At 64.6% G+C, this 57,671-nt stretch carries 48 protein-coding genes (2 of these 48 only partly in view); 22 read left to right on the top strand and 26 right to left on the bottom strand.

What is annotated here, in order from left to right:
* Positions 1-184, bottom strand: the 5' end (the start) of a protein-coding gene (gene alr, locus RBB42_RS04165; protein WP_305968248.1) for an alanine racemase. 854 nt of this gene lie to the left of the window's left edge; 184 of the gene's 1,038 nt are visible here — the first part of the coding sequence; it begins with the start codon at positions 182-184; its stop codon lies off the left edge, out of view.
* Positions 185-303: 119 nt separating this feature from the next.
* Between alr and RBB42_RS04170 the strand changes: the two genes are divergently transcribed.
* Complete coding sequence (locus tag RBB42_RS04170; RefSeq protein ID WP_305968249.1) at positions 304-1,071, top strand: adenosylcobinamide-GDP ribazoletransferase; 768 nt, start codon at positions 304-306, stop codon at positions 1,069-1,071.
* A 129-nt stretch (positions 1,072-1,200) separates the two neighbouring features.
* Here the strand turns inward: RBB42_RS04170 and RBB42_RS04175 are convergent, their stop codons facing one another.
* The 10 genes from RBB42_RS04175 to RBB42_RS04220 all read right to left on the bottom strand — a co-directional run bounded on the left by RBB42_RS04175 (position 1,201) and on the right by RBB42_RS04220 (position 12,957).
* The gene (locus RBB42_RS04175) at positions 1,201-2,688 is read right to left on the bottom strand and encodes a replicative DNA helicase (RefSeq protein WP_305968250.1); all 1,488 of its coding nucleotides are present in this window, start codon (positions 2,686-2,688) and stop codon (positions 1,201-1,203) included.
* Between the two features lie 206 nt (positions 2,689-2,894).
* Positions 2,895-3,566, bottom strand: a complete 672-nt coding sequence (locus tag RBB42_RS04180; protein WP_305968251.1) for an orotate phosphoribosyltransferase — start codon at positions 3,564-3,566, stop codon at positions 2,895-2,897.
* Between the two features lie 205 nt (positions 3,567-3,771).
* Entirely contained in the window at positions 3,772-4,806 is a 1,035-nt protein-coding gene (gene pyrC / locus RBB42_RS04185) for a dihydroorotase (protein ID WP_305968252.1), read from the bottom strand.
* Positions 4,807-4,859: 53 nt separating this feature from the next.
* The gene (locus RBB42_RS04190; protein ID WP_305968253.1) at positions 4,860-5,792 is read right to left on the bottom strand and encodes a phosphoadenosine phosphosulfate reductase; all 933 of its coding nucleotides are present in this window, start codon (positions 5,790-5,792) and stop codon (positions 4,860-4,862) included.
* A 172-nt stretch (positions 5,793-5,964) separates the two neighbouring features.
* Positions 5,965-6,897, bottom strand: a complete 933-nt coding sequence (locus tag RBB42_RS04195; RefSeq protein WP_305968254.1) for a Hint domain-containing protein — start codon at positions 6,895-6,897, stop codon at positions 5,965-5,967.
* Between the two features lie 153 nt (positions 6,898-7,050).
* Positions 7,051-8,100 (bottom strand): glycosyltransferase family 2 protein, encoded by a 1,050-nt coding sequence (locus RBB42_RS04200; protein ID WP_305968255.1) that lies wholly within the window; start codon positions 8,098-8,100, stop codon positions 7,051-7,053.
* Positions 8,101-8,152: 52 nt separating this feature from the next.
* Complete coding sequence (locus RBB42_RS04205; protein WP_305968256.1) at positions 8,153-8,857, bottom strand: FkbM family methyltransferase; 705 nt, start codon at positions 8,855-8,857, stop codon at positions 8,153-8,155.
* Between the two features lies 1 nt (position 8,858).
* The gene (locus RBB42_RS04210; RefSeq protein WP_305968257.1) at positions 8,859-11,216 is read right to left on the bottom strand and encodes a glycosyltransferase family 2 protein; all 2,358 of its coding nucleotides are present in this window, start codon (positions 11,214-11,216) and stop codon (positions 8,859-8,861) included.
* Positions 11,216-11,893: a sulfotransferase family protein gene (locus tag RBB42_RS04215; protein WP_305968258.1), complete on the bottom strand. Its 678-nt coding sequence runs from the start codon at positions 11,891-11,893 to the stop codon at positions 11,216-11,218. Before RBB42_RS04215 ends, RBB42_RS04210 begins: the two co-directional genes overlap by 1 nt.
* Positions 11,890-12,957 (bottom strand): glycosyltransferase family 2 protein, encoded by a 1,068-nt coding sequence (locus RBB42_RS04220; protein WP_305968259.1) that lies wholly within the window; start codon positions 12,955-12,957, stop codon positions 11,890-11,892. The genes RBB42_RS04215 and RBB42_RS04220 overlap by 4 nt, the downstream gene beginning before the upstream one ends.
* Before the next feature lie 170 nt (positions 12,958-13,127).
* Between RBB42_RS04220 and RBB42_RS04225 the strand changes: the two genes are divergently transcribed.
* A complete protein-coding gene (locus RBB42_RS04225; RefSeq protein WP_305968260.1) occupies positions 13,128-14,036 on the top strand; it encodes an AAA family ATPase in 909 nt (302 codons plus the stop codon).
* 9 nt (positions 14,037-14,045) lie between these two features.
* On the opposite strand, the gene RBB42_RS04230 is transcribed toward RBB42_RS04225, so the two are convergent.
* Positions 14,046-14,684, bottom strand: a complete 639-nt coding sequence (locus tag RBB42_RS04230; protein WP_305968261.1) for a hypothetical protein — start codon at positions 14,682-14,684, stop codon at positions 14,046-14,048.
* 94 nt (positions 14,685-14,778) lie between these two features.
* Here RBB42_RS04230 and RBB42_RS04235 point away from each other — a divergent pair, with 94 nt between their 5' ends.
* The 5 genes from RBB42_RS04235 (at position 14,779) to RBB42_RS04255 (ending at position 21,668) form a co-directional block, all read left to right on the top strand.
* Positions 14,779-16,032: a vWA domain-containing protein gene (locus RBB42_RS04235; protein ID WP_305968262.1), complete on the top strand. Its 1,254-nt coding sequence runs from the start codon at positions 14,779-14,781 to the stop codon at positions 16,030-16,032.
* Positions 16,033-16,131: 99 nt separating this feature from the next.
* A complete protein-coding gene (locus RBB42_RS04240) occupies positions 16,132-17,826 on the top strand; it encodes an OmpA family protein (protein ID WP_305968263.1) in 1,695 nt (564 codons plus the stop codon).
* A gap of 251 nt (positions 17,827-18,077) precedes the next feature.
* Complete coding sequence (locus tag RBB42_RS04245) at positions 18,078-19,727, top strand: OmpA family protein (protein ID WP_305968264.1); 1,650 nt, start codon at positions 18,078-18,080, stop codon at positions 19,725-19,727.
* Between the two features lie 174 nt (positions 19,728-19,901).
* Complete coding sequence (locus RBB42_RS04250) at positions 19,902-20,879, top strand: hypothetical protein (RefSeq protein WP_305968265.1); 978 nt, start codon at positions 19,902-19,904, stop codon at positions 20,877-20,879.
* A gap of 12 nt (positions 20,880-20,891) precedes the next feature.
* Complete coding sequence (locus RBB42_RS04255) at positions 20,892-21,668, top strand: tetratricopeptide repeat protein (RefSeq protein ID WP_305968266.1); 777 nt, start codon at positions 20,892-20,894, stop codon at positions 21,666-21,668.
* Between the two features lie 236 nt (positions 21,669-21,904).
* Here RBB42_RS04255 and RBB42_RS04260 read toward each other — a convergent pair whose 3' ends face one another.
* Entirely contained in the window at positions 21,905-22,342 is a 438-nt protein-coding gene (locus RBB42_RS04260; RefSeq protein ID WP_305968267.1) for a hypothetical protein, read from the bottom strand.
* A 148-nt stretch (positions 22,343-22,490) separates the two neighbouring features.
* On the opposite strand from RBB42_RS04260, the gene RBB42_RS04265 reads away from it, so the two are divergent.
* Positions 22,491-23,426, top strand: a complete 936-nt coding sequence (locus RBB42_RS04265; protein WP_305968268.1) for a DUF7638 domain-containing protein — start codon at positions 22,491-22,493, stop codon at positions 23,424-23,426.
* Positions 23,427-23,524: 98 nt separating this feature from the next.
* Here RBB42_RS04265 and RBB42_RS04270 read toward each other — a convergent pair whose 3' ends face one another.
* Positions 23,525-25,144, bottom strand: a complete 1,620-nt coding sequence (locus tag RBB42_RS04270; protein ID WP_305968269.1) for a peptide chain release factor 3 — start codon at positions 25,142-25,144, stop codon at positions 23,525-23,527.
* Between the two features lie 364 nt (positions 25,145-25,508).
* On the opposite strand from RBB42_RS04270, the gene RBB42_RS04275 reads away from it, so the two are divergent.
* A complete protein-coding gene (locus RBB42_RS04275; RefSeq protein WP_305968270.1) occupies positions 25,509-25,886 on the top strand; it encodes a nuclear transport factor 2 family protein in 378 nt (125 codons plus the stop codon).
* Here RBB42_RS04275 and RBB42_RS04280 read toward each other — a convergent pair.
* Complete coding sequence (locus tag RBB42_RS04280; protein ID WP_306043601.1) at positions 25,883-26,893, bottom strand: Hint domain-containing protein; 1,011 nt, start codon at positions 26,891-26,893, stop codon at positions 25,883-25,885. The genes RBB42_RS04275 and RBB42_RS04280 overlap by 4 nt on opposite strands.
* Positions 26,894-27,022: 129 nt before the next feature.
* Between RBB42_RS04280 and RBB42_RS04285 the strand changes: the two genes are divergently transcribed.
* Positions 27,023-27,802, top strand: a complete 780-nt coding sequence (locus RBB42_RS04285; protein WP_305968272.1) for an SDR family oxidoreductase — start codon at positions 27,023-27,025, stop codon at positions 27,800-27,802.
* A 4-nt stretch (positions 27,803-27,806) separates the two neighbouring features.
* Positions 27,807-28,946 (top strand): YhaZ family DNA alkylation repair protein, encoded by a 1,140-nt coding sequence (locus RBB42_RS04290; RefSeq protein ID WP_305968273.1) that lies wholly within the window; start codon positions 27,807-27,809, stop codon positions 28,944-28,946.
* A 6-nt stretch (positions 28,947-28,952) separates the two neighbouring features.
* Here the strand turns inward: RBB42_RS04290 and RBB42_RS04295 are convergent, their stop codons facing one another.
* The 3 genes from RBB42_RS04295 to RBB42_RS04305 all read right to left on the bottom strand — a co-directional run bounded on the left by RBB42_RS04295 (position 28,953) and on the right by RBB42_RS04305 (position 33,349).
* Positions 28,953-29,639 (bottom strand): M48 family metalloprotease, encoded by a 687-nt coding sequence (locus RBB42_RS04295; protein ID WP_305968274.1) that lies wholly within the window; start codon positions 29,637-29,639, stop codon positions 28,953-28,955.
* A gap of 71 nt (positions 29,640-29,710) precedes the next feature.
* Complete coding sequence (gene purL, locus RBB42_RS04300) at positions 29,711-31,870, bottom strand: phosphoribosylformylglycinamidine synthase subunit PurL (protein WP_305968275.1); 2,160 nt, start codon at positions 31,868-31,870, stop codon at positions 29,711-29,713.
* A 573-nt stretch (positions 31,871-32,443) separates the two neighbouring features.
* On the bottom strand, positions 32,444-33,349 hold the full coding sequence (locus RBB42_RS04305) for a LysR family transcriptional regulator (RefSeq protein WP_305968276.1): 906 nt from the start codon (positions 33,347-33,349) through the stop codon (positions 32,444-32,446).
* 165 nt (positions 33,350-33,514) lie between these two features.
* On the opposite strand from RBB42_RS04305, the gene RBB42_RS04310 reads away from it, so the two are divergent.
* The 3 genes from RBB42_RS04310 to murI all read left to right on the top strand — a co-directional run bounded on the left by RBB42_RS04310 (position 33,515) and on the right by murI (position 38,794).
* The gene (locus RBB42_RS04310; RefSeq protein ID WP_305968277.1) at positions 33,515-36,934 is read left to right on the top strand and encodes an indolepyruvate ferredoxin oxidoreductase family protein; all 3,420 of its coding nucleotides are present in this window, start codon (positions 33,515-33,517) and stop codon (positions 36,932-36,934) included.
* 114 nt (positions 36,935-37,048) lie between these two features.
* Positions 37,049-37,945 (top strand): lysophospholipid acyltransferase family protein, encoded by an 897-nt coding sequence (locus RBB42_RS04315; protein WP_305968307.1) that lies wholly within the window; start codon positions 37,049-37,051, stop codon positions 37,943-37,945.
* A 36-nt stretch (positions 37,946-37,981) separates the two neighbouring features.
* Positions 37,982-38,794, top strand: coding sequence for a glutamate racemase (murI, locus tag RBB42_RS04320; protein WP_305968278.1), 813 nt, complete (start codon positions 37,982-37,984; stop codon positions 38,792-38,794).
* A gap of 25 nt (positions 38,795-38,819) precedes the next feature.
* On the opposite strand, the gene RBB42_RS04325 is transcribed toward murI, so the two are convergent.
* Complete coding sequence (locus tag RBB42_RS04325; RefSeq protein ID WP_305968279.1) at positions 38,820-39,563, bottom strand: DUF3592 domain-containing protein; 744 nt, start codon at positions 39,561-39,563, stop codon at positions 38,820-38,822.
* 239 nt (positions 39,564-39,802) lie between these two features.
* On the opposite strand from RBB42_RS04325, the gene argC reads away from it, so the two are divergent.
* Both argC and ccmE read left to right on the top strand, forming a co-directional pair.
* Positions 39,803-40,831, top strand: coding sequence for an N-acetyl-gamma-glutamyl-phosphate reductase (argC, locus tag RBB42_RS04330; protein WP_305968280.1), 1,029 nt, complete (start codon positions 39,803-39,805; stop codon positions 40,829-40,831).
* Positions 40,832-41,045: 214 nt separating this feature from the next.
* A complete protein-coding gene (ccmE, locus tag RBB42_RS04335) occupies positions 41,046-41,495 on the top strand; it encodes a cytochrome c maturation protein CcmE (protein ID WP_305968281.1) in 450 nt (149 codons plus the stop codon).
* Here the strand turns inward: ccmE and RBB42_RS04340 are convergent.
* From RBB42_RS04340 to RBB42_RS04365, 6 genes are all read right to left on the bottom strand, one after another.
* Complete coding sequence (locus RBB42_RS04340; protein ID WP_306043602.1) at positions 41,474-42,826, bottom strand: sensor histidine kinase; 1,353 nt, start codon at positions 42,824-42,826, stop codon at positions 41,474-41,476. The two genes, ccmE and RBB42_RS04340, sit on opposite strands and share 22 nt — an antisense overlap.
* A 177-nt stretch (positions 42,827-43,003) precedes the next feature.
* Entirely contained in the window at positions 43,004-44,278 is a 1,275-nt protein-coding gene (gene eno / locus RBB42_RS04345; protein WP_305968283.1) for a phosphopyruvate hydratase, read from the bottom strand.
* Positions 44,279-44,492: 214 nt separating this feature from the next.
* Complete coding sequence (locus tag RBB42_RS04350; protein WP_305968284.1) at positions 44,493-45,362, bottom strand: DMT family transporter; 870 nt, start codon at positions 45,360-45,362, stop codon at positions 44,493-44,495.
* A gap of 135 nt (positions 45,363-45,497) precedes the next feature.
* Positions 45,498-46,457 carry a glucokinase gene (locus RBB42_RS04355; RefSeq protein ID WP_305968285.1) on the bottom strand — a complete coding sequence of 320 codons (960 nt, stop codon included), beginning with the start codon at positions 46,455-46,457 and terminating at the stop codon, positions 45,498-45,500.
* A gap of 11 nt (positions 46,458-46,468) precedes the next feature.
* The gene (locus RBB42_RS04360; RefSeq protein WP_305968286.1) at positions 46,469-47,791 is read right to left on the bottom strand and encodes a GH1 family beta-glucosidase; all 1,323 of its coding nucleotides are present in this window, start codon (positions 47,789-47,791) and stop codon (positions 46,469-46,471) included.
* A 9-nt stretch (positions 47,792-47,800) separates the two neighbouring features.
* Positions 47,801-48,823, bottom strand: a complete 1,023-nt coding sequence (locus RBB42_RS04365) for a substrate-binding domain-containing protein (RefSeq protein ID WP_305968287.1) — start codon at positions 48,821-48,823, stop codon at positions 47,801-47,803.
* Between the two features lie 244 nt (positions 48,824-49,067).
* On the opposite strand from RBB42_RS04365, the gene RBB42_RS04370 reads away from it, so the two are divergent.
* The 6 genes from RBB42_RS04370 to RBB42_RS04395 all read left to right on the top strand — a co-directional run bounded on the left by RBB42_RS04370 (position 49,068) and on the right by RBB42_RS04395 (position 56,174).
* Positions 49,068-50,333 carry an ABC transporter substrate-binding protein gene (locus tag RBB42_RS04370; protein ID WP_305968288.1) on the top strand — a complete coding sequence of 422 codons (1,266 nt, stop codon included), beginning with the start codon at positions 49,068-49,070 and terminating at the stop codon, positions 50,331-50,333.
* An 80-nt stretch (positions 50,334-50,413) separates the two neighbouring features.
* Positions 50,414-51,415, top strand: a complete 1,002-nt coding sequence (locus tag RBB42_RS04375; protein WP_305968289.1) for a carbohydrate ABC transporter permease — start codon at positions 50,414-50,416, stop codon at positions 51,413-51,415.
* A 12-nt stretch (positions 51,416-51,427) separates the two neighbouring features.
* Positions 51,428-52,762, top strand: coding sequence for a carbohydrate ABC transporter permease (locus RBB42_RS04380; RefSeq protein ID WP_305968290.1), 1,335 nt, complete (start codon positions 51,428-51,430; stop codon positions 52,760-52,762).
* A 91-nt stretch (positions 52,763-52,853) separates the two neighbouring features.
* Positions 52,854-54,506: a beta-galactosidase BglA gene (gene bglA, locus RBB42_RS04385; protein WP_305968291.1), complete on the top strand. Its 1,653-nt coding sequence runs from the start codon at positions 52,854-52,856 to the stop codon at positions 54,504-54,506.
* Between the two features lie 22 nt (positions 54,507-54,528).
* Positions 54,529-55,617, top strand: a complete 1,089-nt coding sequence (locus tag RBB42_RS04390; RefSeq protein ID WP_305968292.1) for an ABC transporter ATP-binding protein — start codon at positions 54,529-54,531, stop codon at positions 55,615-55,617.
* 161 nt (positions 55,618-55,778) lie between these two features.
* Positions 55,779-56,174, top strand: coding sequence for a VOC family protein (locus RBB42_RS04395; protein WP_305968293.1), 396 nt, complete (start codon positions 55,779-55,781; stop codon positions 56,172-56,174).
* A gap of 70 nt (positions 56,175-56,244) precedes the next feature.
* Here RBB42_RS04395 and RBB42_RS04400 read toward each other — a convergent pair whose 3' ends face one another.
* On the bottom strand, positions 56,245-57,671 hold the 3' portion of the coding sequence (locus RBB42_RS04400) for a vWA domain-containing protein (RefSeq protein WP_305968294.1). Its footprint extends 1,033 nt past the window's final position; only the last 1,427 of its 2,460 coding nucleotides appear in the window; its start codon lies beyond the right edge, outside the window — the gene reads right to left on this strand; the stop codon is at positions 56,245-56,247.

A 57,671-nucleotide genomic window follows, 5' to 3' on the forward strand; every position in this document is an offset into this window, starting at 1 on the left:
CGGCGATGGCGACAAAAAACCTTCTCGCGCCTTCGGCGGCCAGGGCCGGCGCAACGTGGGACAATCCAAGGCCATAGGCGTCCGCCTTGACCACGGCGCCGGCCTCGGCCTGGGCCATTTCGGCAAGTGAGCGCCAGTTGGCGCGCAGCGCCGCGAGATCGATGGTAAGACGTGCCTGAGCCATGTCCGCTGTCTTTCTCAGGTTCTGGGCGAGCGTCAAGCGCGAAATCGCCGCGCGTGCGGGCTGGACGGCGGGCGCTTGCCGCTTATGCTGGGCTACCGGACATCGAGGGAGGGTCAGGAATGTTCTCGGCACTGCGGCTTGAGGGGCTGCTTTTCCTCCTGGCGCTGCGCTATCTGACCCGAATTCCGATGCCGCGCGGGCTGCCGGTGTCGGACGACCTGATGGTCCGGGCGGTGAAATACCACCCTGCCGTGGGCGCGTTGGTGGGCGGAATCGGGGCCTTGGTGCTTTGGTCGGCGTCGCCCGCTCTGCCTTGGGCCACGGCGGTGCTCCTGTCGCTGGCCGCGACCCTGCTTGCCACGGCGGGATTTCACGAGGCCGGGCTGGCCGACGCGGCCGAGGGCTTGTCCGTGGGCCGTGACCGGGCCGAGGTCCTCAAGATCATGGATCACACTCGGCTGGGCACCTACGGCGCCCTGACGCTTGCCGTGATCCTTGGGTTAAAACTGACGCTATTGGCGGGGTTTTCGCCGGGCCAGGCCTGTCTGGCCCTGATCGCTGCCCATGCGGTGGGGCGCATGGCGGCGGTGCATGTCACGCTGACCACCGTGCACGCCCGTAGCGAGGGGATGCAGAAGTTTGTCCCCAAGGTCACGCCAGACGGCTATCGTGTCGCGCTGGCCTGTACGCTGGTGGTGCTGGCGCTGGTCTTGAAGCCGTTGAGCCTCGGCGCGGTGCTGAGTGGCTTCATCGGGGCAATCCTGCTGGCGCAGGCCTTCCGGGCGCTCTGCGTGGCGCGGATCGGAGGATATACCGGCGATTGTCTCGGTGGGTCCGTCCTGTTTGGAGAACTGGGGTTCTACCTTGGGGTGGCGTTCTGGTTATAGGCGCAATATCAGCTCATTACGGCCCAATCTTCAAGCGCCATGGAAAAGGCATGCCATTCGGGTTTTGGCAACCCGGACCGGTGGAACCTGTCCCGGGCCGAATTGCCGGTCTGCCTGATGATGCTTCCGTTATACCTGTCCCGCATCGCCGTTCTGCCACGGCTTGACGAGGTTGCCGAAGCGCGTGAACTGGCTTTCGAAGGACAATTCGACCGTGCCGATGGGGCCGTGACGCTGCTTGCCGATGATGACCTCGGCCTTGCCGTGCAGTCGGCTCATGCGTTCCTGCCAGGCGGCCATTTCGTCCAACCGGTCGTCCGAAGGCTTTTCCCGTTCGACGTAGTATTCCTCGCGGAACACGAACATGACAACGTCCGCGTCCTGTTCGATCGAGCCCGATTCCCGCAGGTCCGACAGCTGCGGTCGCTTGTCGTCGCGGCTTTCGACCTGGCGTGACAGCTGTGACAGCGCGATGACGGGGATGTTCAGTTCCTTGGCAATGGCCTTGAGCCCCATCGAGATCTCCGCGATCTCCTGCACCCGGTTGTCGGCGGTGCCGCGCAGCAGTTGCAGGTAGTCGACGATGATCAGGTCCAGCCCGTGTGTCCGTTTCAGGCGGCGCGACCGCGCGGCCACCTGGCTGATCGGCAGGGCTGGCGTGTCATCGATGTAAAGCGGGCAGGCCTCGAGGTCCTTGGCGGCCTGGACGAAACGGCGGAACTCGGTCTCGTCCATGTCGCCCTGGCGGATCTTGTGGCTGGAGATTTCCGAGGCCTCGGCCAGGATCCGGCCCGCCAGCTGTTCGGCGCTCATTTCCAGGCTGAAGAAACCGACCACGCCGCCGTCGATCGCGCCGGTGCTGCCGTCCGGGCGTTCACCCTTCCTGTAGGCCTTGGCGATGTTGAAGGCGATGTTGGTGGCCAGCGAGGTCTTGCCCATCGAGGGGCGTCCGGCAAGGATCAGAAGGTCGGAAGGGTGCAGGCCCCCCAGCTTCTTGTCCATGTCGATCAGTCCGGTCGAGATGCCCGCAAGGCCGCCTTCGCGCTGGTAGGCTGCGTTGGCGACATTAACTGCCTCTGTTACGGCCTTGAGAAAGCTTTGAAATCCGCTTTCGGTCTGACCTTGTTCCGCCAGCTTGTAGAGCGCCTGTTCGGCCTCGACGATCTGTTCGCGCGGCTCGGATTTCACGTCGACCTTGGCGGCCTTGTCCGAGATGTTCTTGCCCAGGCGGATCAGGTCGCGGCGCACCGCCAGGTCATAGATCATCTGTGCATAGTCGCGCACCGCGAAGGTCGAGACGGCAGAGCCGGCAAGCCGGGCGAGATAGGCGGTGCCGCCCAGTTCCTTGAGTCCCTCGTCGTCCTCCATGAAGGCCTTGAGCGTGACCGGCGAGGCGAGGTTGTTCTTGGCGATCCGCGCGGCGGCGATCTCGAAGATGCGGGCGTGCACGGGATCGTAAAAGTGCTGCGCGCTGATGATGCTGGCAATGCGGTCGTAGATGTCGTTCTCGGTCAGGATCGCGCCAAGCAGCTGTTGCTCGGCCTCGATCGAGTGCGGCATGGTTTCGGCGGACTGGACTTCGATGCCGGTCGGATTGATTGTGGCGATCTCGTTCATTTTTCTCCCCCACTGCTCGGGATGGCGGCATAACAAGCGCAGCCGCCGGGGTGCAAAATGTATGTTTCTGGGGATAAGCCGGGGACGCTCTCCACCACATCATATTGCCAGCCAAGGCGCCGTTGCGTCAACATCTTGACATAGCGACTCTGGGCTGTGGTGAAGGCGCCACAGGCAACGTTCTCTTTGCAAAGCTTGACGCCGGGTTATCCCCCGGCGCGGGCCGCGCGCCAAGCGTGCGGATCCTTGAGGAACGACTCGACCTCGGCCAACACGCCCGCGTGTTTCGCGGGGGCCTCTGCCAGCACTTCCCACCAGGTGCAGAGATGGTGCAATTCGACACCGTGGTCACCGAGGGTTTTGATCGTCTCGGGGAAGATTCCGTAGTAGAAGATCACCGCCGTGTGGCCACAGGTGGCGCCGGTGTCGCGGATGGCATCGACAAAGGACAGCTTGGAGCCGCCGTCGGTGGTCAGATCCTCGACCAGCAGCACGCGCTGGCCTTCGGACATGGCGCCCTCGATCCGGGCATTGCGCCCGTAACCCTTTGGTTTCTTGCGGACATATGTCATGGGCAGGCCCATGCGCTCGGCCACCAGCGCGGCAAAGGGAATGCCTGCCGTTTCGCCGCCGGCGATGTTGTCGAAGGCCTCGAACCCGGCGTTGCGCATCACGGTGACGGTCAGGAAATCCATCAGGGTACTGCGGATGCGCGGGAAAGAGATCAGCTTGCGGCAGTCGATGTAGACGGGCGAAAGTTGGCCGGAGGCGAGTTTGAACGGTTCGTCGGTCATGAAGTTGACCGCCTCGATTTCCCAGAGCATCCGCGCGGTCAGGCGGGCCATTTCTTCGGCGGTGGGATAGGTCGAGGGGATCATGGGACGTGCTCCGGCTGTCAGGGTCGCGCCGGATTAGCGCGTTGCGCGCCGGTTTTGAAGGGCATTTTACCGGCTGAGCGTTTTGTACAAAACGTACGTTTTGTACGCCGAAATCCGCATTTTGTACAAAACACAGGATGGCCAGCCGCGCGCGCGAATGGCCACGCGGCAACCGGTAGGTTCACCTGTCGGGTTTGTGTGCCGTTCAGCCCACGCGCCAGTGCAGCGGCATCATCGGGTTGAAGACCGTCACCGGGCCGTCGCCGGTTTCGATCTTGTCCGGGTAGCTGACCGGTTCGCCCCTGGTCAGGGTCACGCGGGTCTCGTTCGGAGGCAGGCGGTAGAAGGCCGGGCCGTTGAGCGAGGTGAAGGCCTCCAGCTTGTCCAACGCGCTTTCCTGTTCAAAGACCTCGGCGAGGATCGACAGGGTGTTGGTGGCAGTGAAACAGCCCGCGCAGCCGCAGGCGTTTTCCTTGAGCGGGTCGATATGTGGCGCGCTGTCGGTGCCCAGGAAGAACGAGGCATCGCCCGAGGTGGCTGCCGCGCGCAGGGCTTGCCGGTGTTCCTCGCGCTTGGCGACGGGCAGGCAATAGTAATGCGGCTTGATCCCGCCCACGAGGATGGCGTTGCGGTTGATGACCAGGTGGTGCGTGGTGATCGTGGCGCCAAGATCATCGCCGCCGGAGCGGGCGTAGTCGGCGCCCTGGCGGGTGGTGATGTGTTCCATCACGACGCGCAGGCCGGGGGTGGCCCGGCGGACCGGGTCCAGGACGCGGTCGATAAAGACGGCCTCTCGGTCGAAGATGTCGATGTCTGCATCGACCACCTCACCATGTACGCAAAGGGGAATGCCCGCCTCTGCCATCGCTTCGAGCACGCCGCGCACCTTGTCGAAGTCGCGCACGCCGGAGGCAGAGTTGGTGGTGGCGCCCGCGGGGTAGAGTTTCACCGCCGTCACGATGCCGTCCGCATGGGCACGGACCACGTCATGCGGGTCGGTCTCTTCGGTCAGGTAGAGCGTCATCAGCGGCTTGAAATCGGCGCCGTCCGGCAGGGCGGCCAGGATGCGGTCGCGGTAGGCGGCGGCCTGGTCGCCGGTCACGACGGGCGGCACCAGGTTGGGCATGATGATGGCGCGGGCGAAATCGCGGGCGCTTTCGGGGGCGATACCCTGCAGCATGGCGCCGTCGCGCAGGTGCAGGTGCCAGTCGTCGGGGCGGCGAATGCTGATCTGTTCCATGCCGGAGCGGTTAGCACGCGGACCCGCGCCGCGCCAGCCTGTCTTGGGAGGTCTCAGGCGCTGTCGCGCTCGGCCTCGATCTGGGCCAGCCGCCGGCGGAAACGGGGGGCATGCATCCGCGACACCACGTTCTTGCACAGGGCACGCGTCAGTTCCGTTCGCCCATCGGCTTCCAGCCTGTGCAGGAGCCGGCGCAGGTAGGGCGGGTGATCGCGTCGGGCGCGCAGCATCGAGGCAAAGAGCGCCGGGGTCAGGCGATCCTCGGCCGCGGCGGAAAGCAGGCCGGGCAAGAGGTCGAGCGAACGGAAGTCGGCCTGCAGCGCGCTGCCCATGAAGGGGGTGCGAAAGCGGGCGACATTGCGTTTCTCGAACAGCGCGGCATGCATCGCGTCCAGCCGTTCACGCGGGTCGTAGATCACCCAGGCCTTGTCGGCGGCGTCGATCATCTCGGGCGCGAACCCGTAGCGCGAGGTGAAGTCGCGGCGGCGTTCCTCGACAAAGCGGTCGTCCCATTCGGCAACGCGCGGGTCCAGCGTGGCCTGCGGTTGCAGCATCAGGACGCGCGCGCCGGGGGCGGTGACGGAATAGGCGCCGGCGGCATAGCCGCAGGGGCCGGCACCGTAGAAGAGGACCGTCTCGAACTCGTCGAAAAAGCCGTCATCCAGCAGTTGGTCGAAAAAGGCATAGACGCGCGGGTCGCGGAACCATGTGTCGCCGTGGCTGAGCAGCGAGAGCGAGGACCATCCCGCGCCACGCACCATGTCAAAGCCGATGGGCGTGCGAGTTTCCGACAGGGCCTCGATCCCGGACATGCTTTCAAAGCTCACGATCAGCGTGTCGCCGTCCTCGACGAAGATGGCGGCATGGGTCTTGCCCAAGGGCTCGGCAAACCCATGCTCCTCTCCGATACGCCGGAGCGCCCCCAGCCAATCGCTGCGCGAGAGCTGGCTGAGATCTGGGGCAAAGCTGCCTTGATGAGCTTCCATACCGGACGATCCTCGTGTTCCGCGAAAAAATAGACACGGATTTGAGCGAAACCTACCCTGTATTTTCGGCAGGATTATGGTCGGTCGATGGCAAAACGGTGTGGCAGACGCGCCATGCGAAAGCGCCGCCCGGTGGGGGCGGCGCGGTGTCCGGTTGCCGGGGGCGGATGTGTCAGGCGGCGCGGCGGCCCGCCAGGCGCGCCTTGAGCGCGGGTGGCAACAGGCGGCGCGAACTGACACGGGGCATGGGCATCTCGGCCAGCGCGGGCTCTGTTCCGAACCGCGCGACATAGTCGGCGTAGTTGTCAAAGCTGCGGCGGCCAACGTGGTCGATATAGGTTTCCGCCTGCGTGCCCTCGGCCAGGATGATCTCGTGGCCCTCGGTCTCGATGTGATAGACGGCAAAGCTGTCGCCAAGCTCGGACAGCGGAACCCAGTCGATCGTCTCGCCGTTGACCAGCGCGCTTGCGTTGACCAGGAGCCCGTCGATCACCAGCGCATGGTCCGCGGTCAGCACCAGGTCGCGCCGCGGCAGGCCATCGCCCAGGGCACCGGCGCGCAGGCGCACCGGCTGCAAGCGGTCGGCAGGACCGAAACGGGTCGAGACCTCCTGCGTCCAGATCCATTTCACCGGCACGACTCGGCCATCAGGGGTGAGAACCGGGTCGCCCATGGACAGGGTTTCCACCGCCCGCTCGCCCTCGGGGGTCGCGATCAGGGTGCCCTTGCCGAAACACAGGTAGACGTTGCTGTCGCTGGTTTCGGACTGAAAAGTGTTGGATGTTCCGGACGTGGCGACGAGCGTCTGCGTGGTCGCATTGGGAATGACCAGCGCGTAGGTGCCCGCGCCGTCGGTGAAGACCGGATATTCGACGCCGTCGCTGCCCGAGATCGTGTAGCCGGTAAACGTGGCCGCGCCGCTGGCAAAGGTGTCGACGCCCGCGTCGAGCCTGCCGTCTTCGTCCTGGTCGACGATCGTGGCCGACGTGTCATCGGCGGAAAACAGACCGGTCCAGTTCAGGCTGCTGCCCGAGTCGCCCTCGGTGCCGTTGAATGTGACGCCGGACAGCAGGACGTTGCCTTGCGGTTCGTAGTTGGTCGGCATGGAAATCTCCTGGAGAATGGTAAATCGGCTTAACCAATTGAATTGGTAAGCGTTCAGGCCGGGAATTCAACCGACCGGCGGCAAAAGATGCATAGAAAGATGATAATTTATTTTTGCCGTGGGGGTCCGGGGACGTCCTGCGACGGGGCGATGTCAGTCCCGGTCGCCGGACTGCCTTGCGCGGCTGGCATGGTGGGCCAGAAAGCGAGCGGCCTGGATCGGAACGGGGCGCGACGGCGGGGTCATCAGAAGCCGCGCGAAAAGCGCGCGGTAGGGTTCCCGGGTCAGCAAGGTCTCCAGCCTGTGGTGACGCCATGCGACGGCCTCGGCGTGCAGACGGGCCAGTTCCGGGTCGGCGGCCAGATCGGCGCGCCGTTCGGCCACGCCGGGCAGGGTCAGGATGCTGCGATCTTCCTCCTGGCTCCAGTTGCGCTCGACCCAGTAGTCCATGCCGAGCGCGTGGTCCGAATGCACCGCGCGACCCCGGTCGGCCTTGAGCAGGTAGGTTTCCATCGCGCCGAGCGCATAGTGGTTCAGTTGGGCCAGCGCATAGTTCGATCGCCCGTACTGGGAAAAGATGCGGCGAGTGCGGAACTGTTCGTGCAGCTCGCGGCCCTCGCCGTCGAACCAGCGGGCAGTGCCAAGCCGGGACGTGTCGGGCGCGCGCGGACGGTGAACGCCCAGCCGGGCATAGGTGCCGTCGTTGCGGTAGAGCGTCTTGAACATGGCCGCGCGCCAGGGCCAGTGCATGACCACAGGCGCGGCGGCGGTGAATTGTTCCGTGATGGGCGCGTCGGCATAGCGCACGACCCCGGCATTGCCAAAGAGCCGCCAGGTGAGCGTGATGGCCGTGGCCTGTGGCAGGGCGGCGATCAGGGCGGGCAGGGTGCGGTCGCCGGTGTGGATGTTGACGTATTCGTCGATGTCCAGCGCCAGAAGCCAGTCGGCATCCCGGACCGCCTCTGCCTTGTCGGCCAGTTTCAACCCGGTGAATTGAATACCGCGGTCGTCATGTGGCCCGTCGTTGCGGATATGGGTGAGAGGCGCGACCTGCGCCAGCCGGTCCAAGAGCGCATCGGTGCCGTCCTGGCAATCGTTGGAGAGCGCGACCACATGGGTCACGCCGCAGGCAAGGTGATGCGCCAGCCAGTCAAGGAGAAAGGCGCCCTCGTTGCGGACACAAAGGACTGCGGTGATCTTCACTTGGCGCCCCCTGCGGGGTGGCGACGTTTCAGCAAAACGACCTGCGGCACGATCACCAGTCCTTGCGGAAGGTGACGACCTTGGCCTCGGACGCCTTTGGGAAATAGGTCAGCCCGGCGCGGTGCATGGCGTCAAATACCGCCTGCACCCCGGATTGGCCGATCCATTGCGGGTGCAGCTCGATCACGGCGGCGCGCAACCCGGTCCAGTCGGCGGCGGGCAGCAGGTCTGCCTCGGCGCCCTCGATATCGCAGACGAGGACATTCGGCCTTTCCGCCTCCAGCACCGGGGCGATGGCGTGCTGCATGATCGCCACCTCTTCGATCACCGTGTCGGGATCGGCGGCGCGGTCCATCGAGGAGGCGAGGAAGTTCTTGCGGACGTAGAAGGGGACGGGATCGCCTGCCTGCGGCGACAACAGCGCGTTGCGCAGATCGACGTTTTTCACCCCGTTGGCCGCGTGGACAGAGCGGATGTAGGGGATCAGCGCCGGGTTCGCCTCGTAGCTGACCACGCGGGCGACCTCTTTCTTCACCGACAGCAGCGTGGACATGTAGCCGATGCCGCCACCCAGTTCCAGCACCCGGTCACCCGGGCGCACGACGCGCATGACCGCGTCGCATTCCTTGCGCTCGTAGGTGTCGGATTTCAGCGCGCCGCGGATGCGGCCGCGGGTGATCTGGGGATGCTTGGGGATCTTCAGCCCCCGCGAATACAGGTAGGGATCGCGGGGGGCGGGCCCGGCGGCGCCGTCCATCTCAGGTCTCCATGTCGAGGGCCAGCGCATAGGCCACGCGTTCGGTTTCCGTCAGGTCCAGAGCCAGCGCCTGCCGATAGAGTTCCTCGAACTCGGGCATGCCGCGCAGTTCGGCGGCCTTGGCGCGGTGCCATTCCAGCGCACGGTGATGCGCGGCGCGCAGTGCGTCATCGCGCATCAGCCGGTCGTACTCGGCCCGGACGCGTGGGATGTTGCGCTTGATGGTGATGTCGCGGTGCACCGACCAGTCCATGCGGATCCAGTAGTTCAGCCCGATGTTGCGGTCGACATGCAGGGCACGGCCCCTCTGGCGCTTGATGAGAAAGCTTTCGGCCGACCGCAGCGCGTAGTGATTGAGCTGGATCAAGTCATAGCCGATGGTTCGCTTGGAACTGCGCCAGCCATTGCGGATCGCCGCCTCCGTCATGTCGTGGCCCGACCCGTTGACCCATTTCACCCTGTCCTCGAACCCTTCGGCCAGCTTGTTGGGCCTGTGGCACGAGATCTTTTCATAGGCGCCGATGTTGCGGAACATGGTCTTGAAGCCCCAGGCCGTGTGCGGCTTGGGGCAGTATTTCGGGGCGCAGGTGTCGAATTGCTCGATCACGAAACGGTCGTCGAGACGGTGCACGCCGTTGTGCCCGAACAACCGCCAGGTCATCGCGATGTTGGTGGCGTCGGGCAGCCGCTGGAACAGGTCCGACAGGGTGCCGTTGCCGCAGCGGATGTTGACGAATTCATCGACGTCGATATGGGCGATCCAGTCGGCCTGCTTGATCAGATCCTCGTCCAGCGCGGCATCCAGCGCGTGCTGTTGCGGGGATTTGCCGGACCATGCGTTGTTGTCGCGGTGATGGACGATGCCCAGCTGGTTCAGCCGGTCGAGGATCGCGACCGTCCCATCTGAACAGTCATTGGTGTAGATCAGGAAATTGTCGAAGCCGACCGCGCGGTGATAGGCGATCCATTCAAGGATATAGGGGCCTTCGTCCTTCTTGCAGGCGACGATGACATTGCCCGTCGACCCCTTGGGCAACAGGCGGCGCGGCGCCGGCGCAAAGGCGGCGGCCAGGTCTTCTTCGTTGATGCGGCCCAGCCGGTTGTGCGGCGCATAGGGAGAGCCGTGCAGGCGCGCGAAGTTCCGTTTCGCCTGCGCGGGCAGGGTCTCTTTGGCCGCATCGGTCAGTGGCGGTGTGTCCGGCTCTGCCGGGGGGGCGCCGGTCAGATGCGCCAGTTCCTCGGCCCGGGCGGCGCGTTCTTCCTTGTCGCCGCGGGCGATGCGCCAGCGGAAGGCCATCAGGTATTGCGTCGCGCGGAAACCGCGCGTCGGGTCGGCCTCTGTCCAGTCGCCGCAGATCGGGTCGGCCTCCATGTCCTCGGGCGACATGCCGGGGTGATCGGCACAAAGCGCGGCGATGTCCTCCTCGAAGCGCATGGACAGCGCCGAGAGCCCGCCCGCAAGGATCGCGCCGCCCGGCACCTTGATCTCTGCCAACAGCTTGCGCCAGAGCGGACGGGGCAACAGGATGTCCTGCCGGTCGAGAAGGCGCAGCACCGCGTCGTTGAACAGCCGTGCGCGGGTCAGCCAGGCGGCCGAGGGCAGGCGGGGCAGGTCCTCTGCTTCGGCCTTGCCGATCTGCGCGGAAATGCCGAAGGCGGCGCGCAATTCATCCGTCGCCGCGTCAGACCAGAGCCGGTCGCGGTTGATCGAGCGGAACTGCACCGTCTCGGCGCCAAAGACCGCTTCCCATTCCTCTTGCAGGCGGGTGTAGTCCAGCCAGTGATTGGCGCCCTGCACCTCGCCGAAGAGCCCGGCCAACGGGGCGGTCTCGGGCCGGGTATCAAGCGCTGCCTGCCAGAAATCCGGCGCCTCCAGCAGGCCCAGTTCCAGGTCCAGCGCGCGCGCCCGCCCGTCCAGCACCTGCGCGCCATAGCGGGCGACCAGCGCGCGGGCGGGGTCGTCCAGCCAGGCGACGATACGGATATCCGTCGAAATCGGCGCCAGCAGGTCGCGCAGGCGTTCCAGCTCGGCCCGGGTGCTTAGCGAGGTGCCCAGCTGATGCGCCGAGAGGATCAGCGCCTGCGGGGTTTCGCGCGCGACCTCCTGCGCCAGTTGGCGGGTCACCTCGTCGCGCAGGGCCTGTTGTTTCTCGGGCAGCATCAGCCCGCGATTGAAGCGCAACACATCCGGGCGGTCCGGGTCGCTGACGGCCATGAACAGGCGGGTGTGATTGCGGGCGCCGGGGCTGCGGGCAAAAAGCACGCCCTCGTCCCTGAGCCGTCCGCGCTTGGCGTCGAGGACCCTTTGGATCCGGTCACTGGACGGACCGTCCGGCCCGATATGTAGATAGATCCGCATCACGCTGCCCCTCGTGCCGTTTTGGTCTTGTCGTTCTTGCCTGTCGTCCCCGTTTCGGGGTTCTTGTTCCGTGTGCCCCACCAGGGCAGGTCGATCCTGATATGCGCCGAAAGCCGCTGTCTTGCGTCCTTGGCGCCCACCGGCAATTCAAGGTAGCGTGGATCCTCGCCAAAGAGGTCACGCAGCATGGCGTAATGCCCCTCGATCCAGCGGATGCGCTGATCATCGGTGGCGCCATAGCCCTCCGGCAGGCCGGGGATCGCCCCGCCGGGCAGGCGGTCCTGCCCGAGGTTACCCCAGCGGCGCATGCTGTCCGAGATATCCGCCGCCGGGCGCCAGGTGGCCACGAACAGCATGTCGGGCCGCGCCAGGCGCATCGCCTTGATCATGGCGTAATCGCATTGCGGCCAGAGCGAGGCGGCGGGGTTCAGGACACTGATTTCCGTCAGCGCGTCGTAGACCCCGTCGAGAAAGGCGAATGGGTCGCCCTTGTCGAAGTAGCCGTTATAAAGCTGGCGCGCGATGTAGGTGCCGCCCAGGCCAGCCTTTCGGCAATGCACGCGGCGCACCTTGTGGTCCGCCGCCCGCCAGCCGCCTTCGGTCAGCGCATGGGCCAGCGTCGTTGTGCCCGTCTTGGGCAGGCCGAGGTTCACCAACTTGACGTGCAGGTCGCTCATAGCCCCAGCGCCTCGATCAGTTCCGCCTCGCCCGGGGGCAGGGCGGGAAGGGCGGCCAGATGGGCGTACATCCCGGCGTAACCCGCCCGCGCCATCAGCGCATCGCGCCGTTCGCGGTGCAGGCGCACGCAGTCGCCGTGCAGGAAGGCAATGTCCGGGTCCGCCTTCAGCGAGTCCAGCGCCGCCTTCAGCCGCGGCAGGTAGCGCTGGATCGAACGATCCTCGACGGCGGCATCGTTGCGTTCGCGCCAATAGGTGTCGTCAAAGACACGCCCATCGCGGTTCACGTCGCCGCGGTCGTTCTTGACCAGGTAGCTGTCGAGCGAGCGCAGTGCATAGTGATTGAGCGTGGCGAACTCGCGTGCGCCCCTGGCGGGAAACTTGCGGATCCGGCGCGGGTTGGCGGCGGTCAGGAACTTGTGCGGCACGCGGCGGCCAGAGGCATCGGTCCAGACCGGATGCATGTCCTCTGGCAGGGACTTGCGAATAAAGGGCCGGTGCGCGCCGAAATACTGCAGCGGGAAATCCCGTCGGACGAGGCTTTTGACCTCGATCGCGGTTTCGGCGCACCAGAGGTCGGGATTGTGGGACCGGGTGAACTGGGCGATCACCGGGCGGTCGGTGAAATCGGTGATGCCGCCGTTGGCAAAGAACTGGAAGTTGACGGAAATCGCCTGCGGATTGCCGCAGGCGGCGATCAGCGCGGGGATCGTGTGATCCCCCACATGCACGTTCAGGAACTCGTCGACATCGGCGATCCAGACCCAGTCGGCCCCGGTCACCAGCGGGTGTTTCGCGGCGGCCTTCAGCGCCTCCATCTGGTAGTTGCGCCCCTCGGCGGGATTGGGCAGATGGACGACGCGGCCGGTCTCCGGGCGATCAGAGGCGGCCAGCGCGTCCAGCAGCGCATCGGTGCCATCGGTGCAGTCGTTGGAGTAGAACAGGAAATCACTGATCCCCAGAAGACGATGAAAGGCAATCCATTCCAACAGGAACGGGCCCTCGTTCTTCACGCAGGTGACAGCGGTGATGCGCCGCGCGGCGCCCGCCTTGATCTCGGCCATGTCTGCTCGTCTGCCAGAACTCCGGGTTTCTCCCCGGGTTTTATACTCCGAATCATGACATTCCGTGAGCACCCCGTCAATCCGCGCCGTCGTCAAGGGCCTCGGGGCGTGACTTCCGTCCTATTGACGCCCCTCGCGGGGCTTGGGAAACCGGGGGCAGGAGGACCGCCATGACATTGCCTGCATCAATCGACGAAGTTCAGGAAACGCTGGGCGCCACAGGCTATGTCTGTGGCCGGGCGCTGGCCACCGTCGTGTTCCTGTCGCTGCGCCTTGGCCGGCCCCTGTTCCTCGAGGGCGAGGCCGGGGTCGGCAAGACCGAGATCGCCAAGGCGCTGTCCGCTGCGCTGGGTCGGCGGCTGATCCGGTTGCAATGCTACGAGGGGCTGGATGCCTCCAGCGCGGTCTACGAATGGAATTTTCCGGCCCAGATGATCGCCATCCGCACCGCCGAGGCACAGGGCAGCGCTGACCGCGACGTGCTGAACCGCGAACTTTTCGGCCCGGACTTCCTGATCGAACGGCCCCTGTTGCAGGCGATGCGCCCGGATGAGAACGGCGCGCCGATCCTCTTGATCGACGAACTGGACCGCACCGACGAACCCTTCGAGGCGTTTTTGCTGGAGGCGCTCAGCGATTTCCAGGTGACCATCCCCGAAATCGGCACCATCGCCGCGCCGGAGCCGCCCATCGTCATCCTGACCTCGAACCGTACGCGCGAGGTGCATGACGCGCTCAAGCGGCGCTGCCTCTATCACTGGGTCGACTACCCCGGCTTCGACCGCGAGGTGGAAATCCTGAACGCCCGCGAACCGGATGTCTCCGAGACACTGAGCCGCGAGATCGTGGCCTTTGTGCAATCCCTGCGGACCGAAGACATCTTCAAGAAGCCGGGGGTGGCGGAAACCATCGACTGGGCGAAATGCCTGCTGGCGCTGGACGTGGTGGACCTGTCGCCCGAGGTGATTAGCGACACCCTGGGTGCGATCCTGAAATACCAGGACGATATCGCCAAGATCGAGGGCGGCGAGGCGAAACGCATCCTGGACGAGGCCAAGGCCACCATCGAGGCGGCGTGACCGCAGGGCCTAGTCGCCGGGTGGCGTGGCCTGTTCCGGGTCATCCGGCGCGGGCTGCCTGGCCCTGAGGGCGACCAGGGGCGGAACGACGATCACGAGTGTCAGGGCGGCGGCGGCTACGAGAAAGACGACCAGCATGAGGGTGAAATAATTATCGACGAAAAGGGCGGTCAGACTGCGGGCGTCGAAGAGAAGCAGCGCCTCCGGCGCGGTTTTCGAGGCGGTATAGTAGAACTCCAGCGGCACGCCCTTTGCCGCCGGGGTCTGGCGTACCGAAAGCGCAACCACGGCGCCGGGCACCAGGTTGGCCCTGATCGTGGCCTCGCGCGGGCTGGCTTCGAGCGTGACATTCGTGGGCGAGACCGGGGGCGTCCGGTCAATCACGGCAAAGGTGCCGGAGGGGTGTGCCATGAGACAGTCCTCGCGCCCATCGGTGCAGGCGATTTCGAACCGGGCATCCGCCACCACCTGCGCCAGCGAGACGTTCTTGAGCCGCAGTTTGGCGGTGCCGTCTGTGGATTGGCCGAAATGATAGGTCACGACCGGTTGGCTGCGGATCTCCGCGATGACGGTCGAGATGTAGAAACCGATGACCGACAGGATGACCGCGAGGATGGCCGGCGCCTGCTGCGAGGTAAAAAGGTTCATCGAACGTCTCCTGACAGGGCCCGGTCCCCGCAGGCCGAGGCTATCACCGCAACGTCGCCTTGTCTTGGGCGGACAGATAGCGAAGAGACCCGCCATGCCTGAATACCTGCCGCTCGAAATCCCGGAAAACCCGCGCCTGGCGCAGAACATCATCCATTTCGCGCGCGCGCTGCGGCGGGCGGGCCTGCCCGTGGGGCCGGGACGGGTGATCGACGCCATCCGCGCGGTCGAGGCGGCAGGCTTTACCGAGCGGATGGATTTCTACTGGACCCTGCACGCCTGTTTCGTGAACCGGCCCGAACATCGGACGGTCTTTGCCCAGATCTTTCGCCTCTACTGGCGTGATCCGCGCTTCCTGGAACACATGATGTCGATGATGCTGCCCGCCATCCGCGGCGTGCAGGAGGATCGCTCTGCCGTGGCTGCCGAGAAACGGGCGGCGCAGGCTCTGTTGGCCGACCAGATGCCCGAGACCCCCGTTCAGGACGAGGAAGAAGAGGAAGGCACCCAGATCGAGGTTGACGCCTCGATGACCATGTCTGCCGAGGAAAAGCTGCGCAGCCTCGATTTCGAACAGATGTCGACAGAGGAAATCGCCCAGGCCAAGCGGATGCTGGCGGGGCTGACCCTGCCCGTGAAACCGATCGAGAGCCGCCGCCTGATGGGATCGCACCTTGGCCACCGGATGGATGCGCGCAAGACGATCCGCGACGCGCTGCGCAAGGGGGGAGAGATCCAGTCCATCGCCCGTGCCAAGCGGCGCCCGCGCTGGCCGAACCTGGTGGTGCTTTGCGATATATCCGGCTCGATGAGCCAATATTCCCGCATGGTGCTGCATTTCCTGCACGCGGTGGCGAATGAAAAGGGGCAGGGCTGGGCCAAGGTCCACGCCTTCACCTTCGGCACGCGACTGACCAATATCACCCGGCACCTGGCCACCCGCGACGTGGACGCGGCGCTGAAGGCGGCCGGCGCCGAGGCGCAGGACTGGGAGGGCGGCACGCGGATCGGCGCCTGCCTGCACGACTTCAACCGCGACTGGTCGCGGCGGGTCATGGGGCAGGGGGCGGTGGTGCTGGTCATCACCGACGGGCTGGATCGCGACGACGCCGGCGCGCTGGAAAAGGAGATGGAACGGCTGCATCTCTCGGCGCGGCGGCTGATCTGGCTCAATCCGCTGTTGCGCTGGGACGGGTTCGCGCCCAAGGCGACCGGCATCCGGGCCATGCTGCCCCATGTGGACAGTTTCCGCGCCGGCCATTCCATCGCCTCGCTGGAGGACCTGGCCGAGGCGATCTCGCGGCCCGACGACCTGGGCGAGAAGGCGCGACTGATGAAGCTGCTCTAGGCGGGTTGCCGCCTGTCCTTGCAATCCGGGGGAACCCGGGTCCGGGCTTCGTGCGTTTCCTGTCCAAGCCCCGTGTGGGCGCAAGGAAAGGAGACTGCCATGACCCCCATTCGCAACGCCACGGCGCTGGCCGGAGCGCTGACGCTCGTCTTTGGAGGGAGCGCGATGGCGCAGGGGCAGGACGGTGCCAATGCCGCCAAAGGTCTGCCCCCGGCGCAATTGGAACTGCTGAGCGGTATCTGCCAGGTCGGTGGCAACCTGCCGGACGGTCTGACCTGCGAGGATGTGGCCGCAGCCCTGCAAGACAAGGACGGCGGCAAGGACAAGTCTGATCAGGCCGACGCGGACCCGGCGGCTGACCCGGCCGATGCGCTGAAGCCGGCCCAGCCCGCGCCGCCCGAGACGGCCGACGTCCCAAAGGCGCCTGAAGCGGCAGAACCGGCCGAGACGCCGGAGCCCGAGGTTGCAGAGCCGGCGGACACACCGGAACCCGAGGCCCCGGAAACCGCGGATGTGCCGAAAGACCCGGCCCCCGAGGCAACAGAACCGCCCGAAACAGCCGATCCCGGCGATGTCCTGGTGCCCGAAGAACCCGAGACGCCAGAGCCCGCGCCCGAGACCGCGGAAGCGCCAAGAGCCCCGGCCCCCGAGACGCAGGATCCGCCCGAAGCCGCCGAGGCGGCGCCCGCCCCGGAGCGGCGTGATCCGCAGGCCCAGGTCGATGCCTTGCGCCGCCTGCTGGAAGGTCCTCCCGCCGCGGCGGCTGCCAATCCGCGTGACGATGGTGAATTGGTCGAGGAAAAAGTCGACGAGGACGATGTGCGTCGCTCGGACGAGGATTTCCGCACCGGGCTGGACGGCACGGTGAAACCGGGCGCCGAGGCGCGCAAGGACGGGGATGACGACGACGGGCTGGAACCCTGGGCCAAGGCGGCCCTGCTGGGTCTTGGCGCCGTGGCCCTGTCCGAGATCCTCGACGAGGACGATCGCGTGGTTTCGAACTCGGGTGACCGGGTGGTTGTCGAGCAGGACGGCCAGTTCCGCGTCCTGCGCAACGACGACGTCCTGCTGCGCCGCCCCGGGGCCGAGGTCGAGACGCGCCGGTTCGACGATGGATCGACCCGCACCCGTGTCCGCTACGAGGACGGCTCTGTGGTCGAGACGATCCGCGCCGCCGACGGTCGCGTCCTGCGCCGGGTGCGCAGCTTGCCTGACGGCACCGAGGTGGTTCTCTTCGATGACACCGAGGCCAGTCCCAGGGTGGAGGTCAGCGAACTGCCCCGGGTGACCGAGCGCAATCGCATTGACTATCGCGACACCTCGGCGGATTCGCTGGCGCGGGCACTGGCGGCGACCGGGGCCGACGGCGTGAACCGCAGCTTCTCGCTGGCGCAGGTGCGCAATATCGACGCCGTGCGTCACCTCGTCCCCGAGATCACCGTGGACACGATCAACTTCGAGACCAACTCGGCGGCGATCCGTCCCGAAGAGGCACAGGCGCTGGCGGCGCTGGGCGAGGCCATGCGCCGGGCCATCGCGGAAAACCCCGGCGAGGTCTTCCTGATCGAGGGACACACCGATGCCGTGGGCAGCTTTGCCTATAATCTGGCGCTGTCGGATCGCCGGGCGGAATCCGTGGCCCTGGCCCTGACCGAGTATTTCGCCGTGCCGCCTGAGAACCTGGTCCTGCAGGGCTATGGCGAGGGCGACCTGCTGGTGCGCACGGATGAGGCGGAGCGCGCCAATCGCCGCGCGGCCGTGCGGCGGATCACGCCGCTGCTGTCGGCGCGCTGATCCGCATACCGAACCCAATTCAGGACCCCCGGCAGAGCCTCTGCCGGGGGTCTTTTGTTGCGGGTCTGGAATACCTCCGTTGTTCGAAAGCGCCGGACGCGGTTTCATGACGCCACGTCACCAGACCCGCTGCCGAGAATATTTTGACCATCGCTGGCCGCCCCGCGGGGCAGGGCCGCGCATTCGGTGCAGGGACTGGTTCGACAAAGACTTTGTGTCCGTCCACGCCTTTGCTGGAAAGGAATTGCCGAATGAAACGCCTCCTCCTCGCCTCGGCTGCGCTTGGCCTGCTGTCGGTGACCTTTGCCGGACCTGCCGCGGCCCAGAATTTCGACCTCAAACAGCTGTGCAATCCCGCGCTGGGTATCAAGTGCGGCACTGGCAACGGCACCGTCCGCCGGGTGCCGCAGGTCAAGAAGACGCCTCAGGTGATCGTGCAGCCGCCGAAAAAGACCGTGCGCACCCCGAAAAAGACCATCCGGGTGCCGCAGGTCATCGTAACCCCGCAACAGAAAAAGCGCCCGGCGCAGGTCGTCATCCCCAAGCAGGTGAAGCCCAAAGTGCGGGTGCCCGACGTCCAGATCGTGCGCCCGAAGGGCAAGACGCCGACGATCCGCGTGCCCAGCGGGGTCATTGCACCAGGTGTCAAGGTGCCGGACGTCAAGATCGCCATCCCGCCCAAGACCCGCCAGCCGGGCATCAAGGTCGCGCCCGGTGGCAAGGTCAAGGTCAAGCCCGGTGCGGTGGACCTGGACGCGCTGCGCAAGCAACTGGCCAAGGACATCGTCGGCGGCAAGCCCTCCGGCGGGGTCAAGATCGTGACGCGCCCGGGCAAGACCGTGCGCCTGCCGGTCGGCCGCATCGACCTTGGGTCCAGTCAGCGGCAGGCCGATATCGTGGCCCTGCGCGATGTGGCCAAGGTGGCTGCCGCCGTCGGCATCGCAGCCGGTGCGGTCAAGGTGCTGGACCGGACGCTGACCGCCGAGGACGTGCGTCGTTCGTCCGAGGATTTCGACAAGGTGGCCCGCCAGATCGGCATCCGGACCGGTACGCTGGACTTCCGAAGCGTGGATCTGGGCAAGGTCCTGCAGAACGGCGACCGCGTCATCACCAACAGCGGTGACCGCATGGTGGTGCAGAACAACGGCGTCATGCGCGTGTTGCGCAACGACGACGTTCTGTTGAACCGCCCGGGCACCAACGTGCAGACCTTTCAGTACAAGGACGGGTCCACCCGCAACGTGATGCTCTACCAGGATGGTAGCCAGGTCGAGACGGTGCGCGCACCGGACGGGCGCGTGCTGCGCCGGTCCTCCATCGCGCCGGACGGGACCGAGGTCGTGCTGTTTGACGACACCCAGCAAAGCGACCAGGTCGTCGTCACCAACCTGCCAGAGGTCAAGGGATCCAGCGTCGTCGCCTACCAGAGCGACAGCGACGTGAACGGGGCGCTGGGTGCCGAAACCACCGTGGACGCGGGGCGCCAGTTCTCGTTGGCGCAGGTGCGCGACATCGACGCCGTGCGCAAGATGGCACCGGGGATCAACATCGACACGATCCACTTTGCCTCGAACTCTGCCGCGATCCGGCCCGACGAGGCCGAGGAACTGGCGGCGCTGGGATACGCCATGCTGGAGGCGATCGCGCTGGACCCGGGCGAGGTCTTCCTGATCGAGGGGCACACGGATGCGCGCGGGCAGGAGGCCTATAACCTTGCCCTGTCGGATCGACGGGCTGAATCGGTCGCCTTGGCCCTGATCGAGTACTTCGGTGTGCCGCCAGAGAACCTGGTGCTGCAGGGCTATGGCGAAAGCGACCTGCTGGTCGTGACCGACCAGGCGGAACAGGCCAACCGCCGCGCCGCCGTCCGCCGGATCACCCCGCTTTTGACCGACACCTGATCCATTCCGATCCCCTGTTCAAAGCCCTTTCCTTGCGGAAGGGGCTTTGGCGTTGCCGGCTTTCCCTCATGGCCGATCGTGCTTCGACGGACGACATTTTGTCGCCTTTGACTTGCATCAACGCGATTCCCTGCAATTTCCTGCAGAGTTCTCCCGACCGATAGGGAGGCCGTCATGTCGTTCTGGAGAATCGTGAAGTCGTTCCTGAAAGGGTATGAAAAGGGTCAGGAGTTCGACGAGAAATACGACGCTTCCGGCAATGTTGCCGATTGGCTGTTCAAGAAAACCCACCCCGACGACCCGCGCAGCAAGGGTGAGGCCATCTACAAATATGGCGAGACCGAGATCCACGGTCCGCACACGCCCCAGACCTACGACAAGGCGCGGCTGGCCCCAAAGAGCGGGCGCGACGCAGCCGGGATGCAGGAAATGGTCGACGGACCGGATGAGGCCGCCGGGGCGCGCAGGGTCGACCCGAGGCCGCCGGAAGGTCCCTATGTCTCGGCCACGGACGAGTTGCCGTCATCGACCATCACGCCTGTCGCGGACGTGGACGCGTCCGAAGGTCTGGAACTTGCGGTCGATCCAGGGGCAGGAGGGGATGCGGATTTGCCCTCGTCGACGATCACCCCGGGCGCTGACTTGAACTACGGCATGGTCATGCGCGCGCTCAACGATGCCGGATACGACCTGGACCTTGATGATGTCGACGACGGCGGCGCAATGATCGCGGCCGCGAACCTGCGGGGCGGCGCGACGCCCTTCGGGCGCGGCGCCGTTTCCGGCCGCCAGCCGCTGGACCCACTCGTGGCCGAGGCTGTGTCTTGGGCCGCGTCCCAGCAGCGTGCGGAAGGCGTTTACGGAACCGCCGACCTGCTCGAACGGACCGAACAGCGTATCCAGACCCTGATGACCGCGGGCGAGTTTCCCAGCGTGGATCAATTGCGCTCTCTCGGGGACATGCTGCGCGAAAATGGCCCCGATGCACAGAACCGGCTGCCCAATGACATCATCGACGCCGAGATGGCAGGGGGGCTCGGGCCCGGCCCGCTGATCCCGGCTGAACCCGAGGCCGATGACGCCCCTGATGCGCCACAGCAGCCGGACGCGATGCCGAACTTCGAAGCGCCGCCCGACTTTTTCCGGAAGTGAGGAGGGCGGAGGATGAGGACGCAGAGAACCCATGACACTGCCGACCTGTTGTTGGGCGCCCATGAATGCCTGATGGCCGATGACCTCGCCGGTGCGGATGCCGCCATTCAACAGGTCTTTCGCCGGGATCCTACGAACCTGAAGGCGCGGGCGCTCTTCGGCCTTTGCGCTGCGCGCGCCGGGGATCCGGAGACGGCCCGGCAGAATGCCGAGTGGGTGTTGGCCCAGGCGCCGGATGACGCGATTGCAGGCCGTACCCTGGATCTGTTGCGGCAGCGGACCGCGCCCGCGCAGTCGGCCGGACCGGTCCGCGCTGCGGGGGTGGCCCGGCCCGCGCCCAAGCATCCAAAGCCCTCTCGGACGGGGCCCGGCTGGCTGCGCAGCATCGTTTTTGTCCTGCTGGGGGCGATGATCTTTCCGATCCTTTTCATCGTTGCCGTCAATCTCACGAGCGAGTTGCACGGCGGTTACATCCGCGAAAGCGATATCGGCGGACTCATCCTTGTGCTGGTCGTGGTGGGCGGGGTGATTGGTCGCTGGCTGGCCGGACGAGGCCGCAGAGCTGCTCCCCGGGGGCAGGTGCGCACCGCCAAGCGCGCAGGGTCGGGATTCATCCGGGGGCTGTTTCGCATCATCCTCTGGCTGGCGCTGTTGGCGGGGGGCGCCTTTGCCGGCTGGTTCGTTGCTTCCGGTGGTGGCCGCGAACCGGATGCAGGTGTGATCGGTGCCATCGTCGGCCTGCTGATTTCCCAGGCGATCCAGGTCGTCCTCTCGCCACGCCGTCGCTAGTGCCGCCGCGATTGCAAGGAGCATTCTGAAATCCGCTTCTAATTGGTCCCGCCCTGGTCTGGATCATCCGCAGATCTGGCATTCCAATTTCGAGGCCGCGCCATGGAAACGCAATGCCGTGGCCTTCCTCGGCGGCTTCGTCGTGCTCTGTGGCGCGCATCTGTACCTAGGACACATGATGTCGGGGATGGTTCAGACCGCGTTCAGCGGCCACATCATCCCCGGGGCGGCGGTCTTCAGTCGATCAGCACGCCTTCGGTGACAAAGACCGCGCGATAGGTTTCCGGGCTGTCGTCGAAGTTCAGGGTTCCGCGCACGGTGACCTTTGTCGCCTCGGGAACGTCGGGCATGGGGCGCTTCATGCTGACTTCGAGCGAGGGGCCATATCCGTTCTGTCCGCAGAATGGACAATCGGCGGGGTCCGGCACCAGCAGGAAGGTCGAGACATAGGCCTGCGCCTCGACCGGGACGTAATAGCCCGTGACCTCGAAGTCCTGCGCCCGGGCGCGCAGAGCGTCCGGAATGGTCTTGGCCACGGACCACGAGGTCTCTGTCTCGGTCTCCTCGTACTCGATCGCGCTGATCAGGTCCCAGGGGTTGGCCTCGGCCGTACAGGGGGCGGACAGGCAGAGCGTGGCGGCGTGGAAGCCGGCGATGAGATTCATCATGGTCATGGGGCGGAAGATAGGCCATGTGCCGCGCCCACGCCATGCCGTTCACCCGCCGTAGCAGATGGTTTGGCAAAGAATTGCGCGCCGGTGCCTTCCATGCCCCGGTTTGCCTTCGCTATAGCGTGGAGTGGCTTGGAGGGTGAGGCAGGGCATGAAGGCATCGGAACTGACACGGCGGCAGGCGACGCGCACAATCGACGGGCTGTCCTTTCCGGTGATCCAGAGGATCGGCGACTATCACCTCGTGGACATGACCGTTTTCGAGGACGGGCTGATCGAGGCGCCGGACCTGATGGACCTGGCCATGTTCGAGGAGGACGTCCGCAAGGGGCGGGTCCGCACCTCGCTCCCGGATGGAGAGCCGTTGCGCCTGGGACGGGCCGGCCTGCTGGACCTGGAACAGGGGAGCTGGACCCTGACTTCTGATGCGCTGATCGAGCAGGTCTACGGCCTGTTGGTCGAACTCAATCCCGGCCTCGACAACCTGACAGACCTGCAAGGCAGTGCCAGCCATGTCGTTGACGGGCGGCTGCGCTGGAAACAGAACCGCAGCCGTGGCGCGCCCTGGTGCGAGGCAGAGCCGGACAGCGACAGTGACCGGCATCCGGGCAAGTGGCTCTGGGCCTTCGAGAGACGCGCGGAAAGCATCGACCTGGTGCAGCTGATCCTGTTCCGGAACGATGCGCTGACGGTCACGGGCAGCGGCGGCACACGGGCCGTATCGCTTGAGGATTTCGAGGTGGAGCTGGGGCAGGGCCGGTACGATTTCCCGCGCGAAGGCGACAGGGTGACGATACGGGGCCTTGGATCTGCCACCTGCGCCTATGCAGCGCCGGGGCCCTGTTCCGGTGAGGCGCTGATTGGAGAATTGCGGGAAAGCGGGCGCGAACTGAGGGGAGAGCCGACAAGTTTCCATGTCTGCCGCGCGGCCGCGGACGCCTATTGGGCGGACCCCACAGAAGCAAACCTGGAAACACTGCGGCGGACCTACGAGGCCGTGCCGCCCCACCTGCGCCGTTACTGCGGCGACATGGACGACAAGGACATCCCGATCCGCAAGCTGCTGTATGGCGATAGTGCGGTGTGAAGGTCCGTGCCCCGGGAATGGAGAGGTGTGGGCGGTGATCCTTCCCTGACGGAAAGGACACCTTTGCCCACCGTAACTTTCGCGATGGGACGCGAAAGTTACACCATCATCTCCTTGGTCGCGCTCAGGGTCACGTCGGGGTAGTCGCGCTCGATCCGGTCGATGTCCCATTGCAGACGCGTCATGTAGACCACGTCGCCGTCGTTGTCGTAGCTGATGTGCTGCTTGTTGGCGTTGATGAATTTCTCCACCGCCGCCTTTTCACCCGTCACCCAGCGGGCGCTGGTGAACTGGGACGGATCGAACCGCACCGGCAGGCCGTATTCCATCTCGATCCGGCTGCCCAGAACCTCGAATTGCAGGGCCCCCACGACGCCCACGATAAAGCCCGAGCCGATCATCGGCTTGAACACCTTGGCCGCGCCTTCCTCGGCAAACTGGAACAAGGCCTTTTCCAGGTGCTTGGCCTTCATCGGGTCGCCTGCGCGCACGCCTTGCAGAAGTTCAGGTGCGAAGCTGGGGATACCCGAAACCTTGAGCATCTCGCCCTCGGTCAGCGTATCGCCGATGCGCAACTGGCCGTGGTTGGGAATGCCGATGATGTCGCCGGCCCAGGCCTCTTCCGCCAGTTCACGGTCCGAAGCGAGGAAGAGAACGGGGTTGGAGATCGCCATCGGTTTCTTGGTGCGCACATGGGTCAGTTTCATCCCGCGGGTGAAATGCCCCGAGGCAAGCCGGACAAAGGCCACGCGGTCGCGGTGTTTGGGGTCCATGTTGGCCTGCACCTTGAAGACGAACCCGGCGACCTTCTTTTCCTCCGGCGCAATCTCGCGCGGGGTGGCGTTCTGGACCTGCGGTTCCGGACCGTATGTGCCGATGCCGTCCATCAGTTCCTTGACCCCGAAAGAGTTGATCGCCGAGCCGAACCAGATCGGGGTCATGTGCCCCTCAAGCACCGACTGCGGGTCCAGCGCGGGCAGGAGTTCGCGCGCCATCTCGACCTCTTCACGCAACTGTTCCAGCAGGTTGGCCGGGATGTGTTCGTCCAGCCTCGGGTCGTCCAGTCCCTCCATCGCGATGCTTTCGGCCACCTTGTTGCGGTCGGCGCGGTCCATCAGTTCCAGCCGGTCGTTCAGCATGTCGTAACAGCCGAAGAAATCGCGCCCCATGCCGATGGGCCAGCTTGCGGGCGTCACGTCGATGGCCAAGTTCTCCTGGATCTCGTCGATGATCTCGAAAGTGTCGCGCGCCTCGCGGTCCATCTTGTTGCAGAAGGTCAGGATCGGCAGGTCGCGCAGGCGGCAGACCTCGAACAGCTTGCGGGTCTGGCTTTCGACACCTTTCGCCCCGTCGATCACCATGACCGCCGCATCCACCGCCGTCAGCGTGCGGTAGGTATCCTCGGAAAAGTCCGAGTGGCCGGGCGTGTCCACCAGGTTGAAGCGAAAGTTCCGGTCCTTGCTGGCAAAGTCGAAGGACATGGCCGAGGCCGAGACGGAAATGCCCCGGTCCTTCTCCATCTGCATGAAGTCCGACCGCGTGCGCCGCGCTTCGCCCTTGGCACGCACCTGTCCGGCCATCTGGATGGCACCGCCATACAGCAGGAATTTCTCGGTCAGGGTCGTCTTGCCGGCATCCGGGTGCGAGATGATCGCAAAGGTGCGGCGGCGGGCGATTTCCGCGGGCAGATCGGGGCGGTTCGAGGGCGTGTCCAACATGGGGGCGGATATAGGCGAGGCGCGAGGCGGGGGCAATCGGGCGCGCGCCGGTGCCTGCGTTTTCCCACCAACTGGACTCTGACCGGGTGCGCACCTTTGCCTCTTGCCATTTGGGGGCAGCCGGCGCGTCATGTGTCATTTGCACTGTGACAAATTTTTGGGGGGCTGATCGCCTCCGTTGCGGAAAGCGCCTGGGGCTTTAGCAGGGAAACTGAAAACCCGGATCGGTTCGGCATCTTGCCCCGATGCGGGGCAATTGCAGCGCAAGGCCGGGCGTGATCCGGTGCCGGAACTGCAGCGATTTGTCTTGCTCCGATTACATTGACGTGTCAGTGTGAACGTATGGTGAACATCTGGGGGTGACATGGATTTCAAGACAATTGCTCAGGAACTCGTCGCGGGGTGCCGCGAGGGGCGCGAACTGGAGAACCTCGACAAGCTCTATGCCGCCGACGCCGTTTCAGTCGAGGCCATGACGATGCCGGGTGCCGACAGCGCCGAAACCCACGGGTTGGACGGGATCAAGGGCAAGCACGCCTGGTGGTTCGAGAATTTCGAGGTGGTCGAAGCGGTTGTCGACGGACCTTACGGCCACGGCGATAGCAGTTTCGCGGTCATCTTCGACATCAAGGCAAGGAACAAGGCCACGGGCGAAGTGGACCCCATGAAGGAGGTCGCGATCTACACCGTCGCCGACGGCCGGATCGTGCGTGAGGAGTTCTACTACGACACCGGCGCCTAACCGCCGGACGACTTGCGCAGCACCTCGGCCGCGTCGGGGCGGGCCAGCAGTTGCTCCTCGACCTCCAGCGCCCGGGGATCGCTGCGGCGATGTCCGGGCAACAGGTCGGCAACTTCGAGATCCTTGGGCAGGGCGGCGCGGGTGCGGGTGTCCACCAGCATGGATTCCGCAGCGATTCCTTCGGCATAGATGATCTGATGCGCGTCAAAGAGCATCTGGTAGTAGTCCACGAAACCGCCCTCGCGGCGGGCCACGGTGTCGCCGTTCACCAGGTGGCGCGCGCGGACCAGCAGTTCCGAGCGACCGGCGCCCAGGTTGTCGCGCCGCTGGTAGATGAAAAGCCGGTGATCGGGGGACACGAGCAAATCACGGGTGTTGTTCAACACGCCTTCGCGGATGCAGATCGGGGCAAAGGCGCCCACGGCGCGCACCGTCTGGTGGCCGATCCAGCGGATCGGCTGGGGGCCGTCGTCGCGGGTCAGGATGCGGTCGCCGACCGTCAGGTCTTCGACCGCGCGCTGTGCACCATTGGCAAGCGTGATCATGGTGCCGGCGGTGAAGGAAACGCAGGAAACCTGGGCATAGCGTTGCAGGGCGCCTTCTCGGTCCACGCCGACCAGCACATAGTCGGCCCGCGCGGTCATCGGCGCCAAGGGCATCAGGTAGACCTCTGCCGCATGGCCCTCGGCATCTGTTTCGACCAGCACAAGCGCCTCTGTCGTCTGCCCGTCTCCGGACATGAAGGTCACGCAGCAATCCAGGTGCAGGTCGGCCCCGGCGGACCCCAAGACGCTATTGGCGGAGATGCGAAAAGGCGGTGTCGCCCCGGTGTCCACGCCCAGCGGTTTCAACGCCGCAAGCGGCGAGAGACGATAGATGTCGTCATGCACCAGTTCCTCGGCAAAGCAGATGGCATCGCCCTGGTTGGCACCGTTCACCACCCGCAGCGCATCGGCGCGGTAGACTTGCAGGCTGTGCGTGGCGCGGGCGGGATCGGTCTCAGGCATGGGGCTTTCGCAAGCGGATGGTCACTGGATAGACGCGGTCGGCCATTGTATGCCAGCACAATGTGTCTTCAAATGGCCGCATCTCCGGCCTTTTGTCGACAAAAGGGAAACAGGAACAGGGAACAGAACATGGATCTGGGAATTCGCGGCAAGCGGGCGCTGGTATGCGCCTCGTCCAAGGGCCTGGGGCGCGGCTGTGCCGAGGCATTGGCTGAGGCGGGCGTCGACCTTGTGATGAACGCACGCGGCGCCGAAGCGCTGGAGGAAACCGCCCAGGACCTTCGGGATCGCTACCAGGTTTCGATCAAGACGGTCGCGGCGGACATCGTGTCGGAAGAGGGCCGTGCACGGGTGCTTGAAGAGGCGGGGGATGTCGACATCCTCGTGACCAACGCGGGCGGCCCGCCGCCGGGCATGTGGTCCGACTGGGGGCGCGAGGATTTCATCAAGGCGCTGGACGCCAACATGCTGACGCCCATCGCGTTGATGACCGCCATGATGCCCAAGATGATCGACAAGGGCTGGGGGCGGGTGGTCAATATCACCTCTGTCTCGGTCAAGGCGCCGGTGGCGGTTCTAGGCTTGTCCAATTCGGCCCGCACCGGGCTGACCGGCTATGTCGCGGGCACCGCGCGGCAGGTGGCGCCCGACGGGGTGATCGTCAACAACCTGCTGCCGGGGTTCCATGCCACCGACCGTGCCGATGCACTGGACGGCGCACGCGCCAAGGCGGCGGGGATCTCGATCGACGAGGCCCGGGCCGAACGCTATGCCACCGTCCCGGCCGGCCGCTACGGTACGCCGGAGGAATTCGGCAAGATGTGCGCCTTTCTCTGCTCGCAGCACTCCGGGTTCATCGTCGGCCAGAACATCCTGCTGGATGGCGGCGCCAGCAACATGACCATGTAACCACATGGCACGCGGACCGGACGGGCAGGGCGGCGGCGCGGGGTTTTCCCTTGCCGATCAATTGTTCAACGCGGACAGCTTGCGCGATCTCGCGCAGGACTATGCCGTTTTGCCCGGCTTTGACGCTGATCGTTTCCACGAGGAGGCGCTCGGCGGACTGGACGGGCGCGGCCTGCTCGAGCGGCTGGACTGGATCGCCACCTGTGTCGAGCGGCAGTTGCCCGGACCGTTCCCCGCGATGGCCGATGCGCTGGAGGCGGCCATGCCGCCACCCCTGGACCCGGCACTGAGCGATGATGACTTTGGCCGGTTCATCCACGCGGTGCCGGGCATCCTGGCCGTGCGGCATGGGCTGGAGGACCATCGCGACCGCGCGCTGGACCTGCTGTACGAGGCAACCAAACGGTTCTCGATGGAGTTCTATATCCGGCCCTTTCTGAACCGTTGGCCGGACGAGACCCTCGCCCGTCTGGACGCTTGGTCGGGGGACGACAACTATCACGTCCGGCGACTGGTCAGCGAGGGCACGCGCCCGCGCCTGCCCTGGGCTGCGAACATCACGCTGGACCCGGCGGTTCCGCTGCGCTTCCTTGACCGGCTGCACGCGGACAGGACGCGCTATGTCACGCGGTCGGTGGCCAATCACATGAACGACCTGTCCAAAGTCATGCCGGACCGGGTGGTGGCGCATCTGCGCGACTGGCAATCGCAGGGGCGGCAGGACACCAAGGAAATGGACTGGATCATCCGTCACGCCCTGCGCACGGCGGTCAAGCGGGGCGAAGCGCCGGCGCTGGAATTGCTGGGCTATCGCCCGGGCCAGGTCCGCGCGCGGATAGAGGGGCTGTCGGAAAACGTGCGGATCGGTGACGCGCTGGAATTCGACGTGCTGCTGGAGGCGGACGAGGCGCTGCCGGTGCTGGTGGATTTCCGCCTGCGGTTCAACCGTCCAAGGGGCGCGGCGGAAAAGGTCTACAAGCTGAAGACCGGCAAGCTGCTCCCGGGACAGACACTGCGCCTGTCCAAGCGCCATACGCTCAAGGGCAATGCCACCACCTATACCCTGCATCCCGGCCTTCACCGGATCATCGTGCAGGTCAACGGGCAGGATGTGGCAGAGGCAGAGTTCGACCTGACGGCCTGAACAGGCTCAGCCCTGGTCCCAGCGCGTCTCGAGCACTTCCAGTGCCTTGATCCGTTCGGATGTCTTCGGGTGTGACATCAGCCATGCCGGCACGGCGCCGGCACGCGACCTGGTCAGATCCTCGAGCTTGCCGAACAGCGACTTCTGTGGCGCCACACCGATGCCGGCCTTGGTCAACAGGGCGGCCGCATAGGCGTCGGCCTCGTATTCGTCAGTGCGCGACAGACGTGCCGCCAAGAGCGAGGCCAGTCCGTTGGCAATGAAGACGCCGATGCCGGGCAGGATGCGCCCGAGGACCATCGCCAGGGCAGTTCGCAGGGCGTTCTGCCCGGAAAAATCGATCATTCGCCGCCGTGTGTGCCCGAGGGCAACATGGCCCAGTTCGTGGGCGATCACGCTGGCCAATTCCTCGGCGCTGACCTCGCCCTGCTGATATTTGCGATAGAAGCCGCGCGTGATGAAGATCCGCCCGTCCGGCGCTGCAAGCCCGTTGATCGGGTCGATCTCGTAGATGTTCACGCGGATGCGGGGCAGGTCCAGCGCGGCGGCCATGCGGTCGGTCAACCGCTTCAGCTTGGGGTCGGCCAGTTCCGTTGACTGGGAATCCAGCTCCTTCGCCGTGCGCCAGGCGGAAAAGCGGTAGTAGATCAGCCCATAGGCCAGGGCGAGCAGGATCGGGGTCAGCTTCAGCATGAGGGGAATATGGGGCGGAACGCCGCCCTCGGAAAGGTGGCGTTTCCGCGTTTTCCGTCATTTGCCGCAGCTCAGCCGAAATGCTGTTCCAGCGCCCCCTTCGACAGGTCAACCAGTTCTGCCAAGGGCGCTTCGGATTTGCCGAAGCGAACCTTGTCGCCGGTAAAGCGGCCCACGGCGGTTATCGGCACCCCGGCCTGGCCTGCGGCGATCATCAGCGCCTCGGCCGAGTCGAAGTTGCAGGCGATCAGGTAACGGCCCTGATCCTCGCCGAACAAGGTGGCCGTGTCATCGGTGTCCAGGTGCAGGCCCACGCCCGAGGCTGCGGCCATTTCGAAAGCTGCAAGGGCCAGCCCGCCATCCGAGAGGTCGGTACAGCAGCGGATCCAGTCACGGTTGGCGCGGATGAATTCACCGGTCGCCTTCTCGGCGGCGAGGTCGACCGCAGGCGCGTCACCTTCTTCGCGGTTGAACACCTCGTAGAGCAGGGCGGATTGTCCAAGGTGGCCTTCGGTTTCGCCGACCAAAAGAGCGACATGGCCGTCGCGCGCGTAGTCGAGGATCGGTTCCTCGTCCGCCGCGATCAGGCCCACTGCGCCGATGGTTGGCGTCGGCAGGATGCCTTGACCGTCGGTTTCATTGTAAAGCGAGACGTTGCCCGAGACGATCGGCATGTCCAGCGCAAGGCAGGCCTGACCGATGCCGTCCAGCGCGCCGACGAACTGGCCCATGATCTCGGGCTTTTCGGGGTTCCCGAAGTTCAGGTTGTCGGTTGTGGCCAAAGGCTTGGCCCCCACCGCGCAGAGGTTGCGATAGGCCTCTGCCACCGCCTGCTTGCCACCCTCGACCGGGTTGGCCTTGACGTAGCGGGGGGTCACGTCACTGGTGAAGGCCAACTTCTTGTGGGTGCCATGCACGCGGATGACGCCGGCGCCAAAACCGGGCACGCGCATGGTGTCGGCCATGACCTGGCTGTCGTATTGCTCGTAGATCCAAGACCGCGCGCAGTAGTTGGGGCTGGACACCAGCATTTTCAGCGCGTCCACGGGATCGACCTGCGGCACGTCCTCGAGGGGCGCAGGCGGTTCGGTCGGCTCCCAAGGGCGGTCGTATTCCGGGGCAGAGGACGACAGGCGCGACAGGGGCATGTCCGCCTTGCATTCGCCGTTGTGCATGATCAGGAAGCGATCCTCGGGGATCGTTTCGCCGACGATGGCAAAGTCCAGGTCCCACTTGTCGAAGACGGCCTTGGCCTCGGCCTCTTTCGCGGGGTCCAGCACCATGAGCATCCGCTCCTGGCTTTCGGACAGCATCATCTCGTAGGCGGTCATGTTGGTTTCGCGCTGGGGCACGTTCTCCAGGTCCAGCCGGATGCCCAGTTGGCCTTTGTCGCCCATTTCGACCGCAGAACAGGTCAGGCCCGCCGCGCCCATGTCCTGGATGGAAATGACGGCGCCGGTCTGCATCAGTTCCAGCGTCGCTTCCATCAGACGTTTTTCGGTGAAAGGGTCACCGACCTGGACGGTGGGGCGCTTTTCCTCGATCGACTCGTCGAACTCGGCGCTGGCCATCGTCGCACCGCCGACACCGTCGCGGCCCGTCTTGGCGCCCAAATAGACCACCGGGCGGCCGACGCCGCTGGCGGCGGAGTAAAAGATCTTGTCCGCATCGGCCAGCCCGGCCGCAAAGGCGTTCACCAGGCAGTTGCCGTTGTAAGCGGGGTGGAACCGGGCCTCGCCGCCGACCGTGGGCACGCCGAAGGCGTTGCCGTAGCCGCCGATCCCTTCGACCACCCCATGTACCAGCTGGCGGGTTTTCGGGTGGTTCTTTTCGCCAAAGCTAAGCGAGTTCATCGCCGCGATGGGCCGCGCGCCCATCGTGAAGACGTCGCGCAGGATGCCGCCCACGCCGGTGGCCGCGCCCTGGTAGGGTTCGATGTACGAGGGGTGGTTGTGGCTTTCCATCTTGAAGACCACGGCCTGGCCGTCGCCGATGTCCACGACGCCAGCGTTCTCACCCGGGCCGCAGATCACCTGAGGGCCGCTGGTCGGCAGTTTCTTCAGGTGGATCTTGGATGACTTGTAGGAACAGTGTTCGTTCCACATGGCCGAGAAAATGCCCAGCTCGGTAAAGCTGGGTTCGCGATTCAGGATACGCAGGATCTCGGCGTATTCGTCGGGCTTGATCCCGTGCGCCTCGATCAGCTCTTCGGTGATGGCCGGTTCCTGCATCGTTTTTCCCCCGTCTGCACTGTCGAGCGGTCTTTACGCGATGGCTAGACGCAGGGAAAGGGGGCGCATGTGCGCGGATGCTATTCATGCTGCAGGTGCGAAGGGAGAGGAGGGCGCCGCCCTTGGGCTTGGGTCCTTCAAGCGAACCCTTGGCGGAGCGAATCTTCCGCCACTCTCCCTACGCGTGCAACGGCGAAATGTGCCGGGATGTGAATTTTCGGCCATTTGTCAGAGCGGGTGATGAAAAAGATGGCAATTCTCACTGGCCGCTATTGATTGACGTTTGGTCACCTGTTGGCCTGCGATCCAGATCAAGCGACCGTCGTGTCATGCGCCACAGGATCTGGTGGAAATTCAGACACCAACGGTTGGGCCAAAAAAAAGGCCGAGCACAAAGCTCGGCCGAAGTCCAACAGGGAGGTATGAAGATGAACCGCGATTGAGCGTTTCATCGTTCGTCTGCCGAATATGTCATCACGACTGACTCGATCAAGTCATTTCACGTCGCAGTCGCAGCATTCCCGCTATGCGTGATGCGCATACCACAGTGATTCATGCGCGTTTAGGGCGAGTTCAGTCGTCTCCCATCGCGCGAACCTGGCGGCGATGGGCCATGATTTCTTCCTGAACGAAGTCGCGGAAAGCGGCTACACGCTTGGATTGTCTCAACTCTTCCGGGTACGCGAGGAACACCGGCACTTCGACCGACTCGACCGCGGGGAGGACGCGCACGACATTGGGGAAGTCCTCGATGATGTAATCGGGCAAGACACCGATTCCGAGGTTCGAGATCACGGCCTGCAACACGCCGAAATAGTTGTTCACGGTCAGCGTGGCCGGCAATTCGTAGGTCAGCAGTTCCTGGACCAGCGCCTTGCCCGAGGCGACCTGCGCCGAATTCGGATTCTGGCAGATCAGCCGGTGGGCCTTCATGTCCGCCAACGCCTTGGGTTCGCCGTGCGCCTCAAGGTATTGCGGCGATGCGTAGAGCCGCATCCGGATGCTCATCAGCCGCTTGCGGATAAGATCGGCCTGGCTGGGTTCCTTCATGCGGATGGCCACGTCGGCCTCGCGCATGGGCAGGTCCAACACGCGTTCCTCCAGCATCAGGTCGATGTTCAGCTCGGGGTACTTCTCGTACAGCTTGGTCAGCCGCGGTGCCAGCCAGAGCACGCCGAAGCCATGCGTGGTGGTCACGCGCAGCTTTCCAAAGACCTCTTCCTCGCTGTCGCGGATGCGGGCGGTGGCCGCGTCGATCCGCTTGATCATGGCAATCGTCGCGTCGAACAGCAATTCACCCTGTTCCGTCAGGATCAGCCCTCGGGCGTGGCGGTGGAACAGGGTGGTGTTCAGCGATTCCTCGAGCGCACGGATCTGCCGCGACACCGCCGATTGGGACAGGTGCAGCGTATCGCCCGCGTGCGTGAGGCTGCCTGCATCAGCAACCGCGTGAAATATTCTGAGCTTATCCCAATCCATGTCACCACAGTCTTGTTTGTCTGTCTCCTTATACGACAGAATGCGTTTGTTAAGGGCTATACAGGACTAACACGTCATTTTGGCGTTATTTTACCTGTTCAGGTCATACTTTCTGACCTATATTTCATCGTGAATGCACATATCTTCTGCGTTAGGAGGCGCGCGATGAGCAAGCACCAGATTACGCTGAACGACCGGTTCGACCTGGACAAGGACAAGGTTCTGCTGAACGGGACCCAGGCCCTTGTCCGACTGATGCTGACCCAGAAGGCCCGCGACCGGGCCGCCGGGCTCAACACCGCAGGCTATGTCACCGGTTACCGGGGGTCCCCGCTGGGCGCGGTCGACATGCAGATGCGCCGGGCCGAAAAGCACTTGCGCGCCGCCGATGTGAAATTCGAGGAAGGGTTGAACGAAGACCTGGCCGCGACCGCGCTCTGGGGCAGCCAGCAGGCGGAATTGCGCGGCGAGGGCAAGTTCGATGGTGTCTTTGGCCTCTGGTACGGCAAGGGGCCGGGCGTAGACCGCTCCGGCGATGCCATGCGCCATGCCAACATGGCGGGCACGTCGCAACATGGTGGCGTGCTGATGGCGATGGGGGACGACCATACCGGCGAATCCTCCACCGTGCTGCACCAGTCCGAATGGGCCTTGGTGGATGCCTACATGCCCGTCGTCTCGCCCGCCGGCGTGCAGGAAATCCTGGACTACGGCCTTTACGGCTATGCATTGTCGCGCTTTTCCGGCCTCTGGGTCGGCCTCAAGACGATGAAGGACACGATCGAGGCGACGGCGGTCGTCGATGGCCGGCCGGACCGGGTACAACTGGTCATGCCTGACTTCGACATGCCCGAGGGCGGGCTGAACATTCGCCTCCAGGATACTCCGCATGCGCAAGAGGCGCGGATGATCGACTACAAGCGTTTCGCCGCCGAGGCGTTTTCCCGTGCCAACGGCATGGACAAACGCATGTGGGGCAAGCCGGGCGCCAAGATCGGCCTGGTGGCCGCGGGCAAGAACTGGCTCGACCTGCAACACGCCATGTCGCTGCTTGGCATCGACGAGGGCGAGGCTGAGCGGTTGGGGATCACGACCTACAAGGTCGGGCAGGTCTTTCCGCTGGACATGCAGGGGTTCTACGACTGGGCCGAAGGGCTCGACCTGATCGTGGTCATCGAGGAAAAGCGCAAGCTGATCGAGGTCCAGATCAAGGAGGCCCTGTTCGACAACCGCCAGGGCCGCCGCGTCTATGGCTGGTACAAGGGCGGGGCAGGCGGGATGCATCGGGATGAGCTGTTCCCGACACGCGGCGCGCTGGACCCCACCTGGATCGCGCGCAAGCTGGGCGAGATCTTTGTAGAAGAGGGCCGGGGCACAGACCGGATCAAGGCCGGGCTGACGCAGATCGAAGAGGCAGCGCGGGCGGACAACCTGCCCGAGATTGCCGCCCGTCTGCCCTATTTCTGCGCCGGGTGTCCGCACAACAGTTCGACCAAGGTGCCCGAGGGCAGCCGCGCCTATGCCGGCATCGGCTGTCACTACATGGTGCAGTGGATGGACCGCGAGACATTGGGCTTTACCCACATGGGGGCCGAGGGCGCGAACTGGATCGGCGAGGCACCGTTTTCCAAGCGTCCCCATGTGTTCCAGAACCTGGGCGATGGCACCTATAACCACTCCGGTGTGCAGGCGATCCGCGCCGCGCTCGCCGCAGGCACCAACATCACCTACAAGATCCTTTTCAACGATGCCGTCGCCATGACCGGCGGGCAGAAGAACGAGGGCGGGCTGACGCCGCAGCGCATTGCCGCCGAGGTCAAGGCGATGGGCGTCGAATCCGTCGCCGTCGTCTACGACGAAAAGGAAGAGGTGAACCCTGCCTCCTTTCCGGACGGCGTGCAGACATTCGAGCGGGCAGAGATGGAGACCGTGCAGAAACGCATGGCGCAGACAGAGGGTGTCACCGCCATCATCTACGTCCAGACCTGCGCCGCCGAGAAACGTCGCCGCCGCAAGCGCGGAAATTTCCCGGACCCGGATCAGCGCGTCTTCATCAACACCGATGTCTGCGAGGGCTGCGGCGATTGCGGGGTGCAGTCGAACTGCGTGGCCATTACCCCCAAGGAAACCGAACTTGGGCGCAAGCGCGAGATCGATCAGAGCGCCTGCAACAAGGACTTTTCCTGCCTCAAGGGCTTTTGCCCCTCCTTCGTGACCCTCGAGGGGGCGCAGGTCAAGAAATCCGCGACCACCGAACTGCACCTGCCCGAGATGCCCGCGCCAGAGTTGCCGGCGATCGACGGCACGCATAACGTCGTCATCACCGGCGTCGGTGGCACCGGCGTCGTGACCATCGGCGCCGTGTTGGCGCAGGCGGCGCAGATCGACGGCAAAGGCGCGGCAATGATGGAAATGGCGGGTCTCGCGCAGAAGGGCGGGGCGGTGCATATCCACCTGCGGCTGGCTGAACAGCCCTCGGACATCAGTGCCGTGCGCGTCGCCACCGGCGAAGCCCATGCGCTGATCGGTGGCGACCTAGTGGTCTCTGCCGGGTCCAAGACGCTGGGCTTGACCCGCACCGGCCAGACCGGCGCGGTGGTCAACAGCCATGAGATCATCACTGGCGATTTCACCCGCGACACGGAATTCACCCTGCCTACCGACCAGTTGCGCCTTGCGCTGGAGGCGCGCCTGCAGGAGCGGGTGGCGTTCTTCGACGCCTCGGAACTGGCCCGCGCGACGCTGGGCGACTCGATCTTTTCCAACATGATGATCCTGGGCGCGGCCTGGCAGCAGGGCCTGATCCCGCTGGGCCACGAGGCCATTGCCGAGGCGGTCGAGCTGAACGGCGCGGCTGTGGACAAGAACCTGCGCGCCTTCGAGATCGGCCGCTGGGCCGTTCTGCACCCGCAAGAGGCCCGCGAACTGCTGACGCCCAAGGTTGTGGCCAAGCCGAAAAGCGTGGATGAAAGGATCGCCTTCCGTGCCGACCACCTGGTGAAATACCAGGGCAAGGGGCTGGCGAAACGCTATCGCAAGCTGGTCGACGGGATCGAGGACAAGCGCCTGAAAGAGGCCGTTGCCAAGGGCTATCACAAGCTGCTTGCCTACAAGGACGAATACGAGGTTGCTCGGCTGCTGCTGGAAACCCGCGACAAGGCTTCGGGCACCTTCGATGGCGATTTCAGGATGACCTTCCATCTTGCGCCGCCGATCCTGTCGAAGACCGGCGCGGACGGGCGCCCGGTGAAAAAGGCCTTTGGCGAAGGCATGTTGCGCTGGTTCCGACTGCTAGCCCGCTTGAAGGGTCTGCGCGGCACGCCGCTGGACATCTTTGGCCGCAGCGAAGAACGCCGCATGGAGCGCGCGTTGATCAAGCAGTACGAGGCCGACATGGCCGAATGGCTGCCCAAGGCGCGCCCCGAGACGATGGATGCGCTGGTTGCCCTGGCAGAACTGCCGCTGCAGATCCGCGGTTTCGGCCCGGTCAAGGCCCAGAACGAAGCCAAGGCCGCCAAGCGGCGCGAGGAGCTGCTTTCGGTCCTGCGGCAGGGCGGAACCCCCTTGAAGGAGGCGGCGGAGTAAGGGAAAAGGCGCCCGCGCCAGGTCACGAAAGCTTCATCGGAATGTCACAAATTCTGGTCACAACGGTCGAACGACAGTAAAATGGCAATCGATACCAAGAAGGACCCGTTGCCGATGCCGAACCGGCGTCAGATTGCACGTGACATTTCGTACAGTTATTCCGCCAGTACGCGGGGTGGGCGTGCCATGATCCGGCTGATGGAAAACGCCACGGGCCGGATCGGTCTGATCCGGCGCGCCGAAGGGTACGAACACGAGGTCGCGCAGGGGCGGGATTTCTGGCAGGTCATGGTCGAACGCTATGGCCTTGGCCTCGAGGTGATCGGCGGTAGCCTCGACAATCTGCCCAAGGACGGGCCCCTGATCGTCATTGCCAATCACCCCTATGGCATCCTTGACGGGCTTATGCTGGGCCATATCCTGTCTGTCGTGCGCGGCGATTTCCGCATCCTGGCGCACAAGATCTTTCGCAAGGCGCAAGAGCTGGACCGGATCGTCCTGCCTGTCAGTTTCGAAGAGACGAAAGAAGCGGTTCAGCAGAACCTGGCGACCCGGAAAGAGGCGTTGGACTATCTCGCCGGCGGTGGCTGCATCGGGATCTTTCCGGGGGGCACCGTGGCCACGGCGGGCAAGCCCTTTGGCCGGCCGATGGACCCGGGCTGGCGGACCTTCACCGCCCGGATGATCGCCAAATCCAACGCAACGGTTGTCCCGATCTATTTCGACGGACACACCTCGCGGCTGTTCCAGTTGGCCAGCCACCTGCACACGACCTTGCGGATGGGCCTGCTCATCAAGGAATTCCGCAAACGCGTGGACACGCCCGTGCGCGTCGCCATCGGCGAGGCGATCCCGCGCGCGGAAATCGACGCCCGGGCCAAGGACGCGCGGGCGATGATGGATTTCCTGCGCAAAGCGACTTATGAGCTTTCTCCGACTCCCCTGACGTCTTACGACTACGGGTTCGAGTTCGAAGCGAAACACAAGGAAAAGCCGAAGGCGCGCCACTGACAAGACGCGCCGCAGGGCAGGCGGGAGCGCAAGAGCATGGCGGTAGGGATCTTCGACAGCGGCCTGGGCGGGTTGACGGTGCTGGATGCGGTATCGAAACGCCTGCCGGATGTGCCCTTTGTCTATTTCGGTGACAACAGGCACGCGCCCTACGGTGTGCGCGATGCCGATGACGTCTACAACCTGACCTGCGCGGCGACGGAACGGCTGTGGGAGGCGGGCTGTGACCTGGTGATCCTGGCCTGCAACACGGCCTCGGCAGCGGCGCTGCGCCGGATGCAGGAAAGCTGGATCCCCCGTGACAAGCGCGTGCTGGGCGTCTTTGTACCGCTGATCGAGGCGCTGACCGAACGTCAGTGGGGCGACAATTCCCCCCCGCGCGAAGTGGCCGTCAAACATGTCGCCCTGTTCGCGACGCCCGCCACCGTCCGCAGCCGTGCCTTCCAGCGCGAGCTGGCCTTCCGCGCCATCGGCGTCGATGTCGAGGCGCAGGCCTGTGGCGGTCTTGTCGATGCGATCGAAGAGGGCGACATGATCCTGGCAGAGGCCCTGGTGCACAGTCATGTCGATGCGCTGAAACGCAAGATGCCGGACCCGGAGGCCGCGATCCTTGGCTGCACCCATTACCCTCTCATGCAGAACATCTTTCAGGAAGCACTGGGACCGGACGTGTCGGTCTATTCGCAGGCCAACCTGGTGGCGGAATCGCTCTCGGACTACTTGCAGCGGCATCCGGACATGATGGGCCCTGGTACGGAAAGCGGTTTCCTGACCACGGGCAATCCGCTGAAAGTCTCGCAGAACGCCACGCAGTTCCTGCGCCGCAAGATCACGTTCGAGGCCGCCTGAGCGGGGGTGATCGCCCTCTGCCAGGCTAGTCCGACGTGCCGGGCCGTTCGCCTACGTCGCCGGACCACCAGGCGCGCTTGATCCCCTGGTAGACAGTGATTTCCTGACCGGGCTGGTAGGGGCTCAACTGGTGTTCCTTGTAGGCAAGGCTTTCACCGTGGCGCCCGTCTTGTTCTTCCCAGGTCAGGCGATAGCGATAGCGGTTGTTGACGCGGTAATTGGTGCGCTTGGTGCCCGTCACGCGCGCGGTTTCGCGCGTGCCGTATCGTCTTGCCCGTACGGCGGCCACCGCCTTGCGTCCGGGGAACCACATGGCCACCAGGGCCGCGATGCCAAAGACCAGCGCAATCCACCGCGTGATGATCGACGCGGTCCGGTTTTCGCCACGCCGCAGTTCGGTCGTCTCGGGCTCGCTTTCCAGGTACCAGATCGGCACCCGATCCCCGATGTCACTGTTGCGATAGAGGCTGGAGCCGACAGAGCGCGTGAGATTGACCGTTTCTCCTCTGTTGGTTTCGAAGCGGAGCTGGAAGTAGTAGGTGACTTCGCGGTCGCCGTCGCTGTCGGTGGTGACGCGCTGGTACTTGTCTAGCAGGTCGGCGGCCGTCTCGCGCCCCTCGGCGTCGAACCGATGTGCCAGATTCAACGAGATGTGGCTGATGAAGGTCAGGATCGAGAGGATTAGCACGAAGATGAGCGTGAGCCATCCGCCCATGCGCCAAAACAACCGCCAGAGCGGTACGGGTCTGTCACCTGCAACCTGTGCCATGTCGGCATATTGGCGGCGCTCGTGCCGCGGATCAACAGTACAGGTCGGGTTTTCGCCATTGATTGCAGGAAAGCGGGCGGCTATAGGCTTTGGTCAAAGGAGCCCCGTCATGATCGCCTTTCACGCCCCGCGCCTGCGACGATGACCCGGTTGCCGCCCCAATCGGCGGCGCCTCTCTCCTTTGCTTCCCGCATTTCGCGCGGTGCGACCCGTGCGCCCCTTTCTGCAGGTGACCTGACATGACCCATTCCATCGCCATCATCGGTGCGTCCGGCTATACCGGGGCCGAGCTGATCCGGTTGATCGCCACCCATCCTTCGTTCGAAATCAAGGCACTGGCCGCCAATTCCAAGGCCGGGCAAAGCATGGCGCAAGTCTTTCCGCACCTGCGCCACCTGGACCTGCCGGACCTGGTAACTTGGGAGCAGATCGATTTTGCCGAGATCGACCTGTGTTTCTGCGCCCTGCCGCACAAGACCAGCCAGGAGGTGATCTCGCAACTGCCGAAATCGGTGAAGATCGTCGACCTCTCGGCGGACTTCCGGCTGCGCGATCCGTTGGGCTACGAGAAGTGGTACGGCAACGCGCATGTGGCCGTGGAGACCCAGGCAGAGGCGGTCTATGGTCTGACCGAGTTCTACCGCGAGCAGATCAGTGGCGCGCGGCTGGTGGCTGGCACCGGCTGCAACGCGGCAACCGGGCAATACATCCTGCGGCCGCTGATTTCGGGCGGGTTGATCGACCTCGAAGAGATCATCCTGGACCTGCAATGCGGTGTCAGTGGCGCAGGGCGGTCGCTGAAGGAAAACCTGCTGCACGCGGAACTGTCGGAGGGCACCAATGCCTATGCGGTCGGTGGGACGCACCGGCACCTGGGCGAGTTCGACCAGGAGTTCAGCGCGCTTGCGGGCCGCCCGGTCGAGATCCAGTTCACGCCGCACCTTGGGCCTTTCAACCGGGGCATCCTGGCGACCGCCTACGTCAAGGGGGATCCGCAGGCGATCCATGCCGCGCTGGCAGCGGCCTATGCGGAGGAGCCTTTTGTCGAGGTTCTGCCCCTTGGCGAGACGCCGTCGACCCATCATGTGCGCGGGTCGAACTTTTGCCACGTCGGGGTCAGCGCCGACCGGCGCCCGGGGCGGGCGATCATCGTGGCCGCGCTGGACAACCTGACCAAGGGCAGCTCCGGGCAGGCGTTGCAGAACGCCAATTTGATGCTGGGCGAGGCGGAAACCGCGGGCCTGATGCTGGCGCCCTGTTTCCCCTGATCCAAAGGGGCGCGCGGGCCGCGCGCACATGGTGTTTTGCGTTCAGGCCACGCAGGCCTTGAGGAGAGCGCTGCCCTCCTCAAACATCCTCCCGGATGTATTTGGGGCCCAAAGAAGCCGGGAGGCGCGGCAAATTGTGCAGGGGCCTCCCCAAGGGACCGCGGTTTCTCTATATTTGCGCCAAAGCTTCGCGACGCGGTGAAAGAGGATCCACATGGCCCTGAAGTCCCTCAAGAAACAAAGGCGGATCCAGATCGTTGCGCTGGCCGCGGTGGCGTTGATCGTCTCGACTGTCTTGATCGGCTATGCCATGCGCGACGGTATCAACTTCTTTCGGTCGCCCAGCCAGGTGATGGAGGAACCGCCTGCACCGAACGAGGTGTTCCGCATCGGCGGGCTGGTCGAGGAAGGGTCATTGGTGCGCGGCGCGGGCGAGCAGGTCCGGTTCAGTGTGACCGATGGCGGCGCGACCGTGCCTGTGGTCTACACCGGCGTTCTGCCGGACCTTTTCGAGGAGAACCAGGGCATGGTCGGCACCGGTCGTTACGTGGACGGCGTGTTCGAGGCCTCGGAGATCCTGGCCAAGCACGACGAAACCTACATGCCCAAGGAAGTGGTCGACGCGCTGAAGGAACAGGGCATCTACCAGGAACCCGAGAGCTGAGCGTCGGACGTGCCCGGCGTGTTGCCGGCCGCTTCGACGAGGTAGAGCACGACGCGCAACCCGCCGCGTAGCGGGCGGTCCAGCATCATGCCGCCGCCGGATTGTCGCGTGAAGCCGGCGACCGAGGACAGGCCGAGGCCGCGGCCTTCGTGCGGGGGCTTGGTGGTGTAGAAGGGTTCGGCCAGGCGCGGCAAGGCCTCTTCGGGTACGCCGGGCCCGTTATCCTCGACGATCAGCGCGACATAGGGCGGGGGGGCCTCGGGCGAGGGGGTCAGCCCCTTGGCGGAGCCGCGACGTTCCGCCGTGATCCGGATCGTCCCGTGTCCGCCCGTCGCCTCTTGCGCGTTCAGGCAAAGCTGAATGGCGCAGGTTTCCAGCATGTCGCGGTCGGCCAGAGCCACGAGCGGGTCGGTCGGGGGCGCCGTCTCGACCCGCATGTCGGGGCCGAGCATGTCGCTCAGGACTTCGGCCAGATCGAAGAGGAACGCCTCCATCGGGATGGGGGCGGGGGACAGACGGGTGCGGCCGCTGGCGACCATGAGTTGGCGGACCGTGACTGCCGCGCGCCCGGCAGCGGCGCGGCTTTCCTCGATGGCGGCCTGGCGTTCATGGGCATCGGGCAGGGTCTCGAAGAGCTCGAGATTTCCCAGGATGACGGTCAGCTGGTTGTTGAATTCATGCGCGACACCGCCGACGAACTGCCCCAGGGCGCGGGCCATTTGGGCGCTGGCATAGCGTTTCTGGGCGGTGCGCAGATCGGCCTGCAGACGCCAGGCCACGATCATCGACCCGATATAGTAGCCGAGCACTGCCAGGGTGACGAAGGCGACGAGCAGACGGTCGGTCCAGTCGTTCAAAAGCGGTTGCAGCAGGACGACGAGCGACAGCATCATGATGGAGACCAGGGCACAATCGGCGACCAGCAGACCGGATTCGCGCTGTGGCCGTTGCAGGGTATATAGCGCGTAGCCCACAAGACCCGCCGCGCCTGCGAAGGTCGTGCCGGGGGTCATTTGTTCGGCCACGAGGTAGAGTGGAAGCGCCAGGAAACAGAGACCGGCCAGGACATAGCTGGCCAACGCGCCCCAGTAGCGAAACCGTGCCGGGCATTGTCTCAGCCGAAGCAGCTGGACGGCCAGCCCGCCTTCGAAGACCAGGTAGGCCGCGCCCCACGCCAAAGCGATCTGACGGTCGATAAAAAGCAGCAAGACGATGGCGGCCACGGCGATGACGGCAAAGCGGAGAACGATCTCGAGCGGCGACCCGAATTCGGCGCGTCGCATATCGTCCAGCCGGGACTGGTAGCTGTCACGGGAGGGGAGCCGGGCCATTTCCTGCGTCTCTCCACCGGGGCCGCGCGAACCTGCGGCTGTGATCACGATAAAACATGGCTCAGGGTACGCAATCTCCCGCGCCGCGTCACTTGCATTATTCGGAATGCTACCCGAATGAACAGGGCCCGAAGGTGTGTCTTGGGGCCCTGCTAAGATTATGAAACCAAAAGGTTGTCAGCGAAGGATGCTGCGTCCCGCATAGATTGCGGTGTCTTCCAGAATCTCCTCGATCCGGATCAGCTGGTTGTATTTCGCCAACCGGTCCGACCGCGCCAGCGAGCCGGTCTTGATCTGGCCGCAATTGGTGGCAACGGCAAGGTCGGCGATGGTCGCGTCCTCGGTCTCGCCGGACCGGTGCGACATCACGTTGGTCATGCGCGCCCGGTGCGCCATGTCGACCGCCTGCAGCGTTTCCGTGAGCGTGCCGATCTGGTTGACCTTGACCAGCATCGAGTTCGCGGAGCCGCGCTCGATGCCCATCGCCAGGCGGGCAGGGTTGGTCACGAAAAGGTCGTCGCCCACCAGTTGCACCTTGTCGCCCAGGGCGTCGGTCAGCATCTTCCAGCCGTCCCAGTCATCCTCGGCGCAACCGTCCTCGATCGAGATGATCGGGTATTCGGCGCAGAGCTTGGCCAGATAATCGACGTTCTCGGCGGAGGTCAGCGACAGGCCCTCGCCTTTCATCTCGTACTTGCCGTCCTTGAAATACTCTGTCGAGGCGGCGTCCAGCGCGAGGTACATGTCCTCGCCCGGCTTGTAGCCGGCCTTTTCGATCGACTTCAGGATGAAATCCAGCGCGTCGCGGGTGCCTTTGAGCTCCGGGGCAAAGCCGCCTTCGTCGCCGAGGCCTGTGGACATTCCTGCCGAGGACAGTTCCTTTTTCAGCGTGTGGAACACTTCGGAGCCCATGCGCACCGCTTCGCGGATGTCGCTTGCGGCGACCGGCATGATCATGAATTCCTGGATGTCGATCGGGTTGTCGGCATGTTCGCCGCCGTTGATGATGTTCATCATCGGCACTGGCAGGGTGCGGGCCGAGGTGCCGCCAACATAGCGGAACAGCGGTTGGCCGGTGAATTCGGCGGCGGCCTTTGCCACGGCCAGCGACACGCCGAGGATGGCATTGGCGCCCAGGCGTCCCTTGTTCTCGGTTCCGTCGAGTTCGCACATGGCAAGGTCGATGGCGACCTGTTCGGTGGCGTCAAAACCCAGGATCGCCTCGGCCAGTTCGCCGTTCACGGAGGCCACGGCATCCAGAACGCCCTTGCCCATGTAGCGGGCCTTGTCGCCGTCGCGCTTTTCAACCGCTTCGTGCACGCCGGTCGAGGCGCCCGAAGGCACCGCCGCGCGGCCCATCGATCCGTCTTCGAGGGTGACGTCGACTTCGACGGTGGGATTGCCGCGGCTGTCGAGGATCTCGCGCGCGTGGATGTCGATAATGGTGCTCATGGATCTGGTCCCTCAAGGCTGTCCGTTCGCCGGTTTCATAACAGGCGCGCGGCGAAAGTAAATGTGAGTGATAGCGCTAACGATCCTTTGTACCCGAGGGTGGCGCTAACGTCGCGCCATGGCGGCCCGGGGCACGGCGAGCCGAAGCAAGTAGAAATTCTTTCTTTGTAACCCCTTGAGGACGTTCCGTCACCCAAGAGCGGGCACGGAAGTGTCAGGCCGTTGCCGCGCGCGCCAGTCGCCGCTCGCGCAGGAAGGTATAAAGCCCCGCAAGGAGGATCAGGGCAGAGCCTGCCAGCGTCCAGAAATCCGGACGGTCACCGAAGATCAGCACGCCCAGCCCGGTGGTGAAGACCAGCCGCGTATATCGGAACGGCGCCACGATCGAGGCCGGAGCCAGCCGCATGGCCGAGGTGATGGCCAGATAGCCCGAGGTCGTGACCACGACCGCACCAAGGATCGGCCAGAGGGCCGCGGGTGTATAGCTGCTGTTGCCCGAGGCCATGAGCCACAGGATGCTGCCCGGCAGGAGTGTCACAAAGAACCCCCATGTCGAGATGGCAAGGGCCGGGATATGCGAAGGCGACAGGCGCGTAACCAGATCCCGAGCGGACAGTCCGGCGATGCCCATCACGGCAAAAAGCTCCCACCCGGTGAAACCTGCGCCCATTGGGCGGATGACCATCAACATGCCGACGATGCCTACGCCTACGGCGGTCCAGCGGCGCCAGCCGACCTGTTCCTTGAGAAAGATCGCCGCGCCGAGGGTCACGATCAGCGGCCCGGCTTGCAGGATGGCCGCAAAGACCGGCAGCGAGACGTATTTCAGTCCAAAGACGAGGCCGATGGCACCGATGATCTCGAAGAGATTGCGCAAAAGGACCATCGGGTGCAGCGCGTCCCGCGTCCAAAGCGGCACCCGCATCACGGAGGCCATGGCAATGAACAGCATCGTTCCGCCAAGCCCGACCATGGTCATGACCTGACCGATGGGCGCGACCTGCGTTGCCAGCTTGAAAAAGGCATCGGCCCCGGCCAGCAGGGCCATGGAGAGGATCATCAGGGAAATGGCGCGCAGGATCATGCGGGCGCCTTCGCGGGGCGGGTGCGGGTCATGCCGGGGCTTTCGGTGAGTGCCTTGTCCCGCAGGTATCGCCCGCGCGCGCAGGCGCGGCAAGGGCTTTGCCCAATCCTTTTGCACGCACTCTTGCGCGAAGGGTCAGGCCGCCATGATCTCTGCCAGATGCGCGGCGCAGCCCCTGAGTGCGGCGTAGTCGTCGGTGACAAGGTGGACCGGAAACTGGGTCATGTAGGCGTTGAACCGTCCCTTGTCGGCAAAGGCCTCGGCAAAGCCGAGGTGGAGAAGGTGGGGACCCAGGTGGCGCGTCACGCCGCCGACCAGGTAGATGCCGCCAAAGGGCAGTGTGACCAGCGCAAGATCTCCGGCGTAGCGACCCAGGAAACGCACGAAGAGACCTGCGGCACGTCGCGCGCGGGGCTCGCCGGCCTCGAAGGCGGCCATGATCTCGGCCGCCGGCAGCGGCAGGCCGTCGCCCTCGTCATGGCAGACCCAGGCATGGAGACGTTCCAACCCGCGGCCCGACAGGATCTCCTCGAGACCCGGGTGCCCGGTCCTTTCGGCCACCCAGTCGACCAGCCGCATTTCCTCGGTGTCCCGCGCCAGCAGCGAGACATGGCCAGCCTCCGCCGGGGGCACCAGAGTGCGCGCGCCCTGCGTGTAGACGGGCACGGCGTTCAGCCCGGTGCCCACGTTCACCACCAGCCGCACGGCGTCGGCCGGTGCCTCGCGCCCGGTCAGGATCGGCGACAGGCTGTCCTGGCCAAGGTGTGCGACGGAATAGCCTTGCGCCTGAAGGTCGTTCAGAACCGCGACCCGCGCGGCACCGGTCCGCGCCTTGAGCGAAGCCGAGTCCACCGTCCAGTCGAGGTTCGTCAGGGTGCCGACCCCATCGTGTACCGGCCCGGCCATGTCGACGCAGACACCGACGGGGGCCACTTGCTGTTCTGCAAGATAGCTGTCGAGGATCGGTTCGATCCCGGCATTTTCAGAGTTGCGAAAGCGGCGAATGCTGTCCTCTTGCACCTGGCCGTCCCGGCAAAGGGCGACCCGCGTGTTGGTGCCTCCGATGTCGGCGACAACGGTAAGCTCTTGCGTCATGACGTGGCCTTTCAGGTGGTCAGGGCTTTGGCAAGCGCGTGATACGATGCCTTGGGCGTCCGCGCCAAGGTCTCGAAATCGACATGGACAAGGCCAAAGCGCTTTTCGTACCCAAGTGCCCATTCGTAATTGTCCAGAAGCGACCAGGTGAAATACCCCTTGAGGGGGACCCCCTCGGCGATGGCCTGCCGCACCTTGTCCAGATGGGCGTCCAGGTAGACGGTGCGGGCCGGATCCTCGATCCTGCCGTCCTTCAGCACGTCTGCCGAGGCCATGCCGTTCTCCGTGACGTAGAGGGGTAGGTCGCCGGTATAGTCGCGGGCGGTGCGAGTCAGGAATTTGTAGAGACCCTCGGGATAGATTTCCCAGTCCATGAAGGTCTTGGGCAGCGGCCCTTCGACCTCGCGGTAATCGGGCCAGGGATGGCCGGCGGGGGCGATGAGCTTGCGCGTGTAGTAGTTGATCCCGCACCAGTCGAGCGGGGCGGTGATCGTTCCGAAATCCTCATGCCAACCCTTGGGCAGATGTGGCTCCAGCCCCTCCAGCGCGGCTGTCGGATAGGCCCCCTTGAACACGCCGCTCAAGAACCAGTGGTTATAGATTGCGTCGTAGCGGTCGGCGGCGGCGTGGGCGGCCGCGCTGTCGTCGGCAGGGTCGGCCCATTCCATGTTGAAGACGCCGCCAAGGTTTTTCATGCCCAGTCCGCGCATGGTGTCGATGGCGCGGCCATGTGCCAGCAGGACGTGGTGCATGGCGCGGGCCGTGGCCCGGATATCCCGGACGCCCGGCGCATGGTGGCCGTCGAAATGGCTCAACCAGGCGACGCACCAGGGCTCGTTGATGGGCGCGACGGAAAACATCCGGTCGCCGATGCGCTCCATGATGATCTGGGTGTAATCCGCGAACCAGCCCGCGATATCCCGGTTGCGCCATCCGCCGAGGTCCAGCAGGGGCGAGGGCAATTCCCAGTGATAGAGCGTGGCGCAAGGCTTGAGACCGCGATCCAGCAACGAGTCGGTCAGGCGGTCGTAGAAATCCAGCCCCTCCTGGTTCACCGGCCCGCGCCCCTCGGGCAGAACGCGCGCCCAGCTGAGTGAAAAGCGGTAGGCGTCGAACCCGGCCTGTGCGACCAGGTCCAGGTCTTCGCCGTACCGGTGGTAGTGGTCGCAGGCCTTGTCGCCGTTCTCGAAGCGGACGACGTTGCCGGGGGTGGCGGCGAAATCGTCCCATTGGGTGCGCCCGGCGCCGCCATAGGCGTGACCCTCGATCTGGTAGCTAGAGGTGGCGCAGCCGAAGAGAAAATCCTCGGGGAAGTCAGATCTCTGGTGTTTCATGTTCAACCTTCATTGCGCGGGTCCGGTCGAGCTTCCGATGATCAGCTCGGCCTCCATCAACTGGGTCAGGGGTGCATGCGCAGGGGTGCGGATCAGCTCCAGCAGCATTTCCGCGGCCCGCATCCCGGCCAGGCGTACCGAAGACCGCGTGGCGGTAAAAATCGGCACGTCGTGGCCATTGCGCAAATAGCCCAGGTCGTCGTCGTGCGTGATGACGGATACGTCCCGCCCCATTTCCAGCCCGGCCTCGTGGATCGCCCGGCGGACGCCAATGGCGGTGATCATCGAGGACACCAGGAAGCCGGTGGGCGGGTTGGCCAGCGACAGCATCTCTGCCGCGCTGCGGTAGCCATAGATCTCTGTCATCTCTTCGGAGCGCATCAGCGCCGGGTCCGGCGCGATGCCCCGGTCGGTCAACGCCCCCTCATAGGCAACGCGGCGGCGGTGGGCGAAATCCATGAACTCCAGCCCGTTGATCAATGCAATCCGCCGGTGCCCGAGATCCAGCAGGAACTCGGTCGCGCGCTGAAAGGCGCGCCCATTGTTGGTGTCCAGCCAGGAATAGGGGAGGCTGACCTGAGAGGCCCGGCCATGCACGACGAAAGGCAACCCCAGTTCGGTCAGCAGGGCGATCCGGCTGTCGGTCATGCGTGGACCGTGAACGATGATCCCGTCGACATTGCCGCGGTTTCGGATCGAACGATAGGCCTGTTCCTCGTCCTTGTCGTCGACGAGGCTGATGACCACCTCGTAGCCCGCCTTGGAATAGGTCTGACCGGCGCCGGCGATGAAGTCGCCGAAGATCGGATTCACCATCTCGTGCTGGTCGCTGATCGGAAGGACGTGACCGATGGCATGGGCGCGTCCCGTGGCGAGCCCCTTGGCCCTGGCGTTGGGGCTGTAGTTCAACTCCTGCGCGGCACGCAAAACCTTTTCTCGGGTCTTTTCGCTGACCTCGGGGTAACCGTTCAGCGCGCGGCTGACGGTGGTCTGGGAAAGGTTGAGGTGCTCGGCGAGCTGTTTCAGGTTCATGTCCTGATAAGGCTCAAAGCGCTTCGGATTTGTCAAGAGAAGACAGCATGGCCGTTGCTGTGTTGCAGAAAGCTTAGCCGCGATGCGGCATGGAAATTCCAACAGGAAAAGGTGAATCGTTGACAGGCTGGGTCGAGTCGCAGATAGTGACCGCACCCAAAGCGCTTTGAGAAACGTTGGTTTCGACGGGTGTGGGACACGCAGGAGAGCCCGCGCAGGGTGGCGCGGGATGGGAGGATAACCAATGAAGTCACCGTTTTACCTGAGCGTCGCGGCCCTGGCCCTGGGCGCCGGCATGGCGCAGGCCGAAAAGCTCACCGTCTTTGGTCCATGGCTGGGCCCGGACCAGGAGTTGGCCGAGGCTGTTCTGGATGCCTTTGCCGAGCAGTCGGGCCATGACGTGTCCTATGTCGGCTCGGACAGTTTCGAACAGCAGATCGTCGTGGATGCAGAGGCGGGTTCGGCGCCGCATGTCGCCATTTTCCCGCAGCCGGGCCTGGCCGCAGATATGGCGTCCCGCGGTTTCCTGACCCCGCTCAAGGATGGCACCGGCGACTGGATCCGCGAGAATTACGCGGCAGGCGAAAGCTGGGTCGACCTGGGCACATACGCCGATCAGGAGGGCGCCGAGAAACTGTTCGGCTTCTTCTACAAGGTCGATGTGAAATCCCTTGTCTGGTACAATCCCGAGAACTTTCTCGATTTCGGCTACGAAGTGCCCGAGACGATGGAAGAGCTTCGCGAACTCGAACAGATGATGATCGACGATGGCGAAACGCCGTGGTGTGTCGGTCTTGGGTCGGGCGGTGCGACCGGTTGGCCGGCGACGGACTGGGTCGAGGACCTGATGCTGCGCACCCAGCCGCCCGAGGTCTATGACCAGTGGGTCGCCAACGAGATCCCCTTCGATGATCCCCGCGTGGTGGCCGCGATCGAGGAATTCGGCACCTTCATCGAGGATGGCAAGGTCGCCGGTGGCCGTGGGGCCGTCGCGTCGACCGATTTCCGCGACAGCCCCAAAGGCCTGTTCTCGGCGCCGCCACAGTGCATGATGCACCGTCAGGCCTCTTTCATTCCGACCTTCTTCCCCGAGGGCACCGAGGTGGGCCTTGACGCCGATTTCTTCTACTTCCCCGCCTACGAGAGCAAGGATCTGGGGCAGCCGGTTCTTGGCGCGGGCACGCTCTGGGCGATCACCAACGAGAACCAGGCCGCGCACGACCTGATCGCGTTCCTGCAGACCACCGAGGCGCATGAGATCTGGATGGCCAACGGCGGGTTCATGACGCCGCTGAAATCGGTCGATCCGTCCAAGTTCAAGGACGAGGCCACTGCCAAGATGAACCAGATCCTGCTGGACGCGACGACCTTCCGCTTTGACGGGTCGGACCTGATGCCCGGTGGCGTGGGCGCGGGCAGCTTCTGGACCGGCATGGTCGATTATGCCGGCGGCAAGCCCGCCGCTGAGGTCGCCGCCGAAATCCAGGACAGCTGGGACTCGCTCAAGTAATTGCGCCAATCGACGGGCTGCCCCGCTGTGTCGGGGCCGCCCGCATCGACAGCCCAAACAAGGGAACAGGGGGGACCGTCATGCATCCGGCATTGCAGGGGCTTCTGACAATCGTGATCGGCGTGGGGGCCTGCCTCAGTTATTTCTGGGCGTCGAACCAGTTTCTCGACCGAGTTCTTTTCCCGGCCAAGGGGCCGAATGCGGGGCGCAACATCAACCGTGCCAACATGATCCGGCCCTGGCTGTTCCTGTTTCCGGCGCTCTTCGCGCTGACGCTCTACCTTGCCTACCCGGTTTTCGAGACGCTGCGCCTGTCGCTGACCGACCGTGACCAGGGCGGCGCTTTCATCGGCTTGGCGAACTACACGCAGATGATGGGCGAATCCAAGTTCTGGGAGGCGATGGGCAACAACATGCTCTGGCTGATTGTCGTGCCTGCGCTGTCCACGGCGTTTGGCCTGCTGGCGGCGCAGCTGACGGACCGGATTTCCTGGGGCAATATCGCCAAGTCATTGATCTTCATGCCGATGGCGATTTCCTTTGTCGGCGCGGCGGTGATCTGGAAACTGGTCTACGACGCGCGCCCGCCTGATGCCGAACAGATCGGCGTTCTGAACGCGATCTACGTTTCGCTGACCGGCAATGATCCGCAGCAATGGCTGACGATCCCTTTCTGGAACAACTTCTTCCTGATGATCGTCCTGGTCTGGATCCAGACCGGTTTCGCGATGGTGATCCTGTCGGCGGCCCTGCGCGGTATCCCCGAGGAGACCGTCGAAGCCGCGATCGTGGATGGCGCCAACCCGTTCCAGATCTTCTTCAAGATCAAGGTGCCGCAGATCATGCCGACCATCATGGTGGTCTGGACAACAATCACGCTGGTCGTGCTCAAGATCTTCGACATCGTCTTTGCGATGACCAATGGCCAATGGGGCACGCAGGTGCTGGCCAACTACATGTTCGACAAGCTGTTCCGCGCCAATGACTGGGGCGTGGGCTCGGCCTCGGCCATCGTCATCATGTTGCTGGTCACGCCGATCCTGGTCTGGAACGTGCGGCAGGCCCGCAAGGAAATGCGGTAAGGGAGCGGGATCATGGACAATATCGCAGGTCACAAGTCCTCGCTCACCTGGGCGGTTCATATCTCGGTCGTGCTCTTGGTGGCGCTCTGGCTGTTCCCGACGGTTGGGCTGTTTGTCTCCTCTTTCCGGACGGCGGACCAGATCGCATCATCCGGCTGGTGGAACGCGCTGTTTCCGACCGAACAGTCGCTGACCCTGCGCACGGACACCCCCGAGGCGCAGGTGCAGCAGGACGGGGTCTATGTGCTCGAGGGCAACCTGTTCGCCGTCGAGGGGCGCGAGACTGCCCCGATCTCTTCTTTCGGGGTGTCCTCGCGCGATATTTCGGCTTTCGCGCCCGGTGACACGGCCGAAATGCGGCGTGGCGGGACGATCACCGTACAGGAAAACGGCGATTACCGGGTGGAATCGGAAGAGGAAATTCGCGGTGGTCGCGGTATACGCATCTTCGTCACCGCCGAGATCCCACCGGAATTCACCCTGCGCAACTATGACACGGTCCTGGGGCAGGATGTGCTCAAGAACCTTGGCATCTACCTTGTGGCGGCTGTGGTGCTCTGGGGGGCCATGCGCTACACGCTGGCCGCTCAGCCTGCACTGGTGGCGCAGGGGGCGCCGGTTGTGGGCGGGCTGATCTTCTTTGTGCTCTTGGCGGCCACTTTCGGCCTCTCCAGCGGTGCCGCTGAGGGGGCGCAGACAACCGACGACATGGGGCGGGCCTTTTTCAGCACCCTGACGGTGACGGTCCCGGCCACGATCATCCCCATCGTCGTGGCCGCCTTTGCCGCCTATGCGCTGGCCTGGATGGATTTCCCGGGGCGTGCATTGCTGATCGCCTTTGTCGTGGGCCTCTTGGTGGTGCCGTTGCAACTGGCGCTGATCCCGCTGTTGAAGCTGCACCTGGCCATCGGTATCGGCAAAGGGTATCTTGGCGTCTGGCTGGCACACACCGGCTTTGGCCTGCCGCTGGCGGTCTACCTGCTGCGAAATTACATGGCCGGCCTGCCGCGGGACATCATCGAGAATGCCCGCGTGGATGGCGCGACAGAGTTCCAGATCTTTACCAAGATCATCCTGCCTCTGTCTTTCCCGGCGCTGGCCAGTTTCGCGATCTTCCAGTTCCTCTGGACATGGAACGACCTGCTGGTAGCCAAGGTCTTCCTGATCGACGCGACGGGCCAGACCACGGTCATGACCAACCAGATCGTCGAGCTGCTGGGCACGCGCGGCGGCAACTGGGAAATCCTGGCAACCGCGGCCTTTGTCAGCATCGCGGTGCCGCTGGTCGTCTTTTTTGCCATGCAACGCTACCTCGTGCGCGGCCTGCTGGCCGGCTCTGTCAAGTGAACACTGCGCCCCGGGCCTGGTCCGGGGCCGAACCCTGCGGGCGCCGGGACAGGAGGTCCCGGGACAAGCCCCCGACGCGAAGGACCATGACATGAACGCGCAACTTCAAACCCAGACCGATGCTGGCGCAGACAAGGACTGGTGGCGTGGAGCGGTGATCTACCAGATCTACCCGCGCAGTTACCAGGACAGCAACGGCGACGGCGTGGGCGACCTAAACGGCATCACGGCACGGCTGCCCTATGTGGCCAGCCTGGGGGTCGATGCGATCTGGATCTCGCCTTTTTTCACCTCGCCGATGAAGGACTTCGGCTATGACGTCAGCGACTACTGCGACGTCGATCCGATGTTCGGCACCCTGTCGGATTTCGACGTCATGGTGGATACGGCGCACAAGCTGGGCATTCGCGTGATGATCGATCTCGTTTTGTCCCATACCTCGGACCAGCATCCCTGGTTTGCGCAGAGCCGCGCCAACCGCGACAATCCGAAGGCGGACTGGTACGTCTGGGCCGATCCCAAGCCCGACGGCAATCCGCCCAACAATTGGCTGTCGATCTTCGGTGGCCCGGCCTGGCAATGGGATGCGCGGCGCGAACAGTATTACCTGCACAACTTCCTGACCGAGCAGCCGGACCTGAACTTTCACAATCCGGATGTGCAGGACGCACTGTTGAACGTCGTGCGTTTCTGGCTGGATCGCGGCGTCGACGGGTTCCGCCTGGATACGATCAACTTCTACGTCCACGATCAGCAGCTGCGCGACAACCCGCCCTTGCCGGTGGATCAGCGTGATGCCTCCATCGCGCCCCGTGTGAACCCGTACAACCACCAGTTGCATCTCTACGACAAGAACCGGCCCGAAAACCTCGACTTCCTGGCCCGCTTCCGGGCGGTGCTGGACGAATACAACGCCACCACGGCCGTGGGAGAGGTCGGTGACGCCCAGAAGGGGTTGGAGATCATGGGCGAGTACACCGCCGGGGACGACCGCGTGCACATGTGCTATTCCTTCGAGTTCCTCTCGGGCAGCCAGCCGGACGCGGCGCGCATTGCAGACGTGATGGAGCGGGTGGATACGTTGGTGCCGGACGGCTGGGCCTGCTGGGCCTTTTCCAACCATGACGTCGTGCGCCATGCCAGCCGGTGGGAGCTGACGCCCTCCGCGCAAAAGGCCTTTGCCACGCTGATGATGTGCCTGCGCGGGTCGGTCTGCATCTACCAGGGCGAGGAACTGGGCCTGCCGGAGGCAGACGTGCCTTTCGAGGACCTGCAGGATCCCTACGGGATCGAGTTCTGGCCCGAGTTCAAGGGGCGCGACGGATGCCGTACGCCGATGGTCTGGGAAAAGTCCAACCAGAGTGGCGGCTTTACCACTGGCGATCCCTGGCTGCCGGTCAGTCATGCGCATCTGGGCCACGCGGTGTCCGAGCAGGAGCATGATCCAGGCGCGCTCTTGCACCATTATCGAAAGGCGATCCATTTCCGTGCGGCCCATCCCGCGTTGGTCAAAGGGGCGCATGACAAGGTCCGCGCCACCGGCAGCGTCGTGCATTTCATCCGCAGTCACGAGGGCGAGGAGGTCTTTGTTGCCGTCAACATGAGCGCCGACCCCGCAGTGATCGAGATGCCCGCCGGCGATTGGCAGCAGATCGGGCAGGAACTGGGCAGCGCCACGGCCGCACCGGATGGCAAGCTGCATCTTGGCCCCTGGCAACCCACGCTGGCGCGGCGGCAGGCATGACAAGGAAAAAGGGGGAGGGGACATGGCCAACCTGAAACTGACCGATGTCGAAAAGACCTATGGCGGGACCGTTCAGGTGTTGCGCGACATCAACCTCGAGATCGATGAGGGTGAACTGATCGTCTTCGTCGGACCCTCGGGCTGTGGCAAGTCCACGCTGCTCCGGATGATCGCCGGGCTGGAAAAGATCACCGGCGGTACGCTGGAAATCGACGGGCAGGTGGTCAACGACGTCCCGCCCGCGCAGCGCGGCATCGCGATGGTGTTCCAGAGCTACGCTTTGTACCCGCACATGACAGTGCGCGAGAACATGTCCTTTGCGTTGAAACTGGCCAAGAAGAGCCCGGACGAGATCGAAGCCGCGGTCGATCGGGCGGCCAAGATGCTGCAACTGGAACCCTATCTGGACCGCCTTCCCAAGGCTTTGTCCGGCGGTCAGCGGCAGCGGGTGGCCATTGGACGGTCTCTGGTGCGCGATCCCAAGGTCTATCTCTTCGACGAACCGCTCTCGAACCTGGATGCTGCGCTGCGGGTGGCGACCCGGATCGAAATCGCCCAGTTGAAAGAGCAGATGCCCGATCGGACCATGATCTACGTCACCCATGACCAGGTCGAGGCGATGACCCTGGCCAGTCGCATCGTCGTCCTGGCCAACAAGGGGATCGCGCAGGTGGGCAGTCCGCTGGAACTCTACGAAAAACCCAACAGCGAGTTCGTGGCACAGTTCATCGGCTCTCCCTCGATGAACCTGCTGCCCGGCGAGGTGGTCGAGACCGGCGCGCAGACCCGCGTGCAACTGGACGGCGGTGGTACGGCTCTTTCGGACTATCCGACCAACGAGGCGGACAAGGGGCTGCGGGTCAATGTCGGCGTGCGGCCAGAGGATTTCGTGCCCACCGAGGATACGCCGATCTATTCCGGCAAGGTCGAGATCACCGAGGCTCTTGGCGAGGTGACGCTGCTTTATTTCGAGGCCGAAGGTGGGGGCGATCCGGTCATCGGCAAGCTGCCCGGCATTCACCGCGAAATGCGCGGCAAGGAGGTGTCCCTGGGCGCAGAACCCGACAAGGTGCACCTTTTCGCGGACGGGGTGTCGCTGCTCTATCGGTAAGGCACCTTGCGCCACTCGGCGGTACCCGACCTTGGCATGCTTCGTGCGCCCTCGTCATCGCGGGCAAGCCGTCTGTCCGGTTGCCATTGATCCACGTTCTTGCCATGTCCCGAGGCGGGGCAGGAGACGTGCGACATTGGCAAATTACCGGAAGGAATAGCATGGCCAAGGCAATTCACAGCATGATCCGCGTGCTCGACGAGGCACGTTCGGTCGATTTCTACCGGACGGCCTTCGGGTTGGAGATCGCGGAACGCAAGGACTTCGACGATTTCGCGCTTGTCTACCTGAGCAATGCAGAGAGCAGCTTCGAGGTCGAACTCACCGTGAACAAGGGACGCACCGAACCCTATGACCTGGGCGATGGTTATGGTCATCTTGCGGTTTCGGTCGCGGACCTGGACGACACCCACAAGCGGCTGACAGATGCGGGGCTGGCGCCGCGCAAGATTGTCGAGTTCGCACAGGAGGGAAAGAGGTTCGCCCGTTTCTTCTTCGTCGCGGATCCCGATGGATACCAGATCGAAGTCCTCGAACGTGGTGGCCGGTTTCAGTAAGGGCGCCGCTGATGGACAAATGAAAAAGGCCCCCGGGACGGGGGCCTTTTGCTTGTCTGGATGACCAGCCTTACTCCGGCTCGTAGGTCAGTTCGATGGGCTTGCGGAACAGCACCTTGTTGCCCTGGCCAAGGACGTAGCGCAGCTCGTATTTGCCCGGACCTTCGGGGAGTTTCAGCACCAGCGGGCTGTCCTCGGAGGTGTGCTTGTAGGTGCTGTACTTGTTGTCCGGCTCACCGACCCGGGCAAGGCTGATGTAGTCGCCCTTGTAGTCCGGGCCGTCCCAGTCCAGCCCCAGGACCGCGCCGGCCGGGATCTGTTCCGGTGCGTCGATGCTGGCCGTCACCTCGGTCAGGGTGATCTGGTTGCGCGCCACGACGCGGGGGCTGTCGCCCGCCGCCACATACCGGATCTCGTAGGTGCCTGGTTCCGCCGGGAGCCGCAGCAGCAGCGGAGAGCCTTCGCGGGTGTAGGTGTAGAAGTGGTACTTGTTGTCGGCCATGTCCGCGTCGGCCACAGTGACATAGTCCTTGTCGTAGCCGGGGCCGTCCCATGTCACCAGCACCGAGGCACCGGCCCGCGCCTCTGTGACCACGTCGAGCGTCGCGCTGACGTCCGAGACCTCGATGGTCTTGGTGGCCAGCACGGTGCGGTCCTGCCGCATGACATAGCGGATCTCGTAGGTGCCGGCATCGGCGGGCAGGGTCAAGTCCAGTGGAGAGCCTTCACGGGTGTAGGTATAGTTGACATACCCGTTGTCGCCGATCTCGGACACCGTGATGTAGTCACCTTCGTAGTCCGGCCCGGTCCAGGTCACGGGGATGTCCGATCCCGCCGCGCCGGTCGGGGCCACGTCCAGCGTGGCCGAAACCTCTGTCACCTCGATCATCCGCGTGGCCAGAACGGTGCGGTCCTGGCGCATGAAATAGCGCAATTCGTAGGTGCCCGGCTCGGAGGGCATCTTGAGCGTCAGGGGCGCACCCTCGCGGGTGTAGGTGTAGTTGACATAGCCCTTGTCGTCCGGCTTGGACACGGCGATGTAATCGCCCTCGTAGTCCGGCCCGGTCCAGGTCACGGGGATGTCGGCGCCCACCTCCGCCGTCTCGGCGGCCTCGAGGCTGGCGTCCAATGCCGTCACCTCGATCATGCGGGTGGCCAGAACGGTACGGTCCTGACGCATGAAATAACGCAATTCGTAGGTGCCGGGTTCGGGCGGCATCACCAGCGAGGCGGGAGAGCCTTCGCGCGTGTAGGTGTAATTGACATAGCCCTTGTCGCCCGGCTCCGAGACGGCGATGTAATCACCCTCGTAATCCGGTCCGGTCCATGTGACCGGAATGCTTGCGCCGGCGGGGGCGCTGCCGTCCGCGTCCAGGCTGGCCTCTGCCGCAGTGACGGTGATCGCCTGCGTGGCAAGCGTCTGGCGTCCGTCCCGCAGCACATAGCGCAGCTCATACGCGCCGGGCTCGGGCGGCATCACCAGTTGTGCGGGCGTCC

The sequence above is a fragment of the Mameliella sp. MMSF_3455 genome (assembly GCF_030733205.1).
Taxonomy (GTDB): Bacteria; Pseudomonadota; Alphaproteobacteria; order Rhodobacterales; family Rhodobacteraceae; genus Antarctobacter.

Bases quoted from the DNA above. Each gene is read 5' to 3' on its own strand.
- RBB42_RS04170 (WP_305968249.1), top strand. From the start codon at position 304: ATGTTCTCGGCACTGCGGCTTGAGGGGCTGCTTTTCCTCCTGGCGCTG.
- RBB42_RS04175 (WP_305968250.1), bottom strand. From the start codon at position 2,688: ATGAACGAGATCGCCACAATCAATCCGACCGGCATCGAAGTCCAGTCC.
- RBB42_RS04180 (WP_305968251.1), bottom strand. From the start codon at position 3,566: ATGATCCCCTCGACCTATCCCACCGCCGAAGAAATGGCCCGCCTGACC.
- pyrC (WP_305968252.1), bottom strand. From the start codon at position 4,806: ATGGAACAGATCAGCATTCGCCGCCCCGACGACTGGCACCTGCACCTG.
- RBB42_RS04190 (WP_305968253.1), bottom strand. From the start codon at position 5,792: ATGGAAGCTCATCAAGGCAGCTTTGCCCCAGATCTCAGCCAGCTCTCG.
- RBB42_RS04195 (WP_305968254.1), bottom strand. From the start codon at position 6,897: ATGCCGACCAACTACGAACCGCAAGGCAACGTCCTGCTGTCCGGCGTC.
- RBB42_RS04205 (WP_305968256.1), bottom strand. From the start codon at position 8,857: ATGGACGGCGCCGCCGGGCCCGCCCCCCGCGATCCCTACCTGTATTCG.
- RBB42_RS04210 (WP_305968257.1), bottom strand. From the start codon at position 11,216: ATGCGGATCTATCTACATATCGGGCCGGACGGTCCGTCCAGTGACCGG.
- RBB42_RS04215 (WP_305968258.1), bottom strand. From the start codon at position 11,893: ATGAGCGACCTGCACGTCAAGTTGGTGAACCTCGGCCTGCCCAAGACG.
- RBB42_RS04220 (WP_305968259.1), bottom strand. From the start codon at position 12,957: ATGGCCGAGATCAAGGCGGGCGCCGCGCGGCGCATCACCGCTGTCACC.
- RBB42_RS04225 (WP_305968260.1), top strand. From the start codon at position 13,128: ATGACATTGCCTGCATCAATCGACGAAGTTCAGGAAACGCTGGGCGCC.
- RBB42_RS04230 (WP_305968261.1), bottom strand. From the start codon at position 14,684: ATGAACCTTTTTACCTCGCAGCAGGCGCCGGCCATCCTCGCGGTCATC.
- RBB42_RS04235 (WP_305968262.1), top strand. From the start codon at position 14,779: ATGCCTGAATACCTGCCGCTCGAAATCCCGGAAAACCCGCGCCTGGCG.
- RBB42_RS04240 (WP_305968263.1), top strand. From the start codon at position 16,132: ATGACCCCCATTCGCAACGCCACGGCGCTGGCCGGAGCGCTGACGCTC.
- RBB42_RS04245 (WP_305968264.1), top strand. From the start codon at position 18,078: ATGAAACGCCTCCTCCTCGCCTCGGCTGCGCTTGGCCTGCTGTCGGTG.
- RBB42_RS04250 (WP_305968265.1), top strand. From the start codon at position 19,902: ATGTCGTTCTGGAGAATCGTGAAGTCGTTCCTGAAAGGGTATGAAAAG.
- RBB42_RS04255 (WP_305968266.1), top strand. From the start codon at position 20,892: ATGAGGACGCAGAGAACCCATGACACTGCCGACCTGTTGTTGGGCGCC.
- RBB42_RS04260 (WP_305968267.1), bottom strand. From the start codon at position 22,342: ATGACCATGATGAATCTCATCGCCGGCTTCCACGCCGCCACGCTCTGC.
- RBB42_RS04265 (WP_305968268.1), top strand. From the start codon at position 22,491: ATGAAGGCATCGGAACTGACACGGCGGCAGGCGACGCGCACAATCGAC.
- RBB42_RS04270 (WP_305968269.1), bottom strand. From the start codon at position 25,144: ATGTTGGACACGCCCTCGAACCGCCCCGATCTGCCCGCGGAAATCGCC.
- RBB42_RS04275 (WP_305968270.1), top strand. From the start codon at position 25,509: ATGGATTTCAAGACAATTGCTCAGGAACTCGTCGCGGGGTGCCGCGAG.
- RBB42_RS04280 (WP_306043601.1), bottom strand. From the start codon at position 26,893: ATGCCTGAGACCGATCCCGCCCGCGCCACGCACAGCCTGCAAGTCTAC.
- RBB42_RS04285 (WP_305968272.1), top strand. From the start codon at position 27,023: ATGGATCTGGGAATTCGCGGCAAGCGGGCGCTGGTATGCGCCTCGTCC.
- RBB42_RS04290 (WP_305968273.1), top strand. From the start codon at position 27,807: ATGGCACGCGGACCGGACGGGCAGGGCGGCGGCGCGGGGTTTTCCCTT.
- RBB42_RS04295 (WP_305968274.1), bottom strand. From the start codon at position 29,639: ATGCTGAAGCTGACCCCGATCCTGCTCGCCCTGGCCTATGGGCTGATC.
- purL (WP_305968275.1), bottom strand. From the start codon at position 31,870: ATGCAGGAACCGGCCATCACCGAAGAGCTGATCGAGGCGCACGGGATC.
- RBB42_RS04305 (WP_305968276.1), bottom strand. From the start codon at position 33,349: ATGGATTGGGATAAGCTCAGAATATTTCACGCGGTTGCTGATGCAGGC.
- RBB42_RS04310 (WP_305968277.1), top strand. From the start codon at position 33,515: ATGAGCAAGCACCAGATTACGCTGAACGACCGGTTCGACCTGGACAAG.
- RBB42_RS04315 (WP_305968307.1), top strand. From the start codon at position 37,049: ATGCCGAACCGGCGTCAGATTGCACGTGACATTTCGTACAGTTATTCC.
- murI (WP_305968278.1), top strand. From the start codon at position 37,982: ATGGCGGTAGGGATCTTCGACAGCGGCCTGGGCGGGTTGACGGTGCTG.
- RBB42_RS04325 (WP_305968279.1), bottom strand. From the start codon at position 39,563: ATGGCACAGGTTGCAGGTGACAGACCCGTACCGCTCTGGCGGTTGTTT.
- argC (WP_305968280.1), top strand. From the start codon at position 39,803: ATGACCCATTCCATCGCCATCATCGGTGCGTCCGGCTATACCGGGGCC.
- ccmE (WP_305968281.1), top strand. From the start codon at position 41,046: ATGGCCCTGAAGTCCCTCAAGAAACAAAGGCGGATCCAGATCGTTGCG.
- RBB42_RS04340 (WP_306043602.1), bottom strand. From the start codon at position 42,826: ATGGCCCGGCTCCCCTCCCGTGACAGCTACCAGTCCCGGCTGGACGAT.
- eno (WP_305968283.1), bottom strand. From the start codon at position 44,278: ATGAGCACCATTATCGACATCCACGCGCGCGAGATCCTCGACAGCCGC.
- RBB42_RS04350 (WP_305968284.1), bottom strand. From the start codon at position 45,362: ATGATCCTGCGCGCCATTTCCCTGATGATCCTCTCCATGGCCCTGCTG.
- RBB42_RS04355 (WP_305968285.1), bottom strand. From the start codon at position 46,457: ATGACGCAAGAGCTTACCGTTGTCGCCGACATCGGAGGCACCAACACG.
- RBB42_RS04360 (WP_305968286.1), bottom strand. From the start codon at position 47,791: ATGAAACACCAGAGATCTGACTTCCCCGAGGATTTTCTCTTCGGCTGC.
- RBB42_RS04365 (WP_305968287.1), bottom strand. From the start codon at position 48,823: ATGAACCTGAAACAGCTCGCCGAGCACCTCAACCTTTCCCAGACCACC.
- RBB42_RS04370 (WP_305968288.1), top strand. From the start codon at position 49,068: ATGAAGTCACCGTTTTACCTGAGCGTCGCGGCCCTGGCCCTGGGCGCC.
- RBB42_RS04375 (WP_305968289.1), top strand. From the start codon at position 50,414: ATGCATCCGGCATTGCAGGGGCTTCTGACAATCGTGATCGGCGTGGGG.
- RBB42_RS04380 (WP_305968290.1), top strand. From the start codon at position 51,428: ATGGACAATATCGCAGGTCACAAGTCCTCGCTCACCTGGGCGGTTCAT.
- bglA (WP_305968291.1), top strand. From the start codon at position 52,854: ATGAACGCGCAACTTCAAACCCAGACCGATGCTGGCGCAGACAAGGAC.
- RBB42_RS04390 (WP_305968292.1), top strand. From the start codon at position 54,529: ATGGCCAACCTGAAACTGACCGATGTCGAAAAGACCTATGGCGGGACC.
- RBB42_RS04395 (WP_305968293.1), top strand. From the start codon at position 55,779: ATGGCCAAGGCAATTCACAGCATGATCCGCGTGCTCGACGAGGCACGT.